At 41.1% G+C, this 54803-nt stretch carries 84 protein-coding genes and 1 pseudogene (2 of these 85 only partly in view); 10 read left to right on the plus strand and 75 right to left on the minus strand.

The genetic code is table 11. The features are described 5' to 3' along the window. Positions 1-816 carry the 3' portion of a metal ABC transporter permease gene (locus H9649_RS07245; RefSeq protein WP_191694064.1) on the plus strand. Its footprint begins 39 nt before the window's first position, so the window shows 816 of its 855 coding nt (coding positions 40-855); the start codon falls outside the window, past its left edge; the stop codon is at positions 814-816. 64 nt (positions 817-880) lie between these two features. After that, complete coding sequence (locus tag H9649_RS07250; protein WP_191694065.1) at positions 881-1828, plus strand: metal ABC transporter solute-binding protein, Zn/Mn family; 948 nt, start codon at positions 881-883, stop codon at positions 1826-1828. 71 nt (positions 1829-1899) lie between these two features. On the opposite strand, the gene H9649_RS07255 is transcribed toward H9649_RS07250, so the two are convergent. The 11 genes from H9649_RS07255 to H9649_RS07305 all read right to left on the minus strand — a co-directional run bounded on the left by H9649_RS07255 (position 1900) and on the right by H9649_RS07305 (position 8226). After that, complete coding sequence (locus H9649_RS07255; RefSeq protein ID WP_191694066.1) at positions 1900-2076, minus strand: hypothetical protein; 177 nt, start codon at positions 2074-2076, stop codon at positions 1900-1902. Positions 2077-2333: 257 nt separating this feature from the next. After that, a complete protein-coding gene (locus tag H9649_RS07260) occupies positions 2334-2672 on the minus strand; it encodes a PepSY domain-containing protein (RefSeq protein WP_191694067.1) in 339 nt (112 codons plus the stop codon). Between the two features lie 128 nt (positions 2673-2800). Further along, entirely contained in the window at positions 2801-3727 is a 927-nt protein-coding gene (locus H9649_RS07265; protein ID WP_191694068.1) for an aminoglycoside phosphotransferase family protein, read from the minus strand. Between the two features lie 478 nt (positions 3728-4205). Further along, complete coding sequence (locus H9649_RS07270) at positions 4206-4502, minus strand: ASCH domain-containing protein (RefSeq protein WP_191694185.1); 297 nt, start codon at positions 4500-4502, stop codon at positions 4206-4208. Between the two features lie 181 nt (positions 4503-4683). Next, the gene (locus H9649_RS07275; protein WP_191694069.1) at positions 4684-5022 is read right to left on the minus strand and encodes a PepSY domain-containing protein; all 339 of its coding nucleotides are present in this window, start codon (positions 5020-5022) and stop codon (positions 4684-4686) included. 326 nt (positions 5023-5348) lie between these two features. Continuing rightward, positions 5349-5588, minus strand: coding sequence for a hypothetical protein (locus H9649_RS07280; RefSeq protein ID WP_191694070.1), 240 nt, complete (start codon positions 5586-5588; stop codon positions 5349-5351). 115 nt (positions 5589-5703) lie between these two features. Beyond that, positions 5704-6171, minus strand: a complete 468-nt coding sequence (locus H9649_RS07285; RefSeq protein ID WP_191694071.1) for a DUF523 domain-containing protein — start codon at positions 6169-6171, stop codon at positions 5704-5706. Positions 6172-6235: 64 nt separating this feature from the next. Then, positions 6236-6679, minus strand: a complete 444-nt coding sequence (locus H9649_RS07290; protein WP_191694072.1) for a GNAT family N-acetyltransferase — start codon at positions 6677-6679, stop codon at positions 6236-6238. A 119-nt stretch (positions 6680-6798) separates the two neighbouring features. Further along, a complete protein-coding gene (locus H9649_RS07295; RefSeq protein ID WP_191694073.1) occupies positions 6799-7074 on the minus strand; it encodes a hypothetical protein in 276 nt (91 codons plus the stop codon). Between the two features lie 194 nt (positions 7075-7268). Beyond that, the gene (locus H9649_RS07300) at positions 7269-7631 is read right to left on the minus strand and encodes a VOC family protein (RefSeq protein ID WP_191694074.1); all 363 of its coding nucleotides are present in this window, start codon (positions 7629-7631) and stop codon (positions 7269-7271) included. A gap of 214 nt (positions 7632-7845) precedes the next feature. Then, a complete protein-coding gene (locus H9649_RS07305) occupies positions 7846-8226 on the minus strand; it encodes a nucleotide excision repair endonuclease (protein ID WP_191694075.1) in 381 nt (126 codons plus the stop codon). A gap of 193 nt (positions 8227-8419) precedes the next feature. Between H9649_RS07305 and H9649_RS07310 the strand changes: the two genes are divergently transcribed. Next, on the plus strand, positions 8420-9046 hold the full coding sequence (locus tag H9649_RS07310; RefSeq protein ID WP_191694076.1) for a DUF3298 and DUF4163 domain-containing protein: 627 nt from the start codon (positions 8420-8422) through the stop codon (positions 9044-9046). Positions 9047-9063: 17 nt separating this feature from the next. Here H9649_RS07310 and H9649_RS07315 read toward each other — a convergent pair whose 3' ends face one another. Both H9649_RS07315 and H9649_RS07320 read right to left on the minus strand, forming a co-directional pair. Beyond that, the gene (locus tag H9649_RS07315) at positions 9064-9630 is read right to left on the minus strand and encodes a hypothetical protein (protein ID WP_191694077.1); all 567 of its coding nucleotides are present in this window, start codon (positions 9628-9630) and stop codon (positions 9064-9066) included. A gap of 68 nt (positions 9631-9698) precedes the next feature. Beyond that, positions 9699-10373 carry an SOS response-associated peptidase gene (locus H9649_RS07320; RefSeq protein WP_191694078.1) on the minus strand — a complete coding sequence of 225 codons (675 nt, stop codon included), beginning with the start codon at positions 10371-10373 and terminating at the stop codon, positions 9699-9701. Between the two features lie 95 nt (positions 10374-10468). Between H9649_RS07320 and H9649_RS07325 the strand changes: the two genes are divergently transcribed. Further along, complete coding sequence (locus H9649_RS07325) at positions 10469-11194, plus strand: metallophosphoesterase family protein (RefSeq protein ID WP_191694079.1); 726 nt, start codon at positions 10469-10471, stop codon at positions 11192-11194. A 37-nt stretch (positions 11195-11231) separates the two neighbouring features. On the opposite strand, the gene H9649_RS07330 is transcribed toward H9649_RS07325, so the two are convergent. After that, positions 11232-12797, minus strand: coding sequence for a BCCT family transporter (locus H9649_RS07330; protein ID WP_404828717.1), 1566 nt, complete (start codon positions 12795-12797; stop codon positions 11232-11234). A gap of 193 nt (positions 12798-12990) precedes the next feature. Then, the gene (locus H9649_RS07335; protein WP_191694186.1) at positions 12991-14157 is read right to left on the minus strand and encodes an MFS transporter; all 1167 of its coding nucleotides are present in this window, start codon (positions 14155-14157) and stop codon (positions 12991-12993) included. Positions 14158-14427: 270 nt separating this feature from the next. Here H9649_RS07335 and H9649_RS07340 point away from each other — a divergent pair, with 270 nt between their 5' ends. Both H9649_RS07340 and H9649_RS07345 read left to right on the plus strand, forming a co-directional pair. Beyond that, positions 14428-14808 carry a hypothetical protein gene (locus tag H9649_RS07340; RefSeq protein ID WP_191694081.1) on the plus strand — a complete coding sequence of 127 codons (381 nt, stop codon included), beginning with the start codon at positions 14428-14430 and terminating at the stop codon, positions 14806-14808. 101 nt (positions 14809-14909) lie between these two features. Further along, positions 14910-15143 (plus strand): YkuS family protein, encoded by a 234-nt coding sequence (locus H9649_RS07345; protein WP_191694082.1) that lies wholly within the window; start codon positions 14910-14912, stop codon positions 15141-15143. Between the two features lie 51 nt (positions 15144-15194). Here H9649_RS07345 and H9649_RS07350 read toward each other — a convergent pair. From H9649_RS07350 to H9649_RS07365, 4 genes and pseudogenes are all read right to left on the minus strand, one after another. Next, a pseudogene (locus H9649_RS07350) lies at positions 15195-15392 on the minus strand (cation:dicarboxylate symporter family transporter); the annotation flags it as partial. 46 nt (positions 15393-15438) lie between these two features. Beyond that, entirely contained in the window at positions 15439-15786 is a 348-nt protein-coding gene (locus tag H9649_RS07355) for a hypothetical protein (protein WP_318241662.1), read from the minus strand. 287 nt (positions 15787-16073) lie between these two features. Next, positions 16074-16868 carry a helix-turn-helix domain-containing protein gene (locus tag H9649_RS07360; RefSeq protein ID WP_191694083.1) on the minus strand — a complete coding sequence of 265 codons (795 nt, stop codon included), beginning with the start codon at positions 16866-16868 and terminating at the stop codon, positions 16074-16076. A gap of 30 nt (positions 16869-16898) precedes the next feature. Beyond that, positions 16899-17336 carry a hypothetical protein gene (locus H9649_RS07365; RefSeq protein ID WP_225229733.1) on the minus strand — a complete coding sequence of 146 codons (438 nt, stop codon included), beginning with the start codon at positions 17334-17336 and terminating at the stop codon, positions 16899-16901. A gap of 146 nt (positions 17337-17482) precedes the next feature. On the opposite strand from H9649_RS07365, the gene H9649_RS07370 reads away from it, so the two are divergent. Continuing rightward, positions 17483-17692 (plus strand): helix-turn-helix domain-containing protein, encoded by a 210-nt coding sequence (locus H9649_RS07370; protein ID WP_191694084.1) that lies wholly within the window; start codon positions 17483-17485, stop codon positions 17690-17692. A gap of 82 nt (positions 17693-17774) precedes the next feature. Here H9649_RS07370 and H9649_RS07375 read toward each other — a convergent pair whose 3' ends face one another. The 9 genes from H9649_RS07375 to H9649_RS07415 form a co-directional block, all read right to left on the minus strand. Further along, positions 17775-18470 carry a peptidoglycan recognition protein family protein gene (locus tag H9649_RS07375; RefSeq protein ID WP_191694085.1) on the minus strand — a complete coding sequence of 232 codons (696 nt, stop codon included), beginning with the start codon at positions 18468-18470 and terminating at the stop codon, positions 17775-17777. 1 nt (position 18471) lies between these two features. Then, positions 18472-18741, minus strand: a complete 270-nt coding sequence (locus H9649_RS07380; RefSeq protein WP_191694086.1) for a phage holin — start codon at positions 18739-18741, stop codon at positions 18472-18474. Between the two features lie 16 nt (positions 18742-18757). Continuing rightward, complete coding sequence (locus H9649_RS07385) at positions 18758-19201, minus strand: hypothetical protein (protein WP_191694087.1); 444 nt, start codon at positions 19199-19201, stop codon at positions 18758-18760. 78 nt (positions 19202-19279) lie between these two features. Beyond that, positions 19280-19438, minus strand: a complete 159-nt coding sequence (locus tag H9649_RS07390) for a hypothetical protein (RefSeq protein ID WP_191694088.1) — start codon at positions 19436-19438, stop codon at positions 19280-19282. Continuing rightward, complete coding sequence (locus tag H9649_RS07395; protein WP_191694089.1) at positions 19431-19673, minus strand: hypothetical protein; 243 nt, start codon at positions 19671-19673, stop codon at positions 19431-19433. The genes H9649_RS07390 and H9649_RS07395 overlap by 8 nt, the downstream gene beginning before the upstream one ends. Next, entirely contained in the window at positions 19663-21783 is a 2121-nt protein-coding gene (locus H9649_RS07400) for a phage tail protein (protein WP_191694090.1), read from the minus strand. The genes H9649_RS07395 and H9649_RS07400 overlap by 11 nt, the downstream gene beginning before the upstream one ends. A gap of 20 nt (positions 21784-21803) precedes the next feature. Continuing rightward, positions 21804-21947: a hypothetical protein gene (locus H9649_RS07405; RefSeq protein WP_191694193.1), complete on the minus strand. Its 144-nt coding sequence runs from the start codon at positions 21945-21947 to the stop codon at positions 21804-21806. Then, on the minus strand, positions 21947-22276 hold the full coding sequence (locus H9649_RS07410; protein ID WP_191694091.1) for a hypothetical protein: 330 nt from the start codon (positions 22274-22276) through the stop codon (positions 21947-21949). Before H9649_RS07410 ends, H9649_RS07405 begins: the two co-directional genes overlap by 1 nt. 15 nt (positions 22277-22291) lie before the next feature. Next, positions 22292-23725, minus strand: coding sequence for a pyocin knob domain-containing protein (locus tag H9649_RS07415; RefSeq protein WP_191694092.1), 1434 nt, complete (start codon positions 23723-23725; stop codon positions 22292-22294). Positions 23726-23808: 83 nt separating this feature from the next. On the opposite strand from H9649_RS07415, the gene H9649_RS07420 reads away from it, so the two are divergent. Further along, positions 23809-24261 carry a hypothetical protein gene (locus H9649_RS07420; RefSeq protein ID WP_191694093.1) on the plus strand — a complete coding sequence of 151 codons (453 nt, stop codon included), beginning with the start codon at positions 23809-23811 and terminating at the stop codon, positions 24259-24261. 88 nt (positions 24262-24349) lie between these two features. On the opposite strand, the gene H9649_RS07425 is transcribed toward H9649_RS07420, so the two are convergent. The 47 genes from H9649_RS07425 to H9649_RS07650 all read right to left on the minus strand — a co-directional run bounded on the left by H9649_RS07425 (position 24350) and on the right by H9649_RS07650 (position 52681). Next, positions 24350-25165 (minus strand): phage tail family protein, encoded by an 816-nt coding sequence (locus H9649_RS07425; protein WP_191694094.1) that lies wholly within the window; start codon positions 25163-25165, stop codon positions 24350-24352. Continuing rightward, the gene (locus H9649_RS07430) at positions 25162-28626 is read right to left on the minus strand and encodes a phage tail tape measure protein (RefSeq protein WP_191694095.1); all 3465 of its coding nucleotides are present in this window, start codon (positions 28624-28626) and stop codon (positions 25162-25164) included. The genes H9649_RS07425 and H9649_RS07430 overlap by 4 nt, the downstream gene beginning before the upstream one ends. 270 nt (positions 28627-28896) lie before the next feature. Then, positions 28897-29199, minus strand: coding sequence for a phage tail assembly chaperone G (gene gpG, locus H9649_RS07435; protein ID WP_191694096.1), 303 nt, complete (start codon positions 29197-29199; stop codon positions 28897-28899). Between the two features lie 13 nt (positions 29200-29212). After that, positions 29213-29791, minus strand: coding sequence for a major tail protein (locus H9649_RS07440; RefSeq protein WP_191694097.1), 579 nt, complete (start codon positions 29789-29791; stop codon positions 29213-29215). 24 nt (positions 29792-29815) lie between these two features. Then, positions 29816-30019 carry an Acb2/Tad1 domain-containing protein gene (locus H9649_RS07445; protein ID WP_191694098.1) on the minus strand — a complete coding sequence of 68 codons (204 nt, stop codon included), beginning with the start codon at positions 30017-30019 and terminating at the stop codon, positions 29816-29818. Then, positions 30012-30359, minus strand: coding sequence for a hypothetical protein (locus H9649_RS07450; protein WP_191694099.1), 348 nt, complete (start codon positions 30357-30359; stop codon positions 30012-30014). Before H9649_RS07450 ends, H9649_RS07445 begins: the two co-directional genes overlap by 8 nt. Further along, a complete protein-coding gene (locus tag H9649_RS07455) occupies positions 30356-30760 on the minus strand; it encodes an HK97-gp10 family putative phage morphogenesis protein (RefSeq protein WP_191694100.1) in 405 nt (134 codons plus the stop codon). Before H9649_RS07455 ends, H9649_RS07450 begins: the two co-directional genes overlap by 4 nt. Then, on the minus strand, positions 30750-31061 hold the full coding sequence (locus H9649_RS07460) for a hypothetical protein (RefSeq protein WP_191694101.1): 312 nt from the start codon (positions 31059-31061) through the stop codon (positions 30750-30752). Before H9649_RS07460 ends, H9649_RS07455 begins: the two co-directional genes overlap by 11 nt. Then, entirely contained in the window at positions 31048-31332 is a 285-nt protein-coding gene (locus tag H9649_RS07465) for a phage head-tail connector protein (protein ID WP_191694102.1), read from the minus strand. The genes H9649_RS07460 and H9649_RS07465 overlap by 14 nt, the downstream gene beginning before the upstream one ends. Position 31333: 1 nt before the next feature. Next, positions 31334-31591 carry a hypothetical protein gene (locus tag H9649_RS07470; RefSeq protein ID WP_191694103.1) on the minus strand — a complete coding sequence of 86 codons (258 nt, stop codon included), beginning with the start codon at positions 31589-31591 and terminating at the stop codon, positions 31334-31336. Positions 31592-31610: 19 nt separating this feature from the next. After that, positions 31611-32852, minus strand: coding sequence for a phage major capsid protein (locus H9649_RS07475; RefSeq protein ID WP_191694104.1), 1242 nt, complete (start codon positions 32850-32852; stop codon positions 31611-31613). 11 nt (positions 32853-32863) lie between these two features. Then, entirely contained in the window at positions 32864-33457 is a 594-nt protein-coding gene (locus tag H9649_RS07480; protein ID WP_191694105.1) for an HK97 family phage prohead protease, read from the minus strand. Beyond that, positions 33411-34646 (minus strand): phage portal protein, encoded by a 1236-nt coding sequence (locus H9649_RS07485; RefSeq protein ID WP_191694189.1) that lies wholly within the window; start codon positions 34644-34646, stop codon positions 33411-33413. Before H9649_RS07485 ends, H9649_RS07480 begins: the two co-directional genes overlap by 47 nt. Before the next feature lie 29 nt (positions 34647-34675). Continuing rightward, on the minus strand, positions 34676-34807 hold the full coding sequence (locus H9649_RS17950) for a hypothetical protein (RefSeq protein ID WP_263613866.1): 132 nt from the start codon (positions 34805-34807) through the stop codon (positions 34676-34678). Positions 34808-34818: 11 nt separating this feature from the next. After that, complete coding sequence (locus H9649_RS07490) at positions 34819-36504, minus strand: terminase large subunit (RefSeq protein WP_191694106.1); 1686 nt, start codon at positions 36502-36504, stop codon at positions 34819-34821. Further along, complete coding sequence (locus tag H9649_RS07495; RefSeq protein ID WP_191694107.1) at positions 36501-36875, minus strand: hypothetical protein; 375 nt, start codon at positions 36873-36875, stop codon at positions 36501-36503. Before H9649_RS07495 ends, H9649_RS07490 begins: the two co-directional genes overlap by 4 nt. Positions 36876-37032: 157 nt before the next feature. Beyond that, a complete protein-coding gene (locus tag H9649_RS07500) occupies positions 37033-37365 on the minus strand; it encodes an HNH endonuclease (RefSeq protein ID WP_191694108.1) in 333 nt (110 codons plus the stop codon). Continuing rightward, a complete protein-coding gene (locus H9649_RS07505) occupies positions 37362-37646 on the minus strand; it encodes a hypothetical protein (RefSeq protein ID WP_191694109.1) in 285 nt (94 codons plus the stop codon). The genes H9649_RS07500 and H9649_RS07505 overlap by 4 nt, the downstream gene beginning before the upstream one ends. A 44-nt stretch (positions 37647-37690) precedes the next feature. After that, positions 37691-38179 carry a membrane lipoprotein lipid attachment site-containing protein gene (locus H9649_RS07510; RefSeq protein WP_191694110.1) on the minus strand — a complete coding sequence of 163 codons (489 nt, stop codon included), beginning with the start codon at positions 38177-38179 and terminating at the stop codon, positions 37691-37693. A gap of 300 nt (positions 38180-38479) precedes the next feature. After that, positions 38480-39067 (minus strand): hypothetical protein, encoded by a 588-nt coding sequence (locus H9649_RS07515; RefSeq protein WP_191694111.1) that lies wholly within the window; start codon positions 39065-39067, stop codon positions 38480-38482. 41 nt (positions 39068-39108) lie between these two features. Beyond that, positions 39109-39522, minus strand: a complete 414-nt coding sequence (locus H9649_RS07520) for a transcriptional regulator (protein ID WP_191694112.1) — start codon at positions 39520-39522, stop codon at positions 39109-39111. A 4-nt stretch (positions 39523-39526) separates the two neighbouring features. Then, entirely contained in the window at positions 39527-39676 is a 150-nt protein-coding gene (locus H9649_RS07525; RefSeq protein ID WP_191694113.1) for a hypothetical protein, read from the minus strand. A gap of 32 nt (positions 39677-39708) precedes the next feature. After that, a complete protein-coding gene (locus H9649_RS07530) occupies positions 39709-40128 on the minus strand; it encodes a class I SAM-dependent methyltransferase (protein ID WP_191694190.1) in 420 nt (139 codons plus the stop codon). Positions 40129-40338: 210 nt separating this feature from the next. Then, positions 40339-40860 (minus strand): dUTP diphosphatase, encoded by a 522-nt coding sequence (locus H9649_RS07535; protein WP_191694114.1) that lies wholly within the window; start codon positions 40858-40860, stop codon positions 40339-40341. Next, positions 40857-41912 (minus strand): hypothetical protein, encoded by a 1056-nt coding sequence (locus H9649_RS07540; RefSeq protein ID WP_191694115.1) that lies wholly within the window; start codon positions 41910-41912, stop codon positions 40857-40859. Before H9649_RS07540 ends, H9649_RS07535 begins: the two co-directional genes overlap by 4 nt. After that, entirely contained in the window at positions 41909-42538 is a 630-nt protein-coding gene (locus tag H9649_RS07545; protein ID WP_191694116.1) for a sigma-70 family RNA polymerase sigma factor, read from the minus strand. The genes H9649_RS07540 and H9649_RS07545 overlap by 4 nt, the downstream gene beginning before the upstream one ends. Next, positions 42531-42698 carry a hypothetical protein gene (locus H9649_RS07550; protein WP_191694117.1) on the minus strand — a complete coding sequence of 56 codons (168 nt, stop codon included), beginning with the start codon at positions 42696-42698 and terminating at the stop codon, positions 42531-42533. The genes H9649_RS07545 and H9649_RS07550 overlap by 8 nt, the downstream gene beginning before the upstream one ends. Further along, positions 42691-43257 carry a hypothetical protein gene (locus H9649_RS07555; RefSeq protein ID WP_191694118.1) on the minus strand — a complete coding sequence of 189 codons (567 nt, stop codon included), beginning with the start codon at positions 43255-43257 and terminating at the stop codon, positions 42691-42693. The genes H9649_RS07550 and H9649_RS07555 overlap by 8 nt, the downstream gene beginning before the upstream one ends. Then, complete coding sequence (locus H9649_RS07560; protein ID WP_191694119.1) at positions 43254-43400, minus strand: hypothetical protein; 147 nt, start codon at positions 43398-43400, stop codon at positions 43254-43256. Before H9649_RS07560 ends, H9649_RS07555 begins: the two co-directional genes overlap by 4 nt. A 13-nt stretch (positions 43401-43413) precedes the next feature. Continuing rightward, positions 43414-43695: a hypothetical protein gene (locus H9649_RS07565; protein WP_191694120.1), complete on the minus strand. Its 282-nt coding sequence runs from the start codon at positions 43693-43695 to the stop codon at positions 43414-43416. Between the two features lie 11 nt (positions 43696-43706). After that, positions 43707-44702: a DNA cytosine methyltransferase gene (locus H9649_RS07570; protein WP_191694121.1), complete on the minus strand. Its 996-nt coding sequence runs from the start codon at positions 44700-44702 to the stop codon at positions 43707-43709. Further along, the gene (locus tag H9649_RS07575) at positions 44695-45234 is read right to left on the minus strand and encodes a sigma factor-like helix-turn-helix DNA-binding protein (protein WP_225229734.1); all 540 of its coding nucleotides are present in this window, start codon (positions 45232-45234) and stop codon (positions 44695-44697) included. Before H9649_RS07575 ends, H9649_RS07570 begins: the two co-directional genes overlap by 8 nt. A 1-nt stretch (position 45235) precedes the next feature. Continuing rightward, positions 45236-45562 carry a hypothetical protein gene (locus H9649_RS07580; protein WP_191694123.1) on the minus strand — a complete coding sequence of 109 codons (327 nt, stop codon included), beginning with the start codon at positions 45560-45562 and terminating at the stop codon, positions 45236-45238. A gap of 8 nt (positions 45563-45570) precedes the next feature. Next, positions 45571-45987 carry a RusA family crossover junction endodeoxyribonuclease gene (locus H9649_RS07585; protein WP_225229735.1) on the minus strand — a complete coding sequence of 139 codons (417 nt, stop codon included), beginning with the start codon at positions 45985-45987 and terminating at the stop codon, positions 45571-45573. After that, positions 45987-46418 carry a single-stranded DNA-binding protein gene (locus H9649_RS07590; RefSeq protein WP_191694124.1) on the minus strand — a complete coding sequence of 144 codons (432 nt, stop codon included), beginning with the start codon at positions 46416-46418 and terminating at the stop codon, positions 45987-45989. Before H9649_RS07590 ends, H9649_RS07585 begins: the two co-directional genes overlap by 1 nt. After that, on the minus strand, positions 46415-46801 hold the full coding sequence (locus tag H9649_RS07595) for an HNH endonuclease (RefSeq protein ID WP_191694125.1): 387 nt from the start codon (positions 46799-46801) through the stop codon (positions 46415-46417). Before H9649_RS07595 ends, H9649_RS07590 begins: the two co-directional genes overlap by 4 nt. After that, entirely contained in the window at positions 46788-47261 is a 474-nt protein-coding gene (locus H9649_RS07600; protein ID WP_191694126.1) for a hypothetical protein, read from the minus strand. The genes H9649_RS07595 and H9649_RS07600 overlap by 14 nt, the downstream gene beginning before the upstream one ends. Then, entirely contained in the window at positions 47258-48490 is a 1233-nt protein-coding gene (locus H9649_RS07605) for a replicative DNA helicase (protein WP_191694127.1), read from the minus strand. The genes H9649_RS07600 and H9649_RS07605 overlap by 4 nt, the downstream gene beginning before the upstream one ends. Beyond that, the gene (locus H9649_RS07610) at positions 48487-49269 is read right to left on the minus strand and encodes a replication protein (protein WP_191694128.1); all 783 of its coding nucleotides are present in this window, start codon (positions 49267-49269) and stop codon (positions 48487-48489) included. Before H9649_RS07610 ends, H9649_RS07605 begins: the two co-directional genes overlap by 4 nt. Positions 49270-49274: 5 nt before the next feature. After that, positions 49275-49883, minus strand: a complete 609-nt coding sequence (locus H9649_RS07615; RefSeq protein ID WP_191694129.1) for an ERF family protein — start codon at positions 49881-49883, stop codon at positions 49275-49277. Continuing rightward, the gene (locus H9649_RS07620; protein ID WP_191694130.1) at positions 49880-50386 is read right to left on the minus strand and encodes a host-nuclease inhibitor Gam family protein; all 507 of its coding nucleotides are present in this window, start codon (positions 50384-50386) and stop codon (positions 49880-49882) included. Before H9649_RS07620 ends, H9649_RS07615 begins: the two co-directional genes overlap by 4 nt. 265 nt (positions 50387-50651) lie before the next feature. Beyond that, on the minus strand, positions 50652-50966 hold the full coding sequence (locus H9649_RS07625) for a hypothetical protein (RefSeq protein WP_191694131.1): 315 nt from the start codon (positions 50964-50966) through the stop codon (positions 50652-50654). Then, positions 50963-51598: a hypothetical protein gene (locus H9649_RS07630; RefSeq protein WP_191694132.1), complete on the minus strand. Its 636-nt coding sequence runs from the start codon at positions 51596-51598 to the stop codon at positions 50963-50965. The genes H9649_RS07625 and H9649_RS07630 overlap by 4 nt, the downstream gene beginning before the upstream one ends. A gap of 13 nt (positions 51599-51611) precedes the next feature. Then, the gene (locus H9649_RS07635; RefSeq protein ID WP_191694133.1) at positions 51612-51782 is read right to left on the minus strand and encodes a DUF6906 family protein; all 171 of its coding nucleotides are present in this window, start codon (positions 51780-51782) and stop codon (positions 51612-51614) included. A 91-nt stretch (positions 51783-51873) separates the two neighbouring features. Then, a complete protein-coding gene (locus tag H9649_RS07640; RefSeq protein WP_191694134.1) occupies positions 51874-52047 on the minus strand; it encodes a hypothetical protein in 174 nt (57 codons plus the stop codon). Beyond that, on the minus strand, positions 52044-52181 hold the full coding sequence (locus tag H9649_RS07645; protein WP_191694135.1) for a hypothetical protein: 138 nt from the start codon (positions 52179-52181) through the stop codon (positions 52044-52046). The genes H9649_RS07640 and H9649_RS07645 overlap by 4 nt, the downstream gene beginning before the upstream one ends. A gap of 245 nt (positions 52182-52426) precedes the next feature. Further along, positions 52427-52681 carry a helix-turn-helix transcriptional regulator gene (locus tag H9649_RS07650; RefSeq protein WP_191694136.1) on the minus strand — a complete coding sequence of 85 codons (255 nt, stop codon included), beginning with the start codon at positions 52679-52681 and terminating at the stop codon, positions 52427-52429. A gap of 159 nt (positions 52682-52840) precedes the next feature. On the opposite strand from H9649_RS07650, the gene H9649_RS07655 reads away from it, so the two are divergent. Both H9649_RS07655 and H9649_RS07660 read left to right on the plus strand, forming a co-directional pair. Then, positions 52841-53461, plus strand: coding sequence for a LexA family protein (locus tag H9649_RS07655; protein WP_191694137.1), 621 nt, complete (start codon positions 52841-52843; stop codon positions 53459-53461). Positions 53462-53539: 78 nt separating this feature from the next. Next, positions 53540-54803, plus strand: partial view of a recombinase family protein gene (locus H9649_RS07660; protein WP_191694138.1) — the 5' portion only. It continues 125 nt past the right edge of the window; only the first 1264 of its 1389 coding nucleotides appear in the window; it begins with the start codon at positions 53540-53542; its stop codon lies off the right edge, out of view.

A 54803-nucleotide genomic window follows, 5' to 3' on the forward strand; every position in this document is an offset into this window, starting at 1 on the left:
CAAAAAGCGTTCGTCACATCTATAATGGTCGGAATCATTTGCGGAGTAATCGGAAGCTTCATCATTTTAAGAGGAATGGCATTGATGGGAGATGCCATATCGCACGCTGTATTACCAGGAGTCGCCATTTCCTATATGTTAGGTATTAACTATTTTTATGGTGCAGTGTTTACAGGAATATTGACGGCTTTTGGTATTGGAGCCATTACACAAAACAGTCGCATTAAAAGTGATTCATCTATTGGCCTCGTGTTCTCGGCATTCTTTGCTCTTGGAGTGATCTTAATCTCTAAAGCCAAGAGTGCGACTGACTTGACACAAATCTTGTTTGGCAATGTTCTTGCTGTTAGAACTTCCGATATGTGGCTCACTTTAGCAATTGGAAGTATTGTCATATTAGCTGTTGTGCTATTTTACAAGGAACTGCTAGTATCAAGTTTTGATGAGACGATGGCTGCAGCCTATGGATTAAATGTTCGATTTATTCATTATGCAATCATGTTTTTATTGACACTTGTGACAGTGGCATCACTACAGACAGTCGGGGTCATTCTTGTTGTATCGATGCTCATCACACCTGCTTCCACTGCGTACTTGCTGACAAACAGATTGTCTGTCATGGTAGTGCTCGCATCATTCTTCGGTGCACTATCTGCAGTCATCGGCTTGTATTTTAGCTTTGAATACAATATGCCTTCAGGTCCAGTTATCGCACTAGCGACTACTGCGTTATTCTTATTGGCATTCTTATTTTCACCTAAACAAGGGATCATTGTTAGAAAGATCCAGGCATTCAACCGTAGAAAACTTGCATAACCCGTTAGTATTAGCTCGCGGCTTTTGAATAAAATATAATTACCTATAAGGAGTAGAAATGAGAATGAAAAAATTAATAACATGGTTAGGGGTATCTTTATTATCCGTCTTTCTTTTGGCGGCTTGTGGAGAGGATAAAAAAGCAACGGACACGGCACCTACTGGCGATGAGCCCTTAAAAGTCGTTTCCTCTTTTACAATCATTACTGATATGGCAAGGGAAATCGGTGGTGACTTAGTTGAAGTGTATAATCTCGTTCCAACAGGGACAGATCCACACGAATACGAGCCACTACCAGATGATATTAAAGCAGCTACAAATGCAGATGTGTTATTTTATAATGGCTTGAACCTCGAAGGCGGCAAACATGGCTGGTTCTTCAAAATGATGGATACAGTAAATCAAAAAGAAGAGAACATTTTCAGCTTGACTGAACGTGTCGAACCATTGTACTTGTCAGGTGAAGATGGTCGCGAAGAAGAAATAAATCCTCACGCATTCATCTCTCCTACGGTCGGCATTAAGATGGCTGAGGATATGAGAGATATTCTTGTCAAAAAACATCCCGAGAAGAGCGATGAAATTCAAAAGCGCGGCGACGAATATGTTGAACGCTTGAAAGAGATTGAAAAAGATTATGCTGATCGCATTAATGACATTCCAGAGAATAAACGTACTCTCGTTACAAGTGAACGTGCTTTCCAGTATATGGCGAAAGAATATGGCTTGAAAGAAGCATTCATTTGGGAAATTGACACAGAAGAGAACGGTTCTCCAACTCAAATTAAGGAATTGGTAGAGTTTATTAAGGCTAACGAAGTACCTGTTCTGTTTGTTGAGTCAAACGTTGACGCACGTCCGATGGAAACAGTAGCAAATGAGACAGGTGTCCGTATTGCTGAGAAGAAAATCTATTCAGATGAAATTGGTCAACCTGGCGATGAAGTGGATACGTATGTGAAGTATTTGAAGTATAATATTGACTTGATTCATGATGAAATGAGTAAGTGATAATGCAAATAGACTGTACAGGTATCAGTGTGAACTGGTTGCTTGTACAGTCTTTTTTGTTTTTATTTAAGTTATTCATCGTTTTCTTTTTTCATGTCGGTTTTATTAAAATGCGTTTTTAAGGTTGTGTTAATGTTAATTAACGCAATTAAGATGAAACCGAGCATCATGAAAGTGACAATTTCACCTGTAAAAAAAGATACTATGCCTAAAAGAACGGCATATAGTCCGTACCATTTGTTATCCATTTACAAAACCTCTCTTTTACTGATTAGTTTAGCTCGTTTGAAGCTCGACGATTGTTGCTTTTTATCAGCCATTAAAGGAATAAAATGAAACCGTTGATTTGCGTTGCAGGCGGACGCGTTCCACTCCAATCAACTTAGATCGTAGTACTAATTAAATGCCCCCATATCTTGAGTAGCCTTAAACACGTTGATTTTCGTTTCAGCCGTATACTGGTGAAGCAATTTCATCCATTGCTTGAACAGTAAAATGAATCATCCTAATTTAATGGGCCATATATATCAATGAGTTTACCTGTGTAAGCATCAATAACAACCGTGGGCTCTAAACCATTATTTTTTATTGTCACTTCCCAGTTCATTCTATTTGTTAGTTTCCTCCAGAAGTTACTCTTTGGAGTTAGTGATAAACTAACATTTTCTAATGGAGTATCATTCCAATCTAAGTCTGAAAAGGTCTTTCCCCACTCTTTTGGTGGATTTTGCAAATGCTTTTCCGCACTATCTATCGCTTCCCACGTAATCATAATTGGCGACTGATATGAGTATGAAAAAAACATCACCATAATAATAAGAAAAATTAATAACAACTTTTTCAAATGCTCACGCCTCCGAATCTGGAATAATCTCAAACACGTTGATTTGCGTTCCAGCCGTTCGCTTTCTAAAGGGCGTGGCTTGCACTATTGCGGTATACGCGAAATCGCTTGTAAAGCAAACGCCCCCGTTAACGGAACAATACATTTGGTTCAAACCATAAAGGCTTTAGTAACTCAAAGTCTTTATGGTCTTCCAATAAATTATGAATTCGATCAATCATTTCATTTAATTGGTCAGGTGCATACCGTTGCGACCAAACTACTGATGAAAAAACAACCATAGCAGTATAGATTGAATAGAGCATCCAAAAATCTTCTGGCACCTTCTCATCAAAATAACCTTTGATTTGTCCAATTGAAAACGGGACACTTAATTCTCTTTGAAATAGAGCTACTTTAACAAAGTCGTGAAGTGGGTCCCCCCAATCAAAGCTGTTGAAGTCAATTACCCCAGCATATTTTTTATTATTCACAATGATATTTCCTAAGTGAAAATCATCATGCTGAAATCGGTTGGGACGTCCTTGTAATAAGTGCTGATTTTTTTCTATAAAATCAAGAACTTTATCATCATTTTTAATTTTTATTCCGCAAGATTTATATGCTTCGAGATATCTATAATGTTTAGCCATTGCCCGCTCATACCAGGATTTTAATGTTGGGGATGCTTCAAGAAGATGCATATTGTATAGTTGTCTTCCAGCCTCAGTTCCAATCTTGTATTGTTCTATTTGGGTAAGGTTATTTAATACATCCTTCACATCAACACCGTCAATATACGAATAAATGGTGTAACAAGAGTTTAATTCATTAAGAACGCCTATAATTACTGGATCAGAGGATTGAACATTATATTCCCGCATTTTTTTTAGGATATGAAACTCGTTTTTTTTTCTTTCATATCCGTTTATATCTCCTAACCGTAGTAGATACTTTCTGTCTTCGAAATATACTATGTATTTTTCATCTGCTGAGTACCCTTTATCTAACTTCTCAATTCTTATAGCACTGTATAAAAACGGTATAGAATTTTTAATAATCTGGGCTTTTTCCATATTCCATCTCCATCGTATTATTACTATTTTGTATTATAAAATATTCCCTTTAACTGAATACCAATTATTTAGTTTTTATATTATGTGCAACCTATAAAGCCTACCCCCACGTACCTTGACGAGGAATAAGCCCCCATATCTGGAGTAGCGTTAAATACGTTTAATTACGTTTCAGCCGTACGCTTTCCGGAGAGCGTGCGATGAGCCAAGCGAACAACGTAGGTTCGCTTGGTCTTAGTTTCTGTGCTCGTTACAGAAACTAAGGCAGGTATTTTATTTCTGTGTACTTTGCGGACATTAAGGCATCACTGGATCTCACCCGACAGCGCAAATATGTTCTCGTTTACGCTGCGCTTCACTCGCAAAAGCCGTTCTCCATACCCGCTCTTGCTTATCCCCAAGGAGTAGCCAACCTCCACTTCTATCAACTTAGAGTGTAGGGCTTCACAACGCATCCTCTAACTTAAGAAGTTACACTTTAATATTCAATAAAAATTGCTAATGTACCCCATTCCTTTTCTTGCTCTCGAGTGTATATTTCATATGTTCCATCTATCATTTCTTTTATTGTCCAGCCTTCACAATCAAAATCTTTAAAAGGAATGTCATTGTACATAGCTTCAAAAGTGTCGTAACTTATAAGATTTACTACTTGTACTTTTAGAATTTCATCTTGTTGGGGGACCTTTATAAATTCTATTGAATCTGCAACTTTGATACTCCTTCTCTTTTCATCATTCAATCGGACTTCTACTATCTTTTCACCTTCTTTAATGGCTTAAAAGTATTCGCCCTACAATCCCATCTGATGTATCACTTAATAACACCTCACACACCTTAAATATTATTTCTAATTTAGATTCACTCATTCTTTCCTAATTTGGCCCATTTTCCCTATTGGCTGGATTACTGGTGCAGCAATTTCATCCATTGCTTGAACAATAAAACGAATGTACCTAATTTAATGGGCCATATATATCTATGAGTTTACCTGTGTAAGCATCAATAACAACTGTCTTCTCTGAACCATTATTTTTTATCGTCACTTCCCAGTTCATTCTATTTGTTAGTTTACTCCAGAAGTCACTCTTTGGGGTTAGTGATAAACTAACATTTTTTAAAGGAGTATCATTCCAATCTAAGTCAGAAAAGGTCTCCCCCCACTCTTTTGGTGGATTTTTCAAGTGCTTTTCCGCACTATCTATCGCTTCCCACGTAATCATAATTGGTGACTGATAGGAGTATGAAAAAAACATCGCTATAATAATAAGGAAAACTAATAACAACTTTTTCAAATGCTCACTCCCCCGAATCTAGAATAATCTCAAACACGTTGAATTGCGTTCCAGCCGTTCGCTTTCCAGAGGGCGTGGCTTGAACTGCTTTCTTCGCTTCGCTACGTCCAGGGTCTCAAGGCTATTGCAAAGATATGCTCGAAAAGCTAACGCTTTGTTTCGCAAAAGCCGTTCTTCGTTAAGGCTTTCGCTATTCCTCCCGGAGTCGACGGCTTGCACTCCAATCAACTAAGAGCGTAATACCTAACAAAAGCCGCCGATTACGGTATAGCACAACTGCTTATAAAACAATTATGGTGGTAAATTAATCTTTTTAAGAGTATGAACTACTGTTTAGAGAGTTTTAGTCTCCAAGCAAATGAAACGATGAGGGCTGATATTCCACCCAAAATAAGGGCGTAAAATAATGAAAAGAATATAAAAGATCCATAATCTTCAAGTTCTAAAAAAGGATTATTAGATATATAAGGTTCAGAAATCACACCAATAGTGAAAATCGGTATAAACAAGATAAAGAATCTTTTCCAAAAGTACTTTTTGTAGTTAGGATCTTTATTCTGAAACACTTTTCAACATCTCCTTTTTTAATTATTCATATGGAATTCAGCAACGAATTGGCTCGATTGCGATATATACGATATCGCTTATAAAGCAAACGTGACCATGATATTTATAGAAAGATTATATTATTTCATCGAAGTTATCGGACAACTGTTCTTCTGAAATTACATGTAAACCATTTCTCTTCAATAAAGCAGTTGTAACTCCATTCCCAGCAACTTTCTCTCCCTCAAATTCACCATTATAAATCATTGAACTTCCACAGGATGGACTATACTCCTTAAGAACAACAACTGTTGCATTAACTTCTTTAGCTTTTTTTAAAGTAGTATAAGCCCCTTTTATGTATAGTTCCGTAACGTCTTTACCTGATTTCTCGATTACTTTGGCCGTCCCATCCAATACATCTTCCCCATTACCACCTATTATTTCAGCAGGTGCTCTGGGGGTTAAAAAACCACCAAGTAATTCTGGGCATACCGGTATTGCTTGACCCTCATCTATTAGTTTACTTATCATGTTATTTAAACAATGTGTACCGTTATATCTTACCTGTAAACCTGCTAAACAAGAACTAACCAATATCATTGATAACACCTCGATTTAATATTTACAATATGGCCTGTTCTCGAGAGAACTCACTAGATATTTATTAAGTTACACTTAATTCATAATGATAAAATTGTGTATCTCGTACATAGCCGTTTTTTTCATATAACTTTTGAGCAGCATAGTTATCTGGTGCCGTCTCCAAAACAACACTTTTTGCACCTGTTTTTACAGCATAATCTTTCACCTTATGCAAAAGTACTTGTCCTATTCCTAGTTTTCGAGCTTCTTGATCAACAAACATATCATTCAGCATCCATGATTTCTTCATTGAGATTGATGAAAAAACGGGATAAAGTTGTGTGAATCCCACATACTTTTGATCATTCTTAACAACAAATATTACGGATTCTTCATTTTCCAGACGTTCTTTTATGTATTTCTTAGCACCCTCTAAATCTGATGGCTTTTCATAAAACATGCGGTATGAATTGAATAAATTTGATACACCTTCTAAATCCTCAATCGTAGCTTGATATGTTTCCATATGAAATCCCCCTATTAGTTTTTCAGTACACGACTCACAAAATTTAAACAAAACAACCCTAGTATCGAACGATTGTGTTTCATAAGAATCCGATTGTAGTATTTGTAGTGTTTACTTTTCTAAATTGTTCCACCGAATACTGCAAAAAGGAATACAACATATAAAACACCTAACACAAGAGAAAATAATGAAATATATTTCATAAACCCTTTTTCCTTCTTTAAAAAAGCGGTAATTCCGAGTCCAATTCCTGTTAAATAAGTTACAAAACCGGTTGGTATAGCTAACATAGACCACTTTCCAAATGTGATATTTAAAGGAGGGAAAATCATATACGCAATAAAAATTCCAACTACAATTAGAATGACTGAGTACTTACTGTACTGCTTTTCCACTTCCAACTCCTCCTAAGTTAGCATAATGGCCCTTATGTTTAAATTACTTTATATGTAATACTTTCGTTGCTTGGAGTCTAGGCACCAACACCTTCGTGAACAGCGAAAGCCGTACCAGAGAACGGCTTTTGCGAGAAAAGCGTGTGCCTGAACGGAAAGCAACATTTGATACTGGCCTATTTGTTTAATCGGTCTCATATTTCTTGTATCATTTCAACCCGGTTGCCAAAAGGATCTTTGAACTCGAATCGGACAAATCCTGGAATTGGAACGCCTCCAATTGGCTTAATACCTTGTTTTTCTAATACGTTTTTCCAATAGGAAATATCATCGACCAAATAAGCCAAATGAGCTTTTGTTAAGAGCCTGTCAAAACCATCTTCAGTACCTACATGAACTTCTCGATCACCGACTTTTAACCAAAACCCTCCACGCCCTTTGAGTGAGTCTGGCTTTTCTATTTCCTCTAAGCCTAATAAATCGCAGTAAAACTGTTTACCTTCTTCTTCCGCGCCAATCGGAATAGTAATTTGTGCATGATGCAACCCAAGAATCATATGAATTTCCCCCTATTTGATAATTTACTGCAACATTACAAGGCCCTTCCTTAAAAATTATTTAATGCACTACATTTTCTTCAATTAGATTTAGTATAACAAACTTCTAAATCAGTTACTTCGAATTATTAGAAATGTTAACTTTTATTTAATTGCAAATAAAAAAGGATGATGCATTGTAGTGCATCATCCTTCCACTTTACTTATACAATAGTTATTCGTTTTCAAAGAATGCTTTGTCAGTGTTATACTTTGCGCGCATTGTGTTGATAATGTACGTTTCATAAATTTCACGCTCCATCGCATCTTCTACAACGATGACAGAGATTTTGTTAATTTCATCGCGGTGGGCCTTTAGTGGCGAAACGCTGTCTTCAAGGTGTTTTTTCACACGTTGGCGAAGCTTGCGTGCCTTAGCTACTAAAAGAAGCTCATCTTTCTTGTTGAAGAATAAGATGATGCCGCCTTTGTCGCGCGGTATTTCATGGATATCGATAAAACCGTTAATTGATTTGATTGGCGCGTCATCTGCATTCATTTCTTGCTTTCGTTGCACAATTGTAACTTCAGTTTCAGGTATTGTAATTGAAATCATTGTTAGCTCACGTCCTCTTCTTTTGTGAACTTAAATCGTACCATAAAAAGACGTAAATTGCACTTTTCCTACAAGATGACAAACAAAGTCACTTCGAACGTAAAAGTGATAGAAGTCTTATACTCCCGCTAATGGTCAGTTTGTAGTATCTTCTGCTTTCCATTCATACACTAACTGTATGAATGAGGAAAGGATGTTACGTGTGAATGATTTCCCAGTAACGATTCAAACAAAGAAACTTCCCCATGCCGCAACAAACGTGAATGTCTACTATCCGTCAGTAGTAGGGTTGACCAATTACACGGTACAACAAAAGATTAACCATACAATTATTAGCACATTAAATAAAATGCTTATAGACCAATATTTTTATGAGAGTTACTTAGTTGAAATGCTCGCTAACTTTGAGATAAAGACCAATGAGCGCGGCATTCTAAGTTTAAACTTAATCGTTTATTCTTTTACAGGCGGAGCGCATGGCATGACAGTTGTTAAATCGCTGACATTTGACGTTAAGACAGGCAGGCATTTTTCATTAAAAGAGCTGTTCAAGCCAGGAAGTGATTATGAAAAAGAAATTAATATGATTATCCGTCAACGAATAAAAGACTGGGATATTCAATTACTGGAACCGCCGTTTAAAAGTATCCGGCCCGATCAGGATTACTATATAGCTGATGTGACGCTCGTCGTCTATTTCCAGCTATATGAAATTGCGCCATATGCATCAGGTTTTCCGTACTTCCCTATTCCTATTTTGGATTTAGCAACTAATATAAAAACTGAAGGACCACTAAATACGATGATGACATTCACATAAAAAGCGTGCAGAGAGACTCATCTGCGCGCTTCTTTATTTCTGAAATAAACCGTTGCTGTTCCTAACAAAATGACAATTACAAATACACCAATCCACACGATCCAACTACGATTTACCCCTACCTCTTCTGCTACTGTATCAATTTTCTCACCTTCACCAAATACTTTCAAATCTTCAGTCGCATTTGCAAGCTGCACAGTGCGATTACAAATGCTAGTCGTTAAAGACTTGCTATCATACATGCCGTTGCTTGATGCATAGACAAGGTAACTTTGGCCGACTTCAAATGGAAATCCGCAATCTGCTTCATTATTTCCTGTTGTAATAGCCACTTCTCCGCTTTCAATGCCTTTCCAACTTTCATCCACTTTGAATTTTACAGTCCTGCCGTTACCGTTTATAAGCTTCATATTATCAGTGATTTCGATCACTTCACCACTGAATACGGCATTTGCCTCATTCAATGCCTGGTCTGGCGGCGGAGGCATTATACAAGAGCAAGCTACAGCATCTGTCGGTTTCCAAAGAAATAAGGTAATCGACAATATAAGAAACGGCAAAATTAGACGCTTATACAAATTCATCTTCCTCTCTATCCTTATACAGAGTAGACGGAAGTATATGACAACTAGTTACACTCATAAAAAAATTTTCAACATAGTCGATGAATTAATGTCTTGTCGTTATTTTTAGGCGAATTGACATCTGGGGAAATAGCGTAAGCTTCCATTTGTGTATCATCAAACGGCTTCAACATATTCCCCAGGAAATGACTTTCGGTGTTTTTCGGATTAAGCCAAGCCGATTCATCTTCCTTTTTCAATATGACTGGCATCCGATCATGGATTGGTTTCATCAATTCATTCGGTTCAGTCGTTATTGCTGTGCATGTATGAATTACGTGTCCTGTAGGTGATTTCCATGATTCCCACAGTCCAGCAATGGCGAATAAGCCGTCTGTTTTCAGTTTAATGCGCATCGGAATCTTTTTTCCATCTTGCCTTTGCCATTCATAGAAAGAATCAGCCGGTATGATGCACCGTTGCTTCAAGAAAGCTTTTCGGAAACTTGGCTTTTCAGCGATAGTCTCTGCGCGGGCGTTAATCATTTTATACCCAATTTTTTCATCTTTCGCCCATGGCGGTATTAGTCCCCATCGCAAATGGCCAAGACGATTTTGAGTACCATCATTAATAATAGCTGCCACTTGTTGGGATGGGGCAATATTATAGCTTTGAATATAGTCACTTTCAGCAAAAGCAGATGCAATGTCGAAACGTTCAATAATTTCAAAGTAAGGGGCAAATAATGTAAAACGACCACACATGTAGCATCCTCCTCAATTTGTCGAGACTATTCACTTAATCGTATCACGTATTTGCGGTAGAATCATAGTAGGCACGTTAGAAAGGATGAATACAGTTGCAACGTACATTAATAATTAGTGATATCCATGGGGAACTGCAATTATTCGAAGAGCTACTACAAATTAGTAATTACAATCCAAAAAACGATCAATTAATTCTACTAGGTGACTATATCGACCGTGGTCCACAGTCAAAAGAAGTGCTCGAAAAAGTGATTCAATTGAAGGAAGAAGGGGCACTCGTCTTAAAAGGTAATCATGAGGATATGATGGTGAAATCACTCGTTTTAGGTGAAGAAAGAGCATGGAGAAATTGGACAGGCCGCAATGGTGGTAATAAAACGCTCGAAAGCTATGGTTTTGTTGCGAGTGAATTTATCTTTAATGAAGAGGATACTTTCGTGAAACCGGAACTACATTCAGATCTGTTAGATAAACACCTAGAATTCATACAGAATTTAGATTACTACGTGGAATGGGAAGATACGATCTTTGTTCACGCAGGTGTTCATCCAGAGAAAAAAATTGAGGAAACCGATCCGTATGAACTCATATGGATACGAGACGTTTTCCATAATGGCTACGCAGGAGAAAAGACAGTCATATTTGGCCACACGCCGAGCAAGAACTTACATAAAGATGAGAACGATCATTCAATTTATATTGGTGAGAACAATATTATTGGAATTGATGGTGCTGCTGTCTATGGCGGTCAGCTCAATTGTCTTGAACTGCCTAACCGAAAAGTATACGCTGTCTCCAATTCAAAAAAGCAACAATAAGAAAAGCCGGACTCTTCATGAATCCGGCTTCAATATATTATTTCTTCTTCTTTCTGCTCGCCTTTTTCTTAACTTCTTTTTCAATGTTTTCAAACCGTCTTATATCACGCGGTCTAACTGTAATTGGTTCTTTACTCAACAGTTTGGCGAGCGAGAACATGAGAAGTATGAGGAATAATGTAAATGGCAATGCAGAAACGAGTGATGCTGATTGTAACGCTTCTAATCCTCCTGCATACAACAATACTGCTGCGATTGCAGACATTAAGAAGCCCCAAATCATCTTCACCATTAATGGTGGAAACAGACTTCCTTTCGTCGTCATACTTGCCAAAATATATGTCGCTGAATCAGCAGACGTTATGAGGAATGTGAAAATTAGTATGATTGACAGCACTGACATAAGACCCGTTAACGGCAAATGATTAAGTGTCTCAAATATTGCAGATGTCACATCCGCGTCAACTGCTTCAGCAATCTTCGTGCCATTATTCAAATCGCTGTATAACGCTGTCCCACCAAGTGTAGCAATCCACATACACGCAAATACAGGAGGGATGACCATAACGCCCGCGATGAATTCACGGATGGTTCGACCCTTTGAGACCCTCGCAACAAATGCTCCGACAAACGGTGACCAAGCAATTGTCCATGCCCAGTAGAAAATTGTCCATTCCCGAACCCATGAGCCGCCTTGATAAGGTTGCAGACGTAAACTGTAGCTTATGAAGTTATTAATATAATCTCCGATTGCCAATGTGAAGCTTTCAAGTATGAACACTTTTGGTCCGACAAAAAAGAAATAGACTAACATTGTTATGGCCATTCCAAGATTAAAGTTCCCTAAATACGCAATTCCTTTGCTCAAGCCGGTTGAAGCAGAAAGCATATAAGAAACAAACAATATCGCAATAATCACCATTTGAGTCGTAAATGAGCCTTTAAAATTAAACACATATTCAAGTCCACCACTCATTTGCAGGACACCCATACCAAGTGAAGTTGCAATACCCATTACAGTTGCTATGACTGCAAAAGAGTCGATACCTGTTTTCAGCACTTTATTCGAGCCAACTAATGGTTCAAGTGCAGTTGAAACTAAGCCATCTTTCTTCTTTCTAAACTGTAAAAATCCGATAACTAAACCGACCATTCCAAATATGGCCCATTGAGAAATACCCCAGTGGAAAAATGAATAGCCCATTGCAACACGCGCAGCACTTTCTGATTGCCCTTCAACTCCGCTCATCGGTGAAGTGAAGTAATGGCTCATCGGTTCTGCAACACCCCAGAACACGAGTCCAACACCGAAGCCTGCTGAAAACAGCATGCCAATCCAAGTAAAGAAAGGATACTCAGGACGTTCTTCGTCTCCACCTAGACGAATCGCACCAAACTTACTAATGGCAAGCCCAATTAAGAATACAATAAGGACGAATACGGTCAATAAATAAAACCAACCGAATTTAACTGTTGTGAATGTATATAATCGATCAGCAACAGCACCGAAAGGCTCGTTAAACACTGCTCCTAGAACAACTAGGATTAATATGACGATGGATGATACTAAAAACACTGGGTTCTTCCAAAACTTCCTATCCAAGACAAAATCGACTCCCATATTTAAATTATTTACTTAGCTACATACCCTAAAAACTGATATACTAATCAACTTATTGGGAAAGAGTATATAGCAGTTAGTCCCCCATTTCTATGATACTATTTTACAAAACTCCTAATGAACAATCACAAAACGGCTATATCCCAAGTGTTTGTAGGGAATAGCCGTTAAGTCATTAATTTTTGGGCATCGCAATTTTTTGATCTTTCGGTAATGCCAAACCGACTAAACCGATGAACGGCAAAAATGATGCGATAACCATAGTCGGGTAAATACCGATAGTATCCATCAATTTACCGAATGCAACAGCTCCGATTGCTCCCATACCAAACGCCAATCCTACAGTAAGCCCGGCCATCGTACCGATTTTACTTGGAACAAGTTCCTGTGCATATGTGACCGTAACCGAGAAACTGAGCATTATGAAGAACCCGATAATAGCCAATAGCGGCCCAATTATCCACAAAGGAACGTGAGGCAACAAGAGGCATAATGGCAATGGAACAATTAAAGAGAGGACGATGACGTTTTTCCGTCCAATACGGTCTGCAAATGGACCGCCAAAAAATGTTCCGGCAGCGCCAAAAGCCATGAATAGAAATATGTATAGTTGCCCTGCCGCAATTTTTAGCTCATACTCATCCATTAAATAAAAAACATAGAAACTCGTCACATTTGTTACGTAAAACGATCTAGCAAATATGACAACGAGCAATAGAGTTAATGCGATTCCTATTTGCTTTTTAGTAAGCTCTCCAATAGAAGAGAGGATAACTTTCTTGCGTTTGTTCTGTTTTTCAAGTTCCAGTTGTTTTTTATACCACGCAGAAATCTTCGATAATATGTAGATGCCAAGTGCTGCGACAAGAACGAAAAAGGCGGCACCGATTTGTCCAAGAGGAACTAGCACGAATGCGCTGATAAGTGGTGCGAGCGCTTGTCCAGTATTTCCCCCCACTTGATAAATTGATTGTGACAATCCTCTTTTATTCCCCGCTGCCATGAAGGAAACGCGTGAGCCTTCGGGATGGAATACGGCAGAACCAAATCCAAGAATGATGACGGATAATAGAATTAGCCAATAACTTGGAGCAATCGCAAGACCTCCTATTCCAATAAGAGAACAAGTCATGCCTATTGGAAGTGCATAGGGCATGGGTTTTTTATCACTAAAATAACCTACGACAGGTTGAAGAACGGATGCAACCATATTTAATGCGAAGAAAATAAAGCCCAGCTGGGTAAACGTCAACCCTCTTTCCTGTTCTAAAACTGGGAACATCGCAGGAATGACCGCTTGCAACGTATCATTCAGTAAATGAGTTGCTCCAATTGCGAACATAATTGGATAAACCGGATTTGAAAAATCTTGAATCTGTTTCTTTTCAGACAAATGAATCCCCACACTTTTCAATTAAATTAACACAATATGTACAGTATACAGCATCAATAATCGCGGTGGGAGATAACTTGCACAATTGCTTTGATCAGTTGCCTAGAATATGAATAAATTTATTAGTTTTCGTTATGATCGAAAAGTTTTTTCAGGATGTTCAAAAGACATTAATTTGGGCAGATTGGTTCTACACCTTTCGAAAGGATTGAACCCACTATGTTGCTTTTTGGTAATATATCCATAATGGCTCTGTTTCCTGTCACACTTCTTTTATTGACAATGGAAATTGTTTTTTCTTCCTATAAGTCGACATCAAAGATCTGGACTACTAAATTGGCAGCCGTCAATTTAATTATCAATTTATTTTGGGTTACGATAATTATACTTCTTCTACTTAATCCTATGATTATCCATCCGTTCTTATCAGATTTACTGGCGTCCATATTTAGCCGATCACCTGAAGATATCAATACGCAAGTAATGATGATTATTTTCGCAGTTGGCCTTCTATCTTTAGCTACCACGATCATTGATTCTTATGTCGCTTTCAAAAAATCAAAAACGGACAAATCGATAAACACTTCTGAAATGGAATAAGCCTTTTTAACAGCAGCTCTAGATGATATGTTTATCTATCGACCTTTCGGGAATAAAAAGAAGAGACAAGCACTATTCAATTATTCAGGAGGTGTAGTACAATGGCTAAAATTGCTGTTGAAAATCCGTTTGATGATGTAAAAGTGGCATTAGAGGAAAAAGGTCATGAAGTGAAGATGTTCGAAAGTGATGAAAATGTAAAAGGTTATGATATGGGAATAGTCAGAGCAATTAGTGACGTGAATGTAGACCAATTTGATTTCCCTGTCGTAGGTATCCATGGCAACTCTGTACAAAATGTTGTGAATGAAGTGGAAGAACGCTTAAATCGCTAATTGAACTTAATTAATGAAAGACCGGATCCGATATGGATTCCGGTCTTTCTTTTATTTCGTATCGAGCACTTTTTCTGATCCCGCCACTACGACTGCTGCAGATGCATCTCCTACGACGTTGACAGAAGTGCGCATCATATCAAGGACTCGATCAATTCCTGCAATCAATGCAATTCCTTCTAGTGGCATATTGACCGAAGTCAGCACCATTGCAAGCATGATCATGCCCGCTCCAGGAACACCCGCTGTATCATAAAATGCATTATAACAATTCGACTGCTAACGCGGTCGTTTTTTATATCCCCAAAAAGTATTCAAGCAATTCTTCCGTCCGATTTTTTAATCGCGCATTCAAATATCTGCGTTGATCCTCTCTACCGTGATACACAAATATATAAGTTGTAAAGGTATCTTCGGTTTTGCCTTTAATTAGTTTCAATTTGTTCGATCGCATATAATCTTGCGTTGTCTTAATTTCTATTTGCACTCGGTCTATCGCCTGGTCGATTAATTTTAAATAAGGTCCTTTTATTTTGTAGCTGCCATTCTCCACAATCTCTCTGTCATTTGACAGTATCGTCAACAACATAGGTAGATAAATCATGTTATCAAAGTAAGGCAATGTATCGGATGGTATAAGCACTAAATCACCCTGCTTTCTTTGACTACGACGGGAACTAGAGCTAGAACGTTATCAATAGTGAAAGTACGATTAGTTTTGCGTAAGTAGCAGTAAGCACGAAAAGATAACTCACCCAATTGAATGACTTTAATACGTCGTTTACTGACTATCCCATCCTTGGCCATATACATCATATCTAATACTTCCCCATAACTTACCGACCGCACTAATGTTTTACGCACAACCGTTCCCCCTTTTTATTTTTAATTATAGAGAACAATTGTTCTTGTTGCAATTGGAATTAAATATTACCATTCCAACCAATTAGGAGCATTGTAATTTTCATTGCGATAAATCTGCGCTGTAGTATCTTGTGCAGCAGTAAATAGCACTGCAAACAGATTACGGACTACCCCACGTTTATAAGCATGAATAACAGACAGCACAGCATCACTGTATAGCCTCTCATTGCTCTCAAACATTATTGACTTATCAATACTAGCTTTGCCTCTCAATAGCGTTCCATACGCTTGATAGAGGTCGTCTAAATCAAAGTATGGTGATAACAGGTCATAAATATAAGCTGGCATCTTATCACGTAATCCGCGTTTAATATCGGCTTTCACTTCTTCCACATTCTTGACCACTTCTTTTTTATCGAAATCTGCTTTTCTAGTATCTAGTGTATTACTTGAATTTAAATGAGTATCGGAAAGAGCTTCTTTGCTGTGACATTCCGGTGTGACATTTTCTTTTTCGACAACTACAAATACGATCGCATTGGATGATTGGCGCTTATCACCTTTATGTCTAAACAATTCATGTTGAACGATAATACCAAGTGATTCGAGCGCATTACAAGCACGTACAACTGTCCTACGTGTTACCCCAACCATTTCAGCTATCTTTGATTTTGATAGATAGCAGACACCAGGATACTTGCATGAATAACGATGAAGAACGTCCAGTACTGCAATTGTGGAAGGCGTGAGTTGATCTCTATACTGAGCACGAATAGCAATTGTATTTGCATTAAGCTCGTCCACACTGCTAAATGGTTGCAATGAGATATATGTAGTTTCTGTATTTAACATTGTAGACATAGCGGTCACCTCACTTTCATTCCTAGTTTTTTATGAGTAGTTAATCCCCAAGTTTTTTAAGCATTTCTTGCATGCCAATTCTTTGTTTTTCATCAGTTCCGATTCCTCAATACCAGTTTCAAAGAAATCGGTCATCTGACTGTATTTGTCGCAAATACTATTATCATTGATAAAAGCATGATATTTAACTTTAGGATGAATCCAATCATGGTCGGTTAGATTGCTCTGAATGACCGGCAGTTGCCAGACTACATTCTTTACCGCATTCTGTTTCAGCCATTGCTCATCAACCCACAGACGAGCACCACACTTCATGCATTTGTACAAATACTCTATATAAGAAGCATCAACTTCATCTGGCACATCCACTACTTCATACTCACCTATAAATTCGGCTAGGGTTTTCACATATTCCTGTGGATGACAGCTAGGGCAAATTTCGTTTATGTATTTGCTTGGTTCATACATGTCGATTCCTCCTAGTGATTTCTTATTCCTTAAATTCATAATAAACCACCTTGAGATATATAGCAACTATTTTATGAATTATATTCATATTTATTTCTAATGTGTGATATAATACATTTAACAACGATAATAAAGGAGTGGTTAATGTGGATTTAACGAAGGAAATTAAAAAACTGTTAGTTGATAAAGATATGAATGCAACTCAACTGGCTGAAAAAATCGGAACAACTCAATCGAACTTATCCAAGAAGATGGCGAATGGCACTTATTCGGTCACTGATTTAGAAAAAATTGCAGAAGCGTTAGATATGCTGTTAGAGATAAATTTCAAAACGGACGACAGAACAGAAGTATAAGGACAAATAAAAAAAAGCGCCCTAATCCAATTAAGGACAGGGCGCTTATTACAGTCATCTTACTTATTAGATTTTCATCATATCATTTAGCCTTTACATCTTCAACTTTCGGCATGCTATTTCTCACGGACGTGCCTGCACCGAGTGCCAACAGATCGGCATCCGTAATACTCTTGTCGTCCAGCTTAGTCTGCCACACTTTGTTGTAGCCTGCAGCAATCGCCTGGTCGACAATCATTTGCCGTCTTGCCTTACTGCCGAGGTTGAGTTCTGTTTCATCTTTTAGGGCTGGACTGGAATATGCAGTGTCGTCCTTTGTCGATGCAACTGGACTAGACAACCTAGCCCTCACAGTGTCCATTTTGATTCCAGGACAAGACGTGTTAGTGCCTGGAAACTCATTATGGCCAAGTATATCTTTTGGTTGTAAGTTGAATCGTTTCATGGCAATTTTAGCGCGCTCATCAAATGTCTTTTCCTGCGCGTCCGTAAATGATCCATTACCGACAACACAAATATGATAGATGGATGTATTCTGGTTGGCTACACCGTTTGTAATCTCTTCGGGGTCGTAGCATAATTCCACATCGCCATTACGCAAGATAATCTCGTGATAGCCACCAGTTCCCCATCCACGGGTATTTTTCCAGTGTGGCCAGAATGCGTCCCAGTTCCCTGTCGCCGTTGCAGAATGATGACGTGCAATCTTTTTAATTGCCGATAATGGACGTATGCCGTTTGTACGTGGTGTTTTGTTTCTGATATCGATGACAGCCATTTTATCTCAATCCTTTCTTTTTAGGCTCCTGGTATCGCATAGCCTGGTCACTGTCATCCACACCATCAGTAGTCGGATCAACCACGACACCGATAATGACAAGCAATCCAAATACTGCGTTTATAAAGTTAGCAGCCTCTTCACCGATTAGATCAGCGGCTAACTCATATCCGAACCAACCACTGACAATCTGCGCAACCAATAAAAAAGCCGGCACCATGGCCAGCCAGAACATCTTATTCTTGATTCTTACTTTCCAATTGATTTTCATGTTATTACCTCCAGTATTATTTAACGAACGTTTGAATTAACACATACAAAATACTTCCCGAGCCAATCAGCTTGAAAAGTATGTCGCTCCATCTTTCGACTTTGGTTTTGGACAGCTCATGTTTCATTCGTAAATTGTCATGGCGCTGTTCATCCCGAGTCTTGATCAAATCCCACTGCTTATCCATGTTCGTCAAGAAAAAAGAGCGCATTTCCCGATTTTCTGAAACGATGGTAGTCTCAAGCCTTGTGTAATTTTTTTCGACTTCTTGCAGACGCTCTTCTTTTTTCTTATCTTCTTCCTCTACGAGTTTTAATCGTTCGTGCTTTTCTTCGTCAAACTTGAGCAGCTGAGTAATTTTGTCACTATGTTGATTCAGACGCTCGTCTTGTTTATTTAAACGATCATCTTGTTTGTTGATTCGCTCATTTTGGACATCTAAACGTTCTTCTAACGGCATCTTTACATCCTCCATTCTTCACCTCACGACCCCTTTTCTCTTTATAGATAAAATAAAAAGAACGCCAAGTGTGGACGTTCATCGAATAATATTATTTTTTTCTTTCAATTTATCGTTTTCATCTTGGAGTTCCTCAAACATTTTTTCAACTTTACGAATTAACCTTTGTTGATGTAATAAATTCACTTCACAAGATAAGTGATTCAACAGTTCTCTCAATACCTGATTATTATCCATCCGAACCGCCTCCTGAATTCATTATATCAACCATTTTATGTTTAATCACCCTCAACTCCCGAGCCACCTTCTGACGCTGTTGCAATGCCTGCTTCCGGTTCGTCTCGGGAATCTCGTATTCAAGCTGCCTATACTTCTTGCGTTGCGTATCGAATAACTGTTTTTCTTCCCATGAGCTCACATAAAATTCTTCAATCTCACCTGCATCATTCTTCCGCAACATCTTAATACGCAACAGTTTCAACCTCGCTTTCGTAGGTAGATTCCAAACGGACGTCTTCATAGCCTTTGCGTTTAGCTTTGATTTCATAAGCAAACGGGATATTGTCACCTTTTACGGTGAAACGATCAGACTGTAAACTGTCGGGTTCAACGTAGATTTGACCAGGGCCATATGGCGTTAAAAACACTTCATACTGGATATCCGTGTTGACGGTCTCGGCAAATAACGAATCAATGTGGATGACACACTCGCCGTTCGCCACCTGTCCACGTCCGATATCTCCAAAGTAGTATTCGGCTGTTTCATAGGCAGAGACGTTCACTCTTCCGTGTGACGTTGGGACAGAAGCGTTTTTCGCTCCTTGAACATCCAGATTACCCCTTATGCCAACACCCCCGCTTAACGCCCAAATCTCCAATTCTCCGCCGTTACTAGTCATTACAGCACGGTTATTGTATGCGCTGATAATAAAATCAGCAGATCCCGAATTGAATCTTATCGTTGCATCGTTATTCCAGCCCTCAGGGTTAATAGATACTTTACCATTAGCATTACTGGCTTCAAATTTTGCGCCGCCCATATATATTCTTGGCATTAAAGAATTCAAGTGCGTTTGAATGACAAATCCAGTCATGACTCCGGCAAGTAATTTATTTGTCGTTACCGAATCATTATAGAGAGCTCCACCATTTATCATAGTGGTATTTGGATACTTCCATAGATTGATTTGGTTCGATGCGCCTGTTGCTTTTCCGTCTGCACTCGCGGCAAGCGTTTGAGCCAACCTCGCCATTTCTTGCGCGACATGTGGGTCATATCCGTTTTCGAAGGTCGTTTCCCCGCCTACTTTGATATTGTTGGCATCCAGTTGGCCGATGGCACCTGCAGAAAGATTAAAACCATCAGCAGTAATTGCTTCGTCAAATGTCTTGCCGCCATTTTTACTAATACCAAAACCGATAGATGTCCACGAAGTCAGTTTATTAGGGTCACGCGGATCACGTGCGATAATCCCATTTGTAAATTCTAATTCCGTCTGTGCCGACTGCAAAGCTAATGTTGCCCGTTGTACGGCATCATCAAGCACATTAAACGGTAACTTTTCCTTACCTTCGAAAATACCATCAATGCGGTCTTTTGTTCGTTGGAAATCAGCTATACTGTCGACTACACTGCCCCGGATATTAGCAATCGTAAATTGGTTGGATTTCGGTTCTTCGGGAAATTCGATGATTTCAACAATGCGCGCATTCAGGTCTAGATTCAAAGGTTCGTAAATGGTAAATACGTCATCTCCCAACTCCACCTGTTCCGTGTTAAATCCCGCTTTTTTCAACTCGACAGCTTCCATTGTAATGCTAATTTCGGGAACATCTTGTAAGTCATTCTGCAAACGGTCAAGCAACCCTGGATAGGTTGTATACCGTTCATCATAAACAGGTTTTGCGTGTCGAATTCCATAAAACTCATGTAAAGGAGAAAGATATTCAGCTGTAACGACATAGGAACCATCTTCATTTTGTTTGCCATATCCTCTGATGTAAGTCGAAAGGTTACTACTATCAACGTTCAATTCGATAGTCTTGATATTATGTTTGTATCGAAATTGAATATCCGTCTTGCGTCCAATTTGGCGACGGAAGGTTAGGTGCTTGCCGTTTATTTCGACTTCTGCACCAAAACGATTCAGCGCAGTCTGAATGAGTGCCAGTGAGTTGTCATCTCCGAAGTTCTCGAATGTGACTGACGGAAAAGAATCGACGACCGCATAGGTGTAACCTGTACTTTCCAAGGCGTGTGCAATACACACAGGCAATTGTTTAGCGCCGGAAATCGTGTTGTACTGATACTCGTCCACAAGATCGAAAAAGATATGATCTGCTTGTATCTGTTTTACAGGAGTATTGCCGATTATCTTTTCGGACATCTTCTTAATACGGTATTGCTGCCCGTCATAATCTATCAAACTTTCCTCCACAGCTAATGTGTAGGAATGCTCATTTCTTTCAGTTTTAAATAACAAAAAAGAGAGCGAATACTCACCATTCACTCTCCGTTTTCTTTGAAGCGACTTATAATCGGTCAGTAATTCGCTCCGACCATCAATGTGTGTGACTATCATTTAATCACCTGTCTTTCCTATCACTGTTTAATCAGGTCTTGTTTTCCTTCCGCTATTAAAATAGCATCAACGTCATCCTGGTACCGTTTGTAAACAGAGATGCTGAAAACATACTCATATTGCTGACTACCTTCCATGATTTTTAACGCGATAAACATTGCCATCACAAACTACCTCCCATTAAATTTGGTATAATATCAAACATTAATTCCTCTATGACTTGTTCTTGCAGTCTTACTTTTTCCTCCAAGAGTTCCATTTCAGTCGGTTCGACAGGATGAGGTTTAACAATATCCTCTATCTCTTCTTGCGTCGCCCCTTCTATCCATTCAACGCCTGTCCATCTTGCTTTGATTAATCCGTGTGGTGGTTCAGATACTATAAAGCGTTCACCTAATTCTTCTACCGGATTCCCATCAGTATTGAAAACGACCGGGATAGTATCAACTTTAAATCCTTCATCATCTATTTCATAAACTTGTCTATATGACACGAGAATCCCTCCTTTTTATCCCACGCTGTATACAAAATCGAAATAGAAAATCTCGTTTGCGATATAGGCCACAGCTCCGTTACTCCTTACCTGCACATGCTTTCCGGTAGAGGACATCGCGGCAGTTCCTCCTTTAGGTCTGTAGCTAAACGGCATTGTGGTCATATAATTCCCAGCATTGGTCGATTCAACAAATCCTCTGAAACAAACTAAATCCCCGACTTTTTTGTACTGTAAAAATCCGCCTGAAGGAAATGACCATCCCGCTCCGAGAGTTGCGTTTATCCATCCGGTGTCGGGAAGAGGGCCGATTTCAGTCCAGGTTGACCAAACTCCATTTGTGCATACACGTTGGTATTGTTTATTCGATCGCCAATCAATTAACACTTGAGTAACCCACGAATTTTTATCATAGGACATTACAAATAAAGCGCCGTCTGTTACGCCAGCAGGTAACTTTCCCGAACTAGACGCCGCGTAATAGAATCCAGTTGTCTTTGCAGTATCCGCATCGGAAGTTGTTCGGGATGATAAATTCGCTCCCAAACCATTCTCCTTCGCAAAATTAATAGCGTTGACCTCTGCGTTATTCCATTTCGTTTTTTCCTCCTGCTTCACATGAATCTCCGAGTTACCAGTATGACTGCTCAACTCCTGCTTAGTAGCCAGCCCCGTCAAATCCGGGTCAGGAATCACAATTTCGACATTTCCCGTTCCATCCGGTAATTTGCCATTCACACTGGATACCGCCCCGACGTCCTGTCCGTTGTACTTTAATTTTCCTGCAACATCAGATAAGGCATCCAGTACAGGCATGTTACTATGTGGTTGATAATCACCTGCAGGCAATGCTCCCACATCAGCCGCAGTCAATATGACGGCGCCTGTTTTATTGTTGACGGATGCTACCAATCCTGAATCGAAGATATCCTGCACGGCATCGCCCTGACGTTTAGCATAGTCGCCTTGTTCTTGCGTGTAAATAGTAACCGTTTCTGCTGTCATAGCCGCTCTAACGGCTTCATCTGCACCTAAATTAGCCGCTTGTGTTGCATCAACAACTGCTATTTTTAATGCAGACAGATTGGCAGCTTCAAGGTTCGCGTTTCCTGCCGCTTGGTCAGCCGCTATTGCTTTTTCATCCGCATACACGCCTTTTTGTTGGGCAAAGTCACCTTGTACATTTGCGTAATCACCTTGGGTCTTTGCATATCCACCTTGTGTCGTGGCATATAAGGCTTCCTCGTTAGCGTGTGTTGCAGCTGCATTAGCGTTATCGCGCGCAACGGTTAAGCTTTCAATAAATCCGCCGCCGATCAAATCTTCCACGACTGTATTCAATCCGGCTTCCATGTTTGTAATATCGATGCCGATTTGGCTAAAGTTCGCGTTTAGATCGTTGCGATAACCTCTGTCTAAATTAACGTTGATTGTTCTATATCGTGCCACTTTATCACCGCCTAAATATTAATTTGAAGGATTCCCCATTCTTTTGTCGAAACAAGACTATAGAATGAATGGGGGTGAAAATATTGTCTAATGAAGAAAGTAATGAAACACCAAAGTTGCTGAGTGATAGGATTGACGCAAGAGCTTTAACAGTAAACATCTTTTATGATGCGATTGAAACGTTGAAATCCGGAAAGATTGAAGGAGTTTCAATGGGCCAGGATACACAACTAGTAATTTACACAACATTCGGTACGGTAACGGGTCAACTCATGGAAGATGAATATGAGAATGACGCTCAATTAAATAGTGCTGCAATGATCCATGAGATCTTTATGAAAGTGAGAAACAAGCAACTAATAAGCTTGGAAGAAGAAGGTGTTAATAGGCTTGTAAATGACTCAGGATACATTCCTATAGTCAATGCTCAAATTACACCTTTCGGTAATCCTAACAACGTACACCGACTCGGCTATTTCTTGCTCTATCCCGATCAAATAACCGGCTTAACTTTTGGACAGTATCAGCAAGATTAATATTATCGGCAACCTCAACATTAATTGTTAAAGTCACTGTGTTTGCAGTGGCTTTTTCTGTTTTAGCTTTACCCATCGTTTACACCTCCTAGATCGTATGGAATCTAAATTCAAAGGAAATCAAAAAAGAACCACTCGCACCGGTTATGGTGAAGTCGTTCCATCCTTTTTCAAGTGTTATTAATTTCCGATTCGTTTGTCCGAATATCGTCAGACTGTTCTTCAATGAGCGCACGCCATCCAGCAAGATTGTATCGTTTGTGGAGGACGTGCCATTAAATTGCCATTCGTCACCTGTTGTAATGTTACGGATTTTCAATTTGTCCGATGCGCCTTGATACTTTATTTTCAATGGTATCCGCCGCGGATCAATAGGAATGTCCGAACCGTTGTAGATGCGGAAGGTTGACGTGTTGTGCGCATAGACTAAATCCTCCGATATGACACCTTGCCCGACTTGCCACTTTTCAGCCGTGAATGTGAACGGGTCGAGCGTGGTTCCGTAGGATTCGGCATAAGCAGATGGAGAAGTAAATTCAATTTCCAACTTCCCTGTTCGAATGTTTACCCGCTCCGGTGTAAACGATGTTGCCGTTTTCACCTTCCATCTCTTGCGAGGTTCGTATTTGTCGATAATGTAAAAATGTTGCCTGGCATCGAATAAGCGAAACACTTCATCACGCAATAATACATAGTCGAACTTATCGACCGCTTTAAGCATGAATGTACAGCGCATCGTCCGACCTTCGAAAGTCGTTCCAGTATCGATATAACCGTCTCTTCCTTCCATACTTTCTTGTGAGTGGCGAGGGATTGGAGAGTCGACTGTGAAGGTAAGAGGGACTAGACCGAATGATGCTAAGTCGTATCTTGTCCCGTCTATTTTTTCGATTGATATACTCATCTCTTCTTCACCCCGATGTAACGTAATTGAGAACTCATTTTGTTATCCATTTTTGTATCTACTACATCAAATACCGCTTCACCGATTACTTGGCCGTCCAGGTAGATCGGAGCAGGTTGGATGTGGATGACTTGATCGGCGGGCTGATTACTTTTGTTTAAGTTGTCCGTGAATCGAGCAGCCTCACCTGATGCCCTCGCCCCAGTCTCATAAGCGGGAAGATTGTTCATTGCCTTCAATATTTTCTTGGACTCATCATGCGTAAAAACTTCATATCCCGCAGGACGATTGTACATTCCAAAATTCAACAATTCCCACTTGTTCCCCATACGGCCAAGTTCATAACCTTCCTCACCTGCGATAAATTTCCCGCCTGGATGGTAGTCTGTTCCGGTTGCGTAACCGATCGGCATGGGACCTGTTTGGATATTGACGGTCTTATTGACGCTTGAACCGATTTGGCTATTTAAAGAAGCGATACTTGGATTCGTCTTGACGTTTACTTCTTTGTAAATCGTCTTTCCGGCAACAACGTTCATTTCTTCAAGTTTCCGACGAGCTTCATCAATTTTCTTTTGCTGATCTGTGAGTTTTTTATTCTGCTCATCGTATTCTCCGCCAACTAGACCGCCGGCTTTTCTCATCTCTTCAAGTTTCTTACGTGCTGTATCGATATTTCGTTGTTCTTCATTCAATTTCGAGATACCTTGACCACGTTCAGCTGTGATGCCTGCTTGTAGCAAAATCATCTCTTCATATTCGCCAATCAGACGGTCAAAGGCCGCAAGTTCCTTATTTGTTTCTTCAAGGGACTTCTGCTTCTTTCCTATTTCTTTCTCGATTTTATCGACTTTATCTTGTGCTCGGAAAACTGCATTATCAGCGAGAATAGCTTCTTGTTCGCCCCACTTGATCATTTGATTTAGCTTGTCCAATTCAGAACCTGTTGCAGTGGCTGCACGTTCACGTAGTTTTGCGAGTTCAAGATTCTTTTCATTAAGTTTACCGACGGCAGTAGTCACATCGTCATTCGCTTTGGATCGTTTCTTTTCGTCTTCTTTTATAGCTTCCGTCAGCTTTTTTTGATTGGTGAGTAAGCCTTCTTGCTTTTTAATTTCTGTGGAAAGCTTCGCATACGTATCATTCGTCAATCGCGTTCTTTCTTCTTGATTCAGCTTTTTCAATTCTTCCAAGACATGAGTATAGGCATTCCCTTGTTCTGAAATAGCTTTAGCTGTGGATGGGGCTTTCTGAACCAACGTATCGTTCAATTCGAGGAATCTGCCCATTTCATCGTTCGTCAGACCGGATTTCTCAAATAACTTTTGCTGTTCGTCAGTCAAAGTTTTGATGGCTTCTTCAGACTTAGCGTTTTTCAATTCAGACGAGATGTCCATAAAACGCAGCATTTCATCAGTAGATAACTTGTTCTTTAATTTCAATTGTTCAAATGCCACAATCGTTTTATCGAGAGTATCTATTTCTTCTTTTCGTCTTTCAATTGACTTCAAAGTAGTATCAAGACTTTCGTACATTGCTTTGTCCAATGCGTATACACCGACAGCAAGTGCGCCTATTCCCAATACTGCCAATCCGACAGGAGTAGCTGCACCAGGTCCCATTAATGCAAAACGACCAAGCATACCTCCGCCGCCCGCCTTGCCTAGTGTGGACATGAGTTTACCGCCTACACTAACGACGCCACCGACAGTAGTTGTCAATCCGCCAAGAGCGATTGATGCGGGACCGACAGCAGCCACTAACGCTAATAATTTAATAATGGTCTGTTGTTGGCTTTCATCCATTTCAGAAAAAGCGATTGCTCCTGCTTCAATTTGCCGGATAAACGGCTCAGCCGCATCGATCGCACTCATGAGCGCAGGAATCAATGCGTCGCCTAACGAGATGCCGATATCTTTTATTCGGTTCCACAAGATTTTCAATTGTGATTCGGTTGTCTTATATCTTTCTTCCGCTTCTTTTGTGAGTGCAATGTTTGCGTCCCAGGCTTCAGTGGATAAGTCAACCGCTTTTGCAAATAACTCACTTGCGCCACCAGCACGCAATAAAGAGTCACGCAAGCGGATTTCTGTGATACCCATTTCTTGAAGCATTTCAATAGCAGAACTTCCTGCTTCTTCCGCATTGGCTAAACCATTTATGAAAGCACCAAGTGCGCCGATTGCATCTTTCTCGAATGCTTTCTTAAACTCCTCACCCGTCATACCCGCAATTTTAGCGAAGTTTTCAAGGTCAGCTCCTGACTTCACGAGGGCAGATAGTTCCTTTTTCGTCATGCCCATATCTTCAGCCAGATACCCGAAAGCTTTACCACTATGGGAAGCCATCATTTGTAAATCGCGAAGTGAAAGACCAGTCGTACTCATGAGGTCGTTCATCTTTTTAAATCCAGAAGAGGTGGCGACTTGCATATTGACCATGACACGGGATATTGCCGATCCACCCATTTCTGCTTCGATTCCCACAGATGAGAGAGCAGTGGCGAGTGCCAAGATATCTGCTTCGGACATACCTACCTGGGCTCCAGCTCCAGCAAGTCGTAATCCCATATCTACGATTTCACGTTCAGTCGTAGCGAAATTATTACCGAGTTCAACTACAACAGAGCCTAACTTATCAAAATCCTTTTGAGACATTTGCGTGATATTTGCAAATCGTGCCAATGCAGTCGCCGCATCTTCTGCGGACATATTTGTTGCCACGCCCATATTAATCATTGTTTTGGTGAAACCCTCGATTGCGTCGTTTTGAATGCCAAGCTGTCCGGCTACTTCTGCAACGCTCGCAATTTCAGTAGCAGCAGCAGGGATTTCTTTTGCCATATCTCGAATAGCGCGGGATAGTGATGCGAATTCCTCTTCGGTCATGTCGACGGTTTTGCGGACGCCTGCGAATGCAGATTCATAGTCTGAAGCCGCTTTAAATGCAGCTGTTCCAATCCCTACAATCGGAGCTGTCACTTTCATTGAGTAAGTTTTCCCGAAGTCCGTCATACTTTTTCCGATGGACTGCATTTTGTCGCCTGTTTCCTGCCATTGTTTACCCAAACGTTGCAAAGGGTCTATTTGCTGTTTTATTGCGCCATTCACACGTTCTAGTTGCTGTTCTGTTCGATTCATTGCCGCGACCGACTTGTTATACTCGTCGGACAGTTTACGTGTTTGGTCTGAGTCCTCGCCTTTCACACGCTTCGATTCTTCGTAACGCTTCCGTAATTCTTCAACTTGTTCTTTTTGAGTTTTTAATGTACGCGTGAGAATATCTGATTGTTCACGAAGCCCCTTCAAACTTTGGCTATAATCTTTACCGCTGGATTTAGCCACTCCCATTTCAGTCCTGAGACTCTTCAGGTCGTTCTTAAATCCTTGTAACGACTTTACGGACCCTTCATCTTCCCACGATAATCTGGTGCGGAGCGTACCGACATCTTTACTCGCCAACTACCTCACCTGCCTTTATATAAAGAAAAAAGCCGCGTTAAAGGACGCGACTCAAACCTAGATATGCGGATCACCGCCTGGTCTACCAAATATCTGATAGATAGACCTCTTTTTCACGAGGAGCATAATCATCAACCTCCATGAGTTCATTAAAAAAGTGAACGTCTAACTGATCAATTTCAGTCATCGTCCACTTGGGGGCATGCGGTTGTTTGGGGAACATCATGTTCCGATAAAGTTGTTTAAGGGAAGTGTACGCTTCTTGCCACGTCACTCCCCCGGATTGTTTCCCTCTTCATTCGTTTCTTTTCGAGATCCATACACAGCCTCACGAAGTTTAGCCAATACGTACTCTTCGCTTGCGCCTTCATAAACCTGTTCAATGGTGAATTGATTTTTAAAAACGACATCCACAAGTATTGAAACGTGCGCATCATCATCTGCGAGTAGTTCAGAATACGTTTCAGATTCGTCTTTCGCTCGCAATTCAAGATATTTCCGTTTCGCGAGCATCGGCACAAATGGCGTAGTGAAAATCTTCTTTTCTCCATCAATAAATAATTCGATTTGCATTCCGGTTCCCCCCTTACGGCGTTGCTACCCAATCAGGTTCAATTACTTTTGTGAACCACTCGTCAAACACAGTCTTATCCGTGATCGTTTCATCTTGATTCCAGGCCTTGATTTTTTCTTCTCCATCATGGATACGCGGAATAGCTTCGCCAGTCAGATTAGGAGTCTGATAGGTCGGCGTATCTTGCTTCGTTTCTTTATTTTCTTCCGCAGGCGCCAATTTCACGCGATACAACCAGAAGAATTCAGAACCTCCACGTGCAGATTCTGCTTGTCCACCGATAGCGATATAAGGAGCATCGTCCTTCACGTTATCCGAAATCAACCCATTTTCATGAATTGTTTTCCCGAGGATTTCAGCTTCGACCGCTTTTTCCAAATACGCAGTATTAACAGACACAGCAATTGGACCTTTCGCGGAATCAGAAAAAAGCACTCCATCGTCCGCTCGTAGATTTGCTCGGTTAATTGATGGCTGAATATTCAACGCCATCGCAGGACCAAATGGTTTCGGCGTAGCGTAAGTTGTAGATGTATTGTCTTCCTTCGTAATCACTGCATAGTGCAGATTTTTTAATCCTTTAATCGCCATTTATATCTCTCCTTAGTTTTTATATTAATTTCTTGCTATTGAGGCATTAGCCCACATAACCGCTGTTTCTAAATTAGTAAAAGCTACCGACTTTTCACGACCATCTGGACATTCCTTATCAATTAAATATGCTAGTTCCTTGGCTTTTTCACGAATAGCAGTATACTTCTCTGGTTGTCCTTCCTTAGGACTGTGATATTTAAATATGTTTTCCAGTTGTTCATTCAATGTTTATCTCTCCAATCGTATTTTCATAATTAAAACGAAGTATTTTTCTGAACTTTTTCATGTCTATATCATAGGTTTCAGATTCGAACATTCGCCCGAATCCGGCTTGTTTCATAAGCCGTTTCACATCTTTCACCAACTGCAAGTAGTTGCCACTAGAAAACACATCGACTTGAAAAAAATGTTTGGTTATCAATTCTTCATCGTCCGCATTCATTCGAGATGCCTGATTGTATTCGACAAAAACAATATAAGTTTCAGCCGTACTGTTGTAATTGGCTGCAGCTACAGGGACGCCAAGAGGGCGCAGGGTGTCCATGATTAATCGATTGATATTCACGACATACCTATCCCCTTTCTAAATTCGTCCACATAAGCGTTCAGGATGTCATCCTTGCTGTTCTCATAAGCAATCGAAGCAAAGGGACGAGGGGCGACAAAACGCTTTGCGCGGACATTGTAGAAACCGAATTCATGCATATACAAATAGAATCCTGGTTGTTTCTTTCCGCCTTGCGTACCGACAAACAATTCTCCATCTTTTGGCTCCGTACGAATCAATGATTCTTGTCCTTCCCCCGATAATCGATGGAGACCGTTTGCGTACACCTCCTCTTTCATCCGATCGCGCAGTAAGTCACCGCCGGCAATGAGTGCCTTATTTTTTAAGTCATCCGTCAGCCCTTCAATACGATCGATTTCCGCAATCAGTTGATCGATTCCATCAAACTCAAGTTTCATGATCATCACCCTTCCGGTGACAGATCAACTCGATAAATTCTCCTTTTTCATATGTCCGATAAACGTTCTGTTCTAAACCGTTGTAAAAAAGGCTCTCTTCGCCCTGGTATTCATCCGTTCGGACTTCGAACATGTAGGAGAGTGTGATACCTTGTTGCTTTGCCGCGTGGAACTCCTGGGAACGAACACTTTTCCGATTTGCAAATACTTTACGAGGACGACCTGGAACGACCTCCGGGAATCCGTCTTTGTCAGTGCCCTCCACAAGATCAACTAGTTGAACAACATCAGACCAATTCACGGTAATCACCCGCCTGGCTCAAATGATTCTTCAACGACTCAAAGGATTCGGCGAAGCGTTCAGCATTTGGACCATCCAGTCCATAGTGCGCCTTTGCATAAAGAATGATGGCGCGTCGAATGAGCGGATCTTCATCGTTTGCAGCATTCACAATGGAAACGCCCGCTTGGATTAATTCCATGCGAGCGCCTGCAATAAGATCTGTGATTTCTAAGACAATAACAGGGTCGCTCGACGTAACACGTAACGCCCCCTTAACAGATTCCAGCATATCAATCACCCAATTCCGCTAGAGCCTTTAGAGCTTCGTCCTTACCTTTGACTTTTTCGCCATTCGGTAGTTCGTAATAACCGCCGCCAACGTGGTTCAAATCTCCTTCCACTTCCTCTTCCGTCACTTCTTCCAAGTAGCCTTGGTCAACTAAAAAAGCGATTCTGTCATTATCATCATAAGAATAGACATCGCCTTTTTTATAGAGTTTCATCTTTTCATGCCGCTCTTTAAATGGAGTTTTTGCTTTGTAAATCATATTTTATCATCCTTTCTTTTTATGGAATTGCTACTGGCTTGATAATGACGAACGCTTTGTTGTCCAATACATCGCCGTCCACAATTGCGTAGCCCATGTAATCAGTCAGACGATCGCGAACGTGGTCTTGTCTATACATCGTGATATCTTCGTTGATGTTAGCAACATAGCCTTGACCAAGGTTACCGAGTAGGATTTCTCCATCAGGGATTGTCGCATCTGCCTTAATTGTACGCCCGAAGATTCGACCGACACCGCCAGCCATTACATCAGCAACAAACATCGGACGTTTTTGACCGTCAACTACATTCGCAAGCACAGACCAAATCGTTGCGTTGTTCGCGTAGATCGTTGCACCGTTCACATAGCTTGAAAATAGACCGCCCATCATGCTTGTTAAATCTTTATATGTCAGCTCAGCTTCAAGCTGAATGATTTGTGGCGTAAGCGACTCTGCCGCTAAACGCGTTTTAATTCCGTATGGCTCTGGTTTAAATTCGCTTGCGGACGGTTGCCCTTTACCTTCATAGACTGCCTTGGATAAAGAGATACCCATACGATCACCAATTTCACGGATGATGTACGCTTCGAATTCCTGGATCGCCATCTTCTTCAGCTTCCAAGTGACTTGAATCGCCTTAGCAAGTTCGTGGCCTGTTAGGTTCAAGTGCCCGAATTCCATTTTATCCGTTTCCACTTTCGTGTCTTCATCGTACCAACGAGCATTTTGAGAACCGGAACCTTTCATCATCGTCAAGTTGCCGCGGACACGGAACTTACGGACGTCTGCCCACAGTGGATATTCTTCCTCTGCGCGTTTCCAGATACCCGCTGCCACTGTTTTAGGGATAAGGATCTGTGAGTTTTCAGTTGTGTGAGTGAAATCCCGATATTCAGTATTCGCCTTGTCCAAGACTTCACGTTCTTCTTGGGAAAGATTTTGCCCCATCATTTCTTTTGCCCATGCAGAACGGTATTCATCGAGTTCGATTACTTTATCCCACTTCAAAGAGCGAAAATCAGTTTTTTCTGTTGTGCCAGAATTAAACGTTTCAATTGTCCGACCTTCTGTTTTTCCTGAATTCAAATCTTCCATTTCCTTTTTCATACGAGCGCGAGTTTCAAGTTCGGCTTGTTCCTCTTTCAATTCGCGAACTTCTTTTTCCAAGTCTGCAAAAGATGTTTTCCCTCGCTTTTCTGCATCATCCAACATACTGCGAATTTCTTCCAAACGTGCTTTGATTTCTTCTAAACGATTCATTCATATTCCTCCTAAAGGTTAATTAAAGTTTTTAGTTTCAATGTTTGTTCTTCGATATAACGTTTTTCTTCTTCTGCGTGATGTTTCATCGGATCATAACCACGGGCGCTGACCTCCGAATCGGGATATGCGGGGAAAGCCACCGCGCTTACTTCCAACAGCTTTGCTTTTGTGACGGTACGTAATCGCAAATCATCGTCCGGATCCTCGATGTCTTCCGAAATCATCTGGAAGCCAAAACTGACCCCGTCCACATCACCGCGTTTAATCGATTCAAATGTATCGTTACCAAGTGTGGTCTTAGGTAAATCCAACTCAAAATGAAGACCCGTATCATCTTCACGAAGACGGAGCGTGTTATTCTTTGTCCGTCCGAGAACTTTTGAGGTGTCGTGCGACCATAAAAAACGTTGATCCTCACTTTGCAGGGAATCAACGAAAGCACCTTTTTTGAATTGCTCACGAAACTTCATGAAATACCCTAAAACGAGTGACCGTTTCTCCCACTTGACCGCATAACCCGATAACGTTCGATTCCCGTCATCATCTTCACGGACTTCAATCTTCTGCGTCATCATCAGTTCCCTTTTTTCCGTCTTGTCCATTGCCATCACCTCCTTCATCGTCATTTAATTTCGGTGTTTTGACTTCCACAGTGTCCAGTCGTCTGATTGGTTTGTCGCCACCTTTTATTGGCCCCAAGTTCAACACACGACGCCACTCATTCGGAACCATCGACCCTCTGTCTACCATCTGCACAAGTGCCATCTTTGTACGCATCGAAGCGTATTGCAGAGCAGTGGACTCGAACACGATTTTGTTACCAAACCCTCTCTCGCGTCTCGAAAACATCTTTCGTGAAAACTCATTAGACAACTGCATGGCGACAGGTTCGATGACAGATTCATAATAAGCGTTCCATTCGTCTTCAGTATATTTACTTTGAACGATTTTCTCGTTCGTGTTAAAAAAGTCGTAAATACGTTGCGTGACGTTCTTCATCTGCTTATCGTCAGGCACATAGCTGTTGAATTTCACCTGTTCCAAGTCATAACGCGGATCCGATGCAGCAGTCCCGCCCTCGCCATCAATGCTCAAATAGTTTTTCGTGAATTCTTCAACTTGTATTTTAATATCCTCTTTTTTCAAAACTTGCTTAAACTTCATAATCCATTTAATCAATGCGCTGTTCTTAATGGCCTTTGTCATTCCCTGGTCAATCGTTGTAGCCACACTCATCAGTTCAACCAATGCCTGGCCTGGACTGTCACCAAATAGATTGTTGGAATTGAAGTCTTGCCGCAAATGGATAACATCAGCATACGGAACAATCATGCTTTTTCCGTCAGGGAAGAAGAATTTCAGAAACATGTCGCCACTGGGTCCTTCGAGCATATCCACATTTTGAGCAGGGATTGGATAGATTTCGACAGGCACAAATTCATCGTCGCGTTTGATCAATGCAAAAGCATTATTGTTCAGTTCTAATTGATTCGCAAGCTTCTCTTGTAACATTTGTCCGGACATTATCGGGTTCGGTTCTTCCAAAAGAAAACGAATATTAACATCCGGAAACGCTTTGAAGCCTTGCTCATTATCACGGATGTGCTTTGCGACCAACTTACCGATGGCTCTCGCTTTTGGACGAATACAAGCGCGAACGATATCACTCTTGTAAATGTCACCATTGAATCCGTAGAATCCATCGCCAACATCGGTAATCAGCTTGTAGTTTGTCGTCGTTTTAGTCGGCTCGGTTAGTTTTTTACCAAACATGAAATCGAATAGACCTATGATACTCACCTCCTTCCCTTGGATGCAGATTATTTCACAGTCGAATAAATGCGAGCAATCTTTTCAAGTGTTTCTAACCTCACCGGAACACTTTCGATTTTCTGGGATTCTTTCAACATTTCTTTTAACTGTTTTTCGATTTCCGTCTTTATTCCAAGCATGCTTATCACCCCTAAATAAGATTCATGTAATCAGAATGCTTGTCCTGATAAACCACGTAGGCATTCAACATGGCAGCAGTACCATCAATACGTTTCCGCTGCGTCTTACCTTTTGCGGGTTGAATGTTACCGTTTCGATCGATGTCCACAGTCGTATTCGACAAGCACCATTTTGTAATTTGGTTGTTGTTGTAATTGATTCGTTTTGATTCCAAATCTGCACCCATTGACTTCATAGGACCCGACAATGTTTTCTTACCTTGGATTACTGGAATCATGGCATCCGTTCCGAAATGGCTATGCATTTCTTCTACCCAATAGGTTGCAGACCAACTGTCATAGCCAATCCACGGAAGGTAAAGGCCGTATACGTCACGCAATTCCAAGAACCACTCAGTCACGAACTTGTGATGCACTTTATTACCAGGTGTCGTCCGTAGATAGCCCTGTTCTTTCCAAATGTCATACGGCACTTTGTCTTCTGCCGCACGTCTTTCAAGCAAATCTTCCGGCAACCAATACATGTGCGTGTAATAAATTTCATCACTATCAGGCAACTGGAACAAAGCGCAAGCAGACGTTAAATCCGTTGTGGAAGATAAGTCAGTTCCTCCGATTCCGTAGTTCGGTTTCAGAAGTTCGATGATGAATGTCGATTTGTTATCCAACTGTTCAAACGTCAACCAAGCTTCTGAACTCGTCTCGCGAATATTAAAATCCTTTGTCAGTAAGTTTTTCACCAACAAAGGATTCGCTTTTGCTTTATTCACTTTTCGTTCAAGGTCATCAAGTTTCTTAATCGTACCTAGACCTGGATTCGCTTTCTTCCACTTTTTCTTGTCAGTCCATTCTTTGCGGCTATCCAATTCATAAACGATGGGAAGAACGTGTTCATCCTTGTACCCGTTTGGATCGTCATATCCATTTATGATTCTTTCGATTTCTTCATACTTGATATCGAATATACCTTCACGGACAGTTCCGGCCGTAGTGGTAATGATGGACAATGGCTGTCGTCTTGCACTCATTCCATCGATGATAACGTCATACAAGTTCTTGTCTTCGATAGCGTGTAACTCGTCAATGACAGAACAATGGACGTTCAAACCATCAAGCGTATTCGAATCAGACGATAACGGTTTGTAAGATCCGTCGTTGAAGTCAGAAAGCATTTCCCCGACAAGAGAACGAATCCGCTTTCGCAACACAGGTGACTTGCTGACCATTCGTTTTGATTCCAACCACACGATTTTCGCCTGGTCTTTTTTCGTTGCAGCAGAAACAACTTCCGGACCCGGTTCTCCATCGGCAACCAGCATATATAAAGCGACAGCAGAAGCCCAAGCTGACTTACCGTTTTTCCTTGCCACAATTAAAATAAACTCGCGATATTTGCGAGTCTCGTCAATTTTATGGATGAATCCGAATGTGGCAGCAGTCATTGCTTTCTGCCATAACTCCAAAATAAAAGGCTTCCCGCCCATCTCCCCTTTGGAGTGTTTGCAGAAGCCTTCAATAAACTCCATTGCATGATTGGCACGTTCAGGAGAATATTCATATTCTGATTTTTGGTCGTGGATATCATCGACTAGTTTTTTATAGACACGGCGAACTTTGTAACCGACAACTTCTTCACGCGATTCGATTTTTGCGTAGTACTCAATAATCGGATTGTAGGATAAAGGGTAAAGTTTCATCGCCGATTCACAAACGCATCGAATCCATCATCTCCATCGCCCTTCTTTTTCAGTTCGGGTTTAGGAATGTAATCACCTAACTGCTTCATGATGGATTGATAGTTTTTATTCATCGCAATGTATCGTCTGGCTTGTGGTCTTTCTCGCTCATACGGTTCTTGCTGTTCAGACTGAGAAAACATTTCGTCATAACCATTCACATCCAAGTCTTCACGAATATCTTCCAGGCGAATACGTAGGTCGGCAGCCTCCACAATTAGCCCTTCCACAACCATGAGGGTATCTTTTGGCAAGTCTTTGTAAATCCGTTTAAGCCTACGTATTTCTTTTTTTACGCGTTCATCTTTTGTCACTTCTTTTGTAGTCGCCATAAAATAGCACCTCTTTTCAGTCGTTTTTTAGGGGGTAGGGGGTCACACGGAAATTCCTGTGTATTACACGAAGCTATGCGCTCGCTTGAATTGTGTCATTCAATTCGAATACTCATAGGGGGGAGTAGCGTTGTTCCTGATTTCAAGACGGGAACTTTCAATGTTGATTTGTGTCACGTCCAGTATCTTCATACTGTAGTTCTCCATCCGCATTGAATGTGAATCCTTCCCGCAATGGTTCATGTACCTGCTTATGCTCCCTGTTATGGCATGTATGACAGAGTAGTTCAAGGTTGTCTTCGCTCATCGTTATGTTCGGATCGTTGACATTGGATTCATCGATATGGATTTTATGGTGAACGACATTCCCTGGCTCACCACAACGTTCGCATATACCGTGTACCTTACCGTAGTAGTACTGTCTTAACTTTCTCCATGCGACCGTCTGATAAATTTTGTCTCCAATCCGTCTTGATTGAATGTAGTTCATAGATCCGCACGACCGAAGTGAATTAAATTGTATTTTAATAAATTCATTTTTGATTTGATTTCTTCGAAGAGTTTCAATCGTTCATCAGCGACTAACGAGCAATCCCTCTTACGCTGTAGTCGTCGTACCTTGCTATCCGTCACATAGGATGTGTAGTGATAATAGCAATGCTCACAGTCAAAGTAAGTTTCGTGGATGTTATTCGGATGCTTCTTTTCTTTGAAAACAACATCAGTGATTTTACCGCAATGATCGCAGAGTGCTGTGACTGGTTTAGTCATTGTTATCCCTCCCTCATAATAAAAAAGACACCCGAATGGATGTCTCATTTTCTGTCTATATTAATTGTCATACCCTCGTGTGAATCTCCGACAACAAAATCGGCAAGCGTAACGTCATAGTCGCCATCTTGATAAGTGACAATGTCGTCATTACCTAGCGCCTTGTCATAGTTGTTTTCGTATAATGATTGATCGAGTCCAAGTGATTTGATTAATACCAATGACGATTCGTAGCCCGTCCCTGTCTTATCTGTGTATGGAGAATCACCTGATATGCTCATATTGTATCCTGTTACTTTTCCATCGGTGTATTTTGCATGAAGGGTTTGTTCCCCTTCCAGTTGGTATAACGTTTGAATGGTTGCGTATTTCTCTTCCTCAATTTCGCCGAAGTCCTTTTCTTTCAGAATATCGACAGAAGTATAATCGTATGCCGCGTCATTGTATGATTCGACAAATGAATCCAACTCCTTACTACTGGAGCACGCTGTTAAAAATAGCAATGCCCCAAAAATGATTAACCCTTTTTTCATTCCTTCTCCCCCTTTTTGTTAATGATAACCAATTAGGCAGGAAAAGAAAACCACCCACACAACAATAACAGCAACTTTCCGCGCTGGTTAGTTCAGCGAGTAACGAAGTTTGCGAGTGTTCCGCTGTTTGTTAGTTTTCCGACTAACAGTTGTGTGAGTGGTTTTGCAAGGGGGAAATTATTTAACAGATAACCAGTCTGTCAAACGTCTACGATATCACTATATCAAGATTCAATGGCTCGATAGTGCCAACCTTGTGCCAACTTGTTTTGAAGTTGCGTGCTTTAGTCGTACTGTTTATCAAGCTGTTTTAGATTTCTTCCGCTCCGATTGTTCAATAACCATTTTCAATCCAACCCAGTAACCAATTAATCGATGAGGCAATTTCTTTCCAAAATCCCAAACACCTTCCATAACATCTGAATCTGCAGATGTATCTTGATATACATTCATTAGCCATGCACGATATGATTCCATTGATGAACTTTCTTCAATAGCTGACAAGATAGCCTCGTAGATTTCTTGCCCATCTTCTAATTCATTCAGTTCGTATTCTTCCCAGTGCTCTTTCAGTTCCTTTTTCGCGAGATTCTCGTCGAAGTCCCAACGTTCTTCGCAAAATGCAGAAAGCTTACCAGTGAAGTAGTGAAGCTCAAAATCCTCAATATTTTTCAGTGTCGCTGCACAAGTAAGTGAATATACCGCTTCGCCAATATCACCAGAGACAAATACATTATTACCAGAAAGAACATACTTAGTGCGGTACATATTTGTGCCTGGCTTTCCCCAAGTTATCACTTGTAAGCCTTCCTCACCTCTTACTTCAGCCACATGGTCTTTGAACCAGTGACAACGAATTTCCTCTTTTACTCGCTCGATATGGTCCATAATAATTCCCCTCTCTTTTTTTCAGAGTTTTTATCAAATATTCACCATTCCCCCATAAGTTTGGCGACAGAATAAACAATTTCATCCCTCATTCGAAACAGCGTGCGTCTGGACACGTTCAACTCACAAGCAATTCCGTCAAAAGTTTTCGTCTGCGGTTTCGCGAAGAAGTATAGCTGCACGAAGTCCTTATGTTCTTTGTCGCATGATTCGAGCATTGTCTCTATAGCGTCCACAGTGGTTCTTAATCGTGAAATACGCCTATCCTCTACTAAACGTATAGCGTATCGCTCTGTGGGGGAAGAGGGGAGATTAGATCCACCTCCGACTGCCTCTGCTCCGTTGCGGTCGTATAAAATCTCCTGTCTGCGATTCTTGTATTCTTTAAGCGTGTGATGGTAGTGCCTAATTTCAGACTCGATGTATTTATAAGTTGTGCGGTCAAGTTTTGTCATGTAGTCACTCCCTTTGCTTCGAACTGGAAGTGCTAAGTAGAGCGGGCAATAAAAAAGCCCACATAACCTTTAAACTCCCAGTTGTCATAATTGCTACAATTACTGCTAATGATACTGACATCCAAGCAATCGCAATTGTCGTAGTTTCTTTCATGTGATTACTCCCCTTTATCTTCGAACTGTTTATTAATCTTTCATGAAAACCAACCAATGCGTTTTGCTTCTTCGATTTCCGAACAGTGGTTTGAAATCTATAACTTTGAGAATTTCGTTTAATTTGATTTGGTCTTCGTTCCATTTGAAAATCAGTGTGCCGTTTGGTTTCAAAACTCTCATACATTCGTTAAAGCCTTCTCGTATGTCGGTTGGCCAAGTCTCTTCTAATATCCCATACTTCTTTCCGAGCCATGACTTCTCTCCGGCTTTTATTAAGTGTGGTGGATCAAACACAACCATATAAAATGACTCATCCTCGAATGGAATATTTCTGAAGTCGGCAACAATATCCGGATTCACTTCTAGCTTTCTTCCGTCGCATAGTTTTTCTGAAACTACCCTTTTATCCATGTAAACTGCATCATCGTTTTGTTTATCGAACCAAAACATCCGACTGCCGCAACAGGCATCTAAAACTCGTTGCTCCAATTTACTACCCCCTTCATCACTCAACCATATTTGTCCACTATCAATCCTCGCCCAACCTCCGCCGATACTCTGCCATCAACTCTTTATCTGTCATTCGCTCAAACGCCGATTCGCGATACCCTGTCCACACGACGAGCAGAGTGATAATTTGTTCGCGTTCTTGCGGATGCATCAGTACCCACTCTCCTGTCGTTCGTGATTGATAGCGTTCTTGGCGTAGTAAGCAGTTTCGATTTCGTCCCAAGTGAAACCAAGCATTTCGCCAAGATATATGAATGTCTGTAAGAGTTCTAGGCAATAATCATCATCACGCAACCCTATCGTGTAATCGATCGCTCGTAAAAATTGTGTTGTAACATCAGACTCTTTATAAATAGGATTTATAGAGTCATAATCAAATCGATAGACACCGACTTCCATCCCAATCGATAAAATGAAATGCAGGCAGTCAACGTATTCTTCGAGAAGTGGGTTCTTATAGGGTTCTCCCCAAGCAGTTACTGGAATATTTGTCCGTGGCTCTCGATTCTCACTCCAAAATTTGAAGCCCCGCCATTCATTCGCCAATTCGCCCAACTCTACTTGCAAAGCTAGAATCTTCATCGACAACAGATCTTGCCCTTCCAATCCCTTTTCCTTCACAATCTTTTCGTCCAGTTTACGTTGTGTTTCAAATAGTTTATTTAGATTCACACCATCACCTCATCCAATTGTTCTTGTAAATAAACACGTTGCTCCATGAGCATGACATTCATCGTTTCTGTGTGTTTCAGCCGTTCGAGCATGCGTTTCAATCGGTCATTTTCTTCTTCAAGGTCTGTAAAGTCTGCTACGAGCTTCGAATACTCCTCCTGGTCAACCTGTTTCGCTTGCTGCCCGAGTGCAGATTCAGCGTCTGCTAGTTTTTGTTGCAACCGTTGCAGAATATCGCGTTGTTTGTTATTCGCGTCTTTCAGTAGTTCATTTTCAGCCTTTAACGATTCTTCTGTTGCGTCCTCTCCCTTTTGCATAATTACACCCTCCTTTTCGTCTATCGAAACTGTAGTGACCTCCTGTGTCTTCCTAACGACAGCAAGTTCATTCAATCTCTTCCAACGTGCGAAACTCGTATTTGCTATGCCGTATTTCTCTTTCACCCACGAATCGGATCGCTTGTCCTTTTTATGTGCAAGGTATTTATCTACAGTCAGTTCCTTGATTGGCGCGCCCTTCACATAGTCCGTTTTCGGTCTACCGCGTTTCTTCGGAGCAGGTTTCGGCTTAACTGTTTTCTTTGCCTTTTTGGCGATTTCGCCTTTTGCTTTTTTCCACGTGTAAAATCTATCACTCGACCATCTGAGCGCCCTCATAATGACGCGGTCATCAATCTTTTCATCTTTCATGTCCAGGTAGATTTCCCACGTGATGTTGTCGGCGTTAATATGACTGAATAGGTCTTCCATCGCCATAGGTCGTTTTGGGCCCGACTTCTCCGGATCTCCCGCAAGCCGTCTCCCCAAGTCGCGCATTTCTACTGATGCCGGACAATCGCAATGATAGCCATTCGCTTCTCTGCCCGCTCGAACTTTACATTCTTCACAAACTTTATCTTTCAATGTTTCGATTTTAGCTAATATGGCCAAACGTTCTTTCTTTTTGCGTTTGCGTTCGGCTGTGAATTTTTGTCGTTGGTCAAAACTCATTTTATCCAGCTTTTTAAGCTTTTGACTTGCCGCGTATCCATCCACATCTGCGTTTACTGTCAATTGACTCCCTCCCACTTGGTATATAACTGCCTTATTTTCGCTATATCTCGCCCAACCTGTGATTGACTGATGTTTAACGCTTTAGCAATTTCGTTTTGCGTGGCGTCTTTATACATCAAACCGAGCATCACTTTCTGACGGTCTGATAATAGATTGATAAAGTCATCCACAGTGAGATTCGTTTTATCGTCTTCCGTTACAATTACATCCAACAGACTGCTTTCTTCTCCTAGTAGCGCATCTAAGGATTTTAATCGTGAATTTTTATACGCAAGAAGCGCACGTTTAACTTCCGACTTGGACTGCTTCAATTGCTCGCTTATTTCCTCCACAGAATTGTCACCTAACCCTCTGCGTCTAATCGCGTGCATGATTGCGTTGGTTTTATGCGGTATATAGACTGGGCTGTTTAACTCCCTCGCTTTAATCTGTACGGCGAATCTTACGTGTTGGGAAAGATACCCTGCGATTGGAATGCCTGCGCCCTCGTCAAACTTGCGATAGGCAACGAGCAGCGCGATTACTCCTTCTGTAAATAAATCTTCATATTCTGCTAGGAACGCATACTTCTTGGCAACACTGGCAAGTAGTGGCCTGTAGTCCTGGATGAGTTGTTGTTCAATCATCGGGATCAACTGCTAGGGCTTGACGGGCTTGCGTGGAACATAAATGACGGCATTGATTTCTCAAAATTTCCTTCAACGCTTCCCGTAGACGTGCATTTTCTTCTCGTAACTTGTCGATATAGTTGCCATCCTCCATTTGGTCAATAGCGTCTTTAAACATCCTCCCCACCTCCGAACTCGATGAAGGATTCTGCGGGGTAGAAGCCTTTTAAAGCAGCTTCAGCATAAACCTCTTCAATATCACTCTTATCTGTATAAAAGTAGCCCGCTTTATCAACCGCTACGTCACCCTGTTTGAATCCAATATTTTCCCGACCAATCCCCGCCCACACTCTGCGTTCTTTTTCGGCTTTGATTTCTTCTGGTGTGGCATGGCGTAAAGATGATTTCAAGAAGTATCTAGCTTTTTCGTCATCAACCCACACACGATCTGGTGCAACTCTTTCAACTTTCGCAAATCTTCCGTTAGCAGAATTTACAACCCAATCCCCAACCTTATACTGCGGCTCGATTTCGTAACTGTTTCTCACATATAACAGTTTCGCAAATTCTTCAATCGTGAAGCCCTTTAGACATTCAAAAGAGTCTACAAAGGTGTGACGCATTTCAATAAAAAATTCTAAATCATTAAGTTTCTTACCTGTTTCCTTGTCTGAAATCCTTTTGTATGCTTTAAGCATTTCCGCTTGTTCCGCCGTAATTTTCACTTTTTCAATCATTTTCCTCTCTCCTTTTCCAAAATGTCTTGTATATATTTCGACTCGTAACTCTTCACAAACTGCCAGAACGTCATATTGTATTTACTATGCAAGTCCAGTTCGATGAATTCACCGCTGCGATGTGCTAGTAATTCGTCTGTCATGGTGTGTCCTCCCTTACGAGATGAATTCGTCATACATTTCATTCAGTAGTCTTCGCTCTTCCGATTCACGGCGTTCCCTGTACAGCTCGCAGAACGCTTCTTTTTCTCCTATCGTGTAACCCTCGAATTTTATCCCCAAAAGTTGTCCGGTCAATGAAATGTTATGATTCAACAATCGTTCCTGTGGTGCCAGTTTCTCCTTGTGATAGGAACACTCAATAACTGCACCGCAATGACTTTCTTTTTCGTGAATGCATGATTCGCATTTATCGTTCATATATGGTCTTTTTATCATTCCACTACCTCCTAACAGATCAGTTCCAACTGACCGTCATTATTTGATGTAAAATCCGTTGCGTAATCGTCGTTGATAATCAATTCAAAAATAGATTCTAGAATCGGAACAACGATACTGTTTCCTGCTTGGTGATAGAGTGTGCCGTTTAAAAACTCACCTCTTGACGGATGTTCTTTGAGTGCAGCATCGAAATCCGAATCATCGAACCCCATCAATCGCCAACATTCACGTTCGGTTAAATATCTAAAACGTTCATCATCCACACGAATTACTCCGCTATTCGGGCATCTCATTTGCTTAGTAGTAATTGTGTAAACAAAGTCTTCCACCTCTTGCAACATCCGACCGCCAAAAGTTCCAGGCACTATCGGTTGTCCAGGCAATTTCTTAATCATGCTAGGTTGCGTGATGATGTATTTTTCTTCTGTTACATCTTCCAAAAAATAATCAATCGACCGCATAGGTGTTTTTCGCAACTTACTAAAATCAAATACTCCGTCACCTAAAACTGATACTGTGAAAATCCTTTCTCTCGCCTGCGGGATTCCGAAGTCCCTAGCATCCAAAACTTGATATGAATTTGTATATCCTAGCTTTTCCATGTCGTCGAGATAGTGATGAAATGCACCGACTAGCTTTTTATTAAATACATTCTTCACGTTTTCCCAAATGACAAACTTAGGCTGCCATACTCCTAAACTCTCAATGATTTTGATAGTCTCAAACAGCAATGAACTCCTTGTCCCATCCTCCACGTTGCCACCGTATTGTTTCCCCGCTATCGAAAAGTCTTGGCATGGTGATCCGTGTACAAGAATGTCTGGTTGCAAGTTGTAACCAACTACGCTTTCTGGCTTGTACCGATTGTCGAACATTGCGTTATAAGTTCGGACAGCTTTTTCATTCCACTCCACGTAATCAATAGATTTATGGTCAACACCTAAATTGATAAGTGCTTTTCTCGGTGCGCCAATGCCTCCGAACAATTCTAGGATTTTAACCATGTACATTCTCCGTAAACAGGTCCTTTTCAAATTGTTCAGGATTGTCCTTCATGAATTTCCTCAACTCCACAAAAGTCGGCTTGACCTTCCCCATCAGCACTTTTGCTAACTGGACTTTCAGATAGTCGTTCAAATCTTCCACATTGCCTCTTTGCCGATTGATGAAAAAATTCGTGCCGTGATTATTGCACATTCCGTATTTCAAAGAAGGTGTGTCGCACCCTTTGACTAGACATTTGAAACTCCCGTAATTCTCGATTTGCTCTTTATGCCAATGGCAATATTTAGATTCACCCTTTGTTTTTCTGCCGCAATCCGAAACTTCACAATACCTCACGGATTCCTTTTTTCTGCGAGTTCTCAATGCCTGCCCTCCTTGACCGCTGCAGATCCCACGTTCGACTAATATCTGCCGAACTCTTTCCCTACTCAATCCAAATTCATCACCGATCGATTCCAGCGTTCTTCCGTCCTTGAAGAGTTGGACCATTGTTCTATCCCGAATGACCCTTTTTGGTAGTTGAATTGCCATGTCATACCTCCGATTGCACCCGCAATATAGATTGCAAGGCATTTATTTCAGTTCGCAAATTCTCGATTGCCGATAGTGCCGAACGGTAGCGATCATGCGATAAGTCTCTCGCAAACTTTAAATCTGCTACTTGCCCACGAGCCAAATCTCCGATTAAAGTCGCCTGCACCTTTTCGTAACGCATAACCGCTATCGTTTTTGCAAGTTCCGTTCGGTACACTCTTTCAGCTTCCGCTTTCTCGTTTCCAAGTCTGTATAATTCTTCATTGCTGTTTCTTAGCCGTTTGGCAGCGATATGAATTTCTTGTGTGATTGACGTGAGCTCCATTTGCCACCTCACAATGTTTGTATTTCGATAAATGCGTATGATCGTTCTGCGTAATGCTTTTCCAGTGTTAGTGAAACTATTTGACTGTCATCCTTCCAGATGATGCCGTTGAGCGCATCTTCAATCCCTTTGCAGTAGTTCGATAGATCAGGACGAGTGACAGGCAACAATATGCCGTCTTCCGCATCCTTTCTCTGCTTCTTAGTCCACGACTGGAGGAATTGCCTGTATATAACCATCCGCACCATAAGAGGGGCTTCCAATGGCTTTTTAGGAGCATGCTCTTTGGCAACTTCCGCGACGTGTTGTTTATAAGCGCTGGATTTGGGAGGGTCATACATTCTGACCCCTTTTCCGATCCTCGTTGCCCTAGGACGACCTTGTGCCACGACTTCGCCAGGTATCTCAAATCTTATAATTTCCATCAAAATGGTAAATCTTCATCCGATACCTCTATCGGCGCGCCCGTGTTTTGGAACGGGTCGTTATCCTGCCTTTGATAGTTTTGTTGATTCTGTTGTGGTGTTTGGCCGTCCTGTCGCTTAGGTTCCAAAAACTGTACACTATCCGCAATTACTTCCGTTGTATAAACCCGCTTGCCATCCTGTCCGTCATAGCTACCTGTTTGAATGCGCCCTTCAACTCCCGCCAAACTTCCTTTGCTTAGGAAATTAGAGACATTTTCAGCCTGTTTGTTAAAACAAACGATTTGTATGAAGTCGGCATCCTTTCCGTCCTGCGTTTTGAATGTCCTGTTTACCGCCAGTGTGAATCTGCAAATAGCCACTCCACCTTGTGAATATTTAAGTTCAGGGTCTTTCGTCAAACGTCCTACCAATACTGTGCTGTTTATCATTTAATCTCCTGCTTTCTCATAAATTCTTCGTATAATCGTTCATCACGTTCTTGAATTAACCGCATTTCGTATAGATCGTGCATGTCGTGGAAGAAGTGGTCGCCGTATGCTTCTTGCCGCATTTCTCTAAGTTCATCCGCAAATTCGCGGTCTACGTGTGCCTTGGTGTGACAGGCGTTACATAGGGGCATCAGATTTCTGTATCCGTTACGTCCTCCTTGCGAACGAAAAACGACATGGTGCATTTCAATGGGCTTGTTGTTACAGATGGTACAACTGTCGCCGTACCAATCCAATGCTTGTTGGTAGTCCGTTTTAGTGATTCGTCCGCGTTGTCCTCTTTTGGGCTTTCGCCTTTTATGATTCGGTTTAGGAAAAAGCATCTTGATACTCCTCTCTGACCTCTTCTTTCATGATTCCTTTTTTGTAATGACAAGCGAGTGATGGGAAATTAATCTCTCTATCTCGCATTTGCCGAAACGTCATATGTCCTTCGTCTTTCGACAACATCGATACATCCATTCTTTTAGATGCATCTGTCACGCCTTCGGGAAACTTGCCGTACTCGGAATAGTAGAATGCTCTGGCAGCTGTTTCACTTTCAGCAAAGATGAATGAGAACACTTCACCATGTTTGGCTGCATAGAGTTTTATATTGTCCACTCCTAACAGATTCATAGACTGCAACTCACGGATCTCCGCTAGATTGAGTTCTACTTTCTTCAAGTCATCGAAATTGCTATCCCTGGTGACGTGACCTTTCTGTATCGCCCAAAATATCGTGTAAGCGAGAAATGGTTCGCTGTACTTGATGGCATCATTCATCTCGTCATATAGATTCACAGTCCAAGTTCGCCTGTCGATTTTTCGTAATGGACAACCGTCTTTCCTGTTTCACCATTTCGATTCTTCGCGAATATCAATTCGAGTTCTTTGTCGTCGTTGTTCTGTGAGTAATAACTATCCCGATAAAGGAACATCACCACGTCTGCATCTTCTTCAATTGAACCTGATTCACGCAGATCCGATAGCATCGGTCGTTTGTCTTGTCGTTGCTCGACAGCTCTTGATAGCTGTGCCAGGCAGATCACCGGACATTCGAACTCTTTTGCGATAGCTTTTAACCCTTTACTGATTTCGCCTACTTGTTGATGCACGTTTCCGTTCATATATTCTGCAGGCTTGATAAGCGTCAAATAGTCGATAAACACGACTGGTTTCTTCCCTGGATGTTCATGCGCAGACTTTCTAATCTTTGTCCGCATTTCCGCGAGCGTTTGTCTTGGCTTGTCATAGATTTGTATTCTCGTCATATCGACTCTGCCGATTGTTTGAACCCAACGATCTTTTTCTGCATCCGTCAAGAACTTGCCTAGGTTTTTAAATTTACCGCGGTCATATCTTCCGACCGATGCCATCAATCTGTCCCGCAATCTTGTAGCGGGCATTTCAAGGCTGAAGACGATTGGTAGTCTGTCGTGCCATCCCGCTTCTTTCGCAAAGTGCAGCATCACGTCCGTTTTACCAACAGACGGACGTGCAGCTATGATGATTAAGTCCGAGTCTTGCCATCCACCTGTAATCACATCGACTGGACTCAATCCTGTTGGTGAACCTTTCTGTTGTTCTAGCACTTCCCAAGCAGATTCATAGATGGGATGTAACAAATTCGTGATGCTATGATGGTCTGTCGTTTTGTCGTTCGATAATTTGCCAAGTTCGCCTGTGATTTGTTCGATGCCCCAGTTTTCTTGTGCAGCCATATGGAGCAAGTTGTTTTTCTCTCGCTCTCTCCACTTGTCCATTACGATTTCCATGTGCTCATCGAACTTGTCCACGTTGCCAGTACGCTCTATTTGCTGCAGATGCGCCGCGCCCCCGATAGAGTCGGGGTTTACTGCTGAGAGTATGCTTATCAAGTCGATTGGCTTGTCTGCGGTGTTGAGTTCTCTGATGGTGGTCAAGAGGGCTTTGTTTCTGCCATCGGTTAAGTGTTCGGGTTGTATGTCTGTCTCTTTGATTAGATATGGCGCTTTTAATATCGAGCCGAGTATTGCATTTTCAGCGATCAATATTCTCTACCTCCTAGATCTGCATATTGAGGTGGTGATACCTGGTTACCTTTGTTTGGTTGTTTACTAGATTTGACTTGCAACACCATCTTGTCGAAGTTTCTGCGAAGTGCTGAAGGTGACAGGATGTTGGTGTGCCAAAAATTATCATCCTGTGACCACTCAATTAGATACTTCACTTGTTCGTAATTTCGGTTATCGCGTTCAATCATAATTCTGATTTCGTCAGACCACTTTTGTAGATTTGCAGGTCTAATATTTTCATTGTTGGCTTTCATCCTTTCGTGTAGAAGGGAAGCCAGTTTATAAAAATCAGAGGTTTCGTCGTAAACTTGTTTAGGACTCATATTCTTGTTGTTAATGTTATTACTGTTATTGTTTGTGTTCATTTGTTGTTCATTTGTTGTTCTTTTGTTGTTCATCTGTTGTTCACCGTCTTGATACTCATGCCAGTTAATCACTGTTACCACGCTATATTTGTTGGTTGTTTTGATGTTCAACATTTGGATTTTTTCTAAAAATTTTAGTTTTCTCCATAGCGTAATGTCGGACAGCTTTTTACTCGCGATAACCCCTTTATTAAACTCTTCAGCCAGTGAAATTCTACCCGTTACAAACTGTCCAGGTGCCAATTCAACAAGAGTGTTTCCTACCATTTGTTGATAGTCTGTATGAGTACATTTCAACAAACAGTGAAGCCACAACTTCAGCAAATCGGAATCAGAATAGATGGCGTTGTCCATCAGTTTTCTGTGTATACTTATCCATCCTCTGCTCATTCACCTCACCCTTCCTGAGATGTCAGATAATCAATAAACTTGCCCGCTTCCTGCTTAGTCAAATCTGCGGATCTCTTTGTAACTCCGAGTGCCTTTTGAGCGTTTTCCCACACCTGCCCTTGACCGATAGAGTCGCGCTTGGCGATGTTGTTCGTCTTCGCCAAGATTGTGTTCAGCTGATTCTGCGTGATGTTGTTATCGGCTTTCGGTTTGGCTGTTGGTTGACTTGCGTTATTGCCGTCGTCATCCTCGTCCGAAGTGATTCCGAATACCGCCGACAAGCTGTAACGCTTGAGATAAGTGACCACACTTCCAGTCGCCTGTGCATCGTTCTTACCAGGCTTCGCAAAGATTGGTTCTGTCTCAATCCACTCTCCGCTGCTGTGCATTAATAGAGTGACAATCCCGACTCTTTCATCTTGATTGACCGGATATTGCAGGAAACTAAGTCCGTGTTTCGGCGCTGTTTCCGTAATAGCTTCCACAACGTTCTCTAATGGCACGTATTTGCTTTTAAAGAAGGGATTATCCTTATCCTTCATAGGTTGTTTAACTTCACCCTGGAAGCCGGATAACGCTTTTGCTAATTCTGCAATGGATTCTGATTTCCTCATTCCGAAACCTCCAATTTGAAAGTAGTCGTTTCCGGTTTAATCTTCACGCCCTCGACAATCTGACCGTTTGCGTCGACGACGTTGTTACCCGCGATAGTGAGCGTCTTTTTCAAATCTCCCCACTTTGCCGATTCTTCGATTTTCAGAAACTCCGTGTATTGGTTCTCTTTAATGAAGGAGAGCAACACATCCTTGTCCGCCAGTTCTGGTTGAGCCTTGCTTGTCGTCGATTTAGATTTGCCGTATGGCGTTGATAACGTCTTGTCACCCGAGCCGTGTAATAGTTGGTATTGGTGGTAGTCGTGTATGCGGTGAGACCAATATTCAACTTCCAATTCATCGGATTTATTGACCTCTTCGAGCCATTTTTTCACACGTTCGATTTCGTCATTTGCGAGTTTTTCGTTTTCCGCAATACGCTTTTTAGCAGGTGCAAGGATCTTCCGAAACACCCAGGACAAAGATTGCAAGTCGGTTATTTCAAACTGCTGTTTTTCTTCCATGTATATTTCCTCCCAATTTGTGATATAGTGGTTGTAAGTTATTTTTGTTTAGCGTCCGATTGCAGTCGGGCGTTTTATATGTGGTCAAAACATTTTCGGAACGCATCCACAAACTTCGCTTTCCGATACGCTTTCTGCCGTGATTTTAGCCAACGTTTGCGACGGGCTTTATGCTTCCTGTTCATCTTCCTCACCTTCCTCCTGCTCTCGCTCCCACTCTAAATACTCAATGGACGGATAACCAAGTCGTAGTGTGCGCTCGATGTCAGGATGGTTCATGTTGTAATGCCTTACTGATATATTCAAATTTGTCGGGATGTGTCGTTTCAAGTTCTGCTAATTCTTCAGCATTAAGAATTGTAAAAAATTGAACGCTATCTACAACCGCTGATAATTCGAATGGATAATCTTCGCCACCGTCATCAGTGACTGCGAACGTTTCAAAAGTCTCGATGAAATCCATATCGACCATGTGGACTCCGTTTTCTCTGATGGCACAAAAACCGATAGTTTCATACAGTTCGTTGTATGATTTTTGCGCATCGGCTAATTTCTGAACTTGCTCGATTGAGAGTTTCAATTCGTTTCCTCCTCGTATTGAGCGTTGGTGTCGTCGGTGACTTTTCCTTTATTACGAACAATATCGATATAGTCAAATCCGCCACCGGTGTATCCCACTGTCTCGTCACCCACGTTTTTTATCTCTCTTGCATAATGAATGCCCACCGAATCAATCATTCCAATCTTCATTCCCACGAAAACCTCTGTCGGCTGTACCGCTTGCAAAAACTCCTGTGGAATCTTAATCTCCAATGCTCGTGCTAGTGCGATAGCTTTACCGATGTCGACGTTGAATACTTCGTCTGGCATGCATTTGGCGATGCCTTTTCCGTACACATGTTTAGTCTGTCTTCCTTTTAACAAGCACACAACTGTTCTTTTATCTGCATTTACAACGAACTCTGCTCCCCAAAAACTTGTGTTTCTTTCACCGCTAAATAGGTGCCTTTCAGAAGCGGATTGCCTCTCCACAAACTCCCTAGCCCGCTGAATCAATTCGGCGCGTTGTTGGTTGGGGGATTTTGTTACTTCACGTATAAAGGCATCCAGACCATCCTTTAGCACCTTTGTATACGCCCGATTCTCCAATTCAATTGTTGCTGATTTGATAGCTTGTAATAATTCTCGATTCGACATTTTGCCAACGTTCATAATGATTTCCTCCCTATATCCAATTTTCACTTCTGATTTCCTTCACCTGTCCCACAAACCTGTGGACGACTTGCCACACATACTCGCCTTTACTGACTACCAACCAATCACTAGATTGCAAGCCTAGCTTGTCCAAATGTTGACGTTCTGCACGGGTCGGTTTACGTCCGATGCGTTTAGTCATTAAAGCTCATCTCCACAGTCGTGACAGACAGTAATTGTTTCATCTGTCCCGCGAACTGGAATCGTTTCACTGTTTTCGTGTGTGCATACATTCATCGTTTCCATCTCCTTTCACGTTCTGCCAAATATCTGATACTATGCGGATGCGATTTCGGATGTGGTTCATGTGGTTCCTTACCAAGTGCCATCCACAAGGCTGTTACGCTACTACCCATGATTGCCGCTACTGGTATGCCTATTGCGGCGATTAGTCCCCATTCGATCATTTGGCTGTCTCCTTCTTTCTTTCCTTGCGAAGCTCTTCAACCAACTTAGGAACCGATGTTTTCATGAAGAACTTCGCCATGCTCTTCCTAGTTTCTGGACTAATATAAACATCATTCGGTTTTTTAGAAGTCATGATGATACCTCCATTTTTGTTTTATATAAACTTTGTAGTTACTATTGGTATAAGCCATTTTTTATAAAATCTTAATCTCCTTCCTTTTTGGTTAATGGTGACTGCGTACGCTTCATCTTCTTCGATAATTTGAACACGCATGCCATTCCATTTGCACGAACGGTAACGTTTGGGTACTCGCACGATATATTCAATCGGCATTCTCTTCACCCCTCACTCCGTGTATTCAATCAATAGTCGATGAATTACACTTCCTCCTTAACTTTCGCGACACGTAAGTCCTTGCTAAAAAAAATAGCCGTGCCTTCTTCCGGTGTTAATTCCAACACGCGATAAATGGAGTTCATCAAATCATGAGAAGGATTGTGGACGCCATTCAACAGATTGCTAATGGTGTGTGACGTGGTACCGATTGCCGCCGCAAAATCCTTTCTGCTTTTAAATCCCTTCAACACCATTTTTGATTCCAGTAATGCCGTGTCGGTTTGTGCTTTTGTCATTATCTTCACCAACCTTTCGCTATACGTAAGTTCATATTAACATGTCGAATTATAGTTTGCAAGCATAAAACGTAAGTTTTTTTGTAGAAAATGAAATATAACTTGCATTTTACGTAAGACTTCCTTATAATAGAGATAACGAAAGGCAGGTGAAGAAAAATGAATTTTGGCGAAAGAGTAAAGCAAGCGAGACTTGAAAGAAAGATGACTTTATTAGAAGTTGCGGAGAGATTAGGAAGAACCGAAGCGACTGTCCAGCGATATGAGAGCGGGAATATCAAAAATCCTAAATCCGACACCATCCAAGAATTAGCGGACGCTTTGAAAGTGTCACCATCATATTTGATGGGTTGGGAAGATAAGTTGCCATCTAACGTACACGCTTTATCTGGGCAGACTGTAAGAATCCCAATACTTGGTTCTATATCGTGCGGAGATCCGTTATTGGCAGAGGAGAACATCAAAGGGTATCGAAATGAATCTGCTGAACTACTTCCTAGTGGAGAACTTTACTACTTAGAAGCAAATGGCGACAGTATGGAACCATCCATACCAAACGGATCCCTTGTGCTTATGAGACGTCAACCAGAAGTCGAGAACGGACAAGTTGCAGCAGTCCTAATTAATGGTGATGAAGAAGCTACCTTAAAAAGAGTTAGAATTCAAAACGGCGATATGATACTTTATCCAGATAACAATAAACATTCGCCAATATTCGTAACTGACAACAATCCGATTCAAATTATAGGGTTGGCCGTGGAAGTAAAATACAAACTTTAATAACTACTAGTAGCGATTAAAAAAAGAGAGCAGCCATCCTCATTCGGACAAGCTGCTCTTTACTATAGGAGGATAAAAGTGGGTACAGCGATTTATAAAAGGGTTAGTACGCATAAACAAGAAGATTTCGGAGTATCACTGAATACGCAACAAGAAAAGCTTCTTGCATATTGTTCTCTTAAAAACCTCGAAAATGTGAAAGAATATATGGATGTGGGTTCAGCTAGGAACACAGACCGTCCAGACTTCCAAAGGCTTATGCGTGACATTAAGACGGGTAAAATACGCAATGTTGTTATATGGCGACTAGATAGGCTCACACGGTCTATATCTGACTTAGACAAGTTGGTTCGTATATTCAATCAATATGGATGCAATCTTCATTCCGCAACTGAAAGCTTGGATACTTCCACAGCTAATGGACGAATGATGGTGAACATCATAGCGATTTTCGCTCAATGGGAATCAGAGTCTATTTCCGAACGCGTATCTGTCAACATGCAGTCTCTAGCAGAGAAAGGCGTGTGGATGTCAGCCGTTCCTTTCGGTTTTGATTTAGGAGAAAATAAACGACTTGTCATTAACGAGAAAGAAGCTTCTGTTTTGCGAGAAGGTTTCAATTTAGTATTACAAGGAGAAAGTTTCACGTCTGCTCAACGCAAAATAAACCGTAAATATAAAACGGACTTCCACAGGAATTATTTGAATAAAAAACTACGTCATGCAACAACTGTCGGTGATATTGAAAGAAACGGTATTATTATTCCGAATACACATGAGCCGATTATCTCCAAAGACGAACAAGCTAAACTATTACAAATTATAGAATCAAATATGAGTGGTCGAAACTCCAACGAATATAAAGACATTTATAGGCGCAAGATTGAATGTCCAGCTTGTAAAAGTACACTCGTCTTAGTTGCACGCAGAAGACCGAACGGAAATCCCTACCATTCTTACACATGCAACAATTGTCACCATTTGGGGAATCCGTTTATTTCTGTTTCTGAAATGAAAATAACTGAAGCTTTTATGAGTTATATGAGGAATATCGAATTTGGAGAGTTGAGCACTGATATTTTAAAGGATGAAAACAAAAACGATGAAGTGAAAGTATTAAAAAAATCACTGAAGGATATTGAGAGCAGAAGAGACAAGCTACAAAGGGCATGGTTGAGTGATTTAATATCAGACGAAGATTTAACTAAATATAAAATCGAAATTGATTTAGAGACGATAGAAATAGAAGAATCCTTATCCAAGCTATCTATACAAAAAACTAGCGTTACCGAAGAAGAAGTGAAAGCCATTACCAAGGAATTCAATCTTCACTTTGATAAAT

Source organism: Sporosarcina quadrami, from assembly GCF_014836615.1.
GTDB classification, from domain to species: Bacteria; Bacillota; Bacilli; order Bacillales_A; family Planococcaceae; genus Sporosarcina; species Sporosarcina quadrami.

Bases quoted from the DNA above. Each gene is read 5' to 3' on its own strand.
- H9649_RS07250 (WP_191694065.1), top strand. From the start codon at position 881: ATGAAAAAATTAATAACATGGTTAGGGGTATCTTTATTATCCGTCTTT.
- H9649_RS07255 (WP_191694066.1), bottom strand. From the start codon at position 2,076: ATGGATAACAAATGGTACGGACTATATGCCGTTCTTTTAGGCATAGTA.
- H9649_RS07265 (WP_191694068.1), bottom strand. From the start codon at position 3,727: ATGGAAAAAGCCCAGATTATTAAAAATTCTATACCGTTTTTATACAGT.
- H9649_RS07285 (WP_191694071.1), bottom strand. From the start codon at position 6,171: ATGATATTGGTTAGTTCTTGTTTAGCAGGTTTACAGGTAAGATATAAC.
- H9649_RS07290 (WP_191694072.1), bottom strand. From the start codon at position 6,679: ATGGAAACATATCAAGCTACGATTGAGGATTTAGAAGGTGTATCAAAT.
- H9649_RS07300 (WP_191694074.1), bottom strand. From the start codon at position 7,631: ATGATTCTTGGGTTGCATCATGCACAAATTACTATTCCGATTGGCGCG.
- H9649_RS07305 (WP_191694075.1), bottom strand. From the start codon at position 8,226: ATGATTTCAATTACAATACCTGAAACTGAAGTTACAATTGTGCAACGA.
- H9649_RS07310 (WP_191694076.1), top strand. From the start codon at position 8,420: ATGTTACGTGTGAATGATTTCCCAGTAACGATTCAAACAAAGAAACTT.
- H9649_RS07315 (WP_191694077.1), bottom strand. From the start codon at position 9,630: ATGAATTTGTATAAGCGTCTAATTTTGCCGTTTCTTATATTGTCGATT.
- H9649_RS07320 (WP_191694078.1), bottom strand. From the start codon at position 10,373: ATGTGTGGTCGTTTTACATTATTTGCCCCTTACTTTGAAATTATTGAA.
- H9649_RS07335 (WP_191694186.1), bottom strand. From the start codon at position 14,157: ATGTTCGCAATTGGAGCAACTCATTTACTGAATGATACGTTGCAAGCG.
- H9649_RS07340 (WP_191694081.1), top strand. From the start codon at position 14,428: ATGTTGCTTTTTGGTAATATATCCATAATGGCTCTGTTTCCTGTCACA.
- H9649_RS07345 (WP_191694082.1), top strand. From the start codon at position 14,910: ATGGCTAAAATTGCTGTTGAAAATCCGTTTGATGATGTAAAAGTGGCA.
- H9649_RS07360 (WP_191694083.1), bottom strand. From the start codon at position 16,868: ATGTCTACAATGTTAAATACAGAAACTACATATATCTCATTGCAACCA.
- H9649_RS07365 (WP_225229733.1), bottom strand. From the start codon at position 17,336: ATGTATGAACCAAGCAAATACATAAACGAAATTTGCCCTAGCTGTCAT.
- H9649_RS07375 (WP_191694085.1), bottom strand. From the start codon at position 18,470: ATGGCTGTCATCGATATCAGAAACAAAACACCACGTACAAACGGCATA.
- H9649_RS07380 (WP_191694086.1), bottom strand. From the start codon at position 18,741: ATGAAAATCAATTGGAAAGTAAGAATCAAGAATAAGATGTTCTGGCTG.
- H9649_RS07385 (WP_191694087.1), bottom strand. From the start codon at position 19,201: ATGCCGTTAGAAGAACGTTTAGATGTCCAAAATGAGCGAATCAACAAA.
- H9649_RS07390 (WP_191694088.1), bottom strand. From the start codon at position 19,438: ATGGATAATAATCAGGTATTGAGAGAACTGTTGAATCACTTATCTTGT.
- H9649_RS07400 (WP_191694090.1), bottom strand. From the start codon at position 21,783: ATGATAGTCACACACATTGATGGTCGGAGCGAATTACTGACCGATTAT.
- H9649_RS07405 (WP_191694193.1), bottom strand. From the start codon at position 21,947: ATGGCAATGTTTATCGCGTTAAAAATCATGGAAGGTAGTCAGCAATAT.
- H9649_RS07425 (WP_191694094.1), bottom strand. From the start codon at position 25,165: ATGAGTATATCAATCGAAAAAATAGACGGGACAAGATACGACTTAGCA.
- gpG (WP_191694096.1), bottom strand. From the start codon at position 29,199: ATGCAAATCGAATTATTTATTGATGGAGAAAAGAAGATTTTCACTACG.
- H9649_RS07440 (WP_191694097.1), bottom strand. From the start codon at position 29,791: ATGGCGATTAAAGGATTAAAAAATCTGCACTATGCAGTGATTACGAAG.
- H9649_RS07455 (WP_191694100.1), bottom strand. From the start codon at position 30,760: ATGAAACTTGAGTTTGATGGAATCGATCAACTGATTGCGGAAATCGAT.
- H9649_RS07465 (WP_191694102.1), bottom strand. From the start codon at position 31,332: ATGCTGGAATCTGTTAAGGGGGCGTTACGTGTTACGTCGAGCGACCCT.
- H9649_RS07470 (WP_191694103.1), bottom strand. From the start codon at position 31,591: ATGATTTACAAAGCAAAAACTCCATTTAAAGAGCGGCATGAAAAGATG.
- H9649_RS07475 (WP_191694104.1), bottom strand. From the start codon at position 32,852: ATGAATCGTTTAGAAGAAATCAAAGCACGTTTGGAAGAAATTCGCAGT.
- H9649_RS07480 (WP_191694105.1), bottom strand. From the start codon at position 33,457: ATGGACAAGACGGAAAAAAGGGAACTGATGATGACGCAGAAGATTGAA.
- H9649_RS17950 (WP_263613866.1), bottom strand. From the start codon at position 34,807: ATGCTTGGAATAAAGACGGAAATCGAAAAACAGTTAAAAGAAATGTTG.
- H9649_RS07490 (WP_191694106.1), bottom strand. From the start codon at position 36,504: ATGAAACTTTACCCTTTATCCTACAATCCGATTATTGAGTACTACGCA.
- H9649_RS07495 (WP_191694107.1), bottom strand. From the start codon at position 36,875: ATGGCGACTACAAAAGAAGTGACAAAAGATGAACGCGTAAAAAAAGAA.
- H9649_RS07500 (WP_191694108.1), bottom strand. From the start codon at position 37,365: ATGAACTACATTCAATCAAGACGGATTGGAGACAAAATTTATCAGACG.
- H9649_RS07505 (WP_191694109.1), bottom strand. From the start codon at position 37,646: ATGACTAAACCAGTCACAGCACTCTGCGATCATTGCGGTAAAATCACT.
- H9649_RS07510 (WP_191694110.1), bottom strand. From the start codon at position 38,179: ATGAAAAAAGGGTTAATCATTTTTGGGGCATTGCTATTTTTAACAGCG.
- H9649_RS07515 (WP_191694111.1), bottom strand. From the start codon at position 39,067: ATGGACCATATCGAGCGAGTAAAAGAGGAAATTCGTTGTCACTGGTTC.
- H9649_RS07520 (WP_191694112.1), bottom strand. From the start codon at position 39,522: ATGACAAAACTTGACCGCACAACTTATAAATACATCGAGTCTGAAATT.
- H9649_RS07525 (WP_191694113.1), bottom strand. From the start codon at position 39,676: ATGAAAGAAACTACGACAATTGCGATTGCTTGGATGTCAGTATCATTA.
- H9649_RS07530 (WP_191694190.1), bottom strand. From the start codon at position 40,128: ATGTTTTGGTTCGATAAACAAAACGATGATGCAGTTTACATGGATAAA.
- H9649_RS07545 (WP_191694116.1), bottom strand. From the start codon at position 42,538: ATGATTGAACAACAACTCATCCAGGACTACAGGCCACTACTTGCCAGT.
- H9649_RS07550 (WP_191694117.1), bottom strand. From the start codon at position 42,698: ATGTTTAAAGACGCTATTGACCAAATGGAGGATGGCAACTATATCGAC.
- H9649_RS07555 (WP_191694118.1), bottom strand. From the start codon at position 43,257: ATGATTGAAAAAGTGAAAATTACGGCGGAACAAGCGGAAATGCTTAAA.
- H9649_RS07560 (WP_191694119.1), bottom strand. From the start codon at position 43,400: ATGACAGACGAATTACTAGCACATCGCAGCGGTGAATTCATCGAACTG.
- H9649_RS07565 (WP_191694120.1), bottom strand. From the start codon at position 43,695: ATGATAAAAAGACCATATATGAACGATAAATGCGAATCATGCATTCAC.
- H9649_RS07570 (WP_191694121.1), bottom strand. From the start codon at position 44,702: ATGGTTAAAATCCTAGAATTGTTCGGAGGCATTGGCGCACCGAGAAAA.
- H9649_RS07575 (WP_225229734.1), bottom strand. From the start codon at position 45,234: ATGGCAATTCAACTACCAAAAAGGGTCATTCGGGATAGAACAATGGTC.
- H9649_RS07580 (WP_191694123.1), bottom strand. From the start codon at position 45,562: ATGGAGCTCACGTCAATCACACAAGAAATTCATATCGCTGCCAAACGG.
- H9649_RS07585 (WP_225229735.1), bottom strand. From the start codon at position 45,987: ATGGAAATTATAAGATTTGAGATACCTGGCGAAGTCGTGGCACAAGGT.
- H9649_RS07590 (WP_191694124.1), bottom strand. From the start codon at position 46,418: ATGATAAACAGCACAGTATTGGTAGGACGTTTGACGAAAGACCCTGAA.
- H9649_RS07595 (WP_191694125.1), bottom strand. From the start codon at position 46,801: ATGCTTTTTCCTAAACCGAATCATAAAAGGCGAAAGCCCAAAAGAGGA.
- H9649_RS07610 (WP_191694128.1), bottom strand. From the start codon at position 49,269: ATGAGCAGAGGATGGATAAGTATACACAGAAAACTGATGGACAACGCC.
- H9649_RS07615 (WP_191694129.1), bottom strand. From the start codon at position 49,883: ATGAGGAAATCAGAATCCATTGCAGAATTAGCAAAAGCGTTATCCGGC.
- H9649_RS07620 (WP_191694130.1), bottom strand. From the start codon at position 50,386: ATGGAAGAAAAACAGCAGTTTGAAATAACCGACTTGCAATCTTTGTCC.
- H9649_RS07630 (WP_191694132.1), bottom strand. From the start codon at position 51,598: ATGAACGTTGGCAAAATGTCGAATCGAGAATTATTACAAGCTATCAAA.
- H9649_RS07635 (WP_191694133.1), bottom strand. From the start codon at position 51,782: ATGACTAAACGCATCGGACGTAAACCGACCCGTGCAGAACGTCAACAT.
- H9649_RS07640 (WP_191694134.1), bottom strand. From the start codon at position 52,047: ATGATCGAATGGGGACTAATCGCCGCAATAGGCATACCAGTAGCGGCA.
- H9649_RS07645 (WP_191694135.1), bottom strand. From the start codon at position 52,181: ATGACTTCTAAAAAACCGAATGATGTTTATATTAGTCCAGAAACTAGG.
- H9649_RS07650 (WP_191694136.1), bottom strand. From the start codon at position 52,681: ATGACAAAAGCACAAACCGACACGGCATTACTGGAATCAAAAATGGTG.
- H9649_RS07655 (WP_191694137.1), top strand. From the start codon at position 52,841: ATGAATTTTGGCGAAAGAGTAAAGCAAGCGAGACTTGAAAGAAAGATG.